General features: G+C 67.6%; 40 protein-coding genes, 5 pseudogenes and 1 CRISPR repeat array (2 of these 46 running past the window's edge). Of the genes and pseudogenes, 15 read left to right on the forward strand and 30 right to left on the reverse strand.

The window, feature by feature from the left end; all coding sequences use genetic code 11:
• The 15 genes and pseudogenes from AC3AOF_RS31285 to AC3AOF_RS31355 all read right to left on the reverse strand — a co-directional run.
• Positions 1–1,165 carry the 5' portion of an IS110 family RNA-guided transposase gene (locus AC3AOF_RS31285; protein WP_488349396.1) on the reverse strand. Its footprint begins 107 nt before the window's first position, so only the first 1,165 of its 1,272 coding nucleotides appear in the window; it begins with the start codon at positions 1,163–1,165; its stop codon lies off the left edge, out of view.
• An 820-nt stretch (positions 1,166–1,985) separates the two neighbouring features.
• A pseudogene (locus tag AC3AOF_RS31290) lies at positions 1,986–3,255 on the reverse strand (IS256 family transposase).
• 204 nt (positions 3,256–3,459) lie between these two features.
• A CRISPR array of direct repeats spans positions 3,460–5,013; the repeat unit is 28 nt; unit sequence GGTCGATCCCCGCGGATGCGGGGGAGCC.
• Positions 5,014–5,039: 26 nt separating this feature from the next.
• Positions 5,040–5,387: a type I-E CRISPR-associated endoribonuclease Cas2e gene (gene cas2e, locus AC3AOF_RS31295; RefSeq protein ID WP_488349397.1), complete on the reverse strand. Its 348-nt coding sequence runs from the start codon at positions 5,385–5,387 to the stop codon at positions 5,040–5,042.
• A gap of 19 nt (positions 5,388–5,406) precedes the next feature.
• Positions 5,407–6,336: a type I-E CRISPR-associated endonuclease Cas1e gene (gene cas1e, locus AC3AOF_RS31300; RefSeq protein WP_236993378.1), complete on the reverse strand. Its 930-nt coding sequence runs from the start codon at positions 6,334–6,336 to the stop codon at positions 5,407–5,409.
• A gap of 4 nt (positions 6,337–6,340) precedes the next feature.
• Positions 6,341–7,171, reverse strand: a complete 831-nt coding sequence (locus AC3AOF_RS31305; protein WP_488349398.1) for a type I-E CRISPR-associated protein Cas6/Cse3/CasE — start codon at positions 7,169–7,171, stop codon at positions 6,341–6,343.
• 158 nt (positions 7,172–7,329) lie between these two features.
• A complete protein-coding gene (cas5e, locus tag AC3AOF_RS31310; RefSeq protein ID WP_488349399.1) occupies positions 7,330–7,977 on the reverse strand; it encodes a type I-E CRISPR-associated protein Cas5/CasD in 648 nt (215 codons plus the stop codon).
• A gap of 67 nt (positions 7,978–8,044) precedes the next feature.
• Positions 8,045–9,202 (reverse strand): type I-E CRISPR-associated protein Cas7/Cse4/CasC, encoded by a 1,158-nt coding sequence (gene cas7e, locus AC3AOF_RS31315; protein ID WP_488349400.1) that lies wholly within the window; start codon positions 9,200–9,202, stop codon positions 8,045–8,047.
• The gene (locus AC3AOF_RS31320) at positions 9,199–9,852 is read right to left on the reverse strand and encodes a hypothetical protein (protein WP_488349401.1); all 654 of its coding nucleotides are present in this window, start codon (positions 9,850–9,852) and stop codon (positions 9,199–9,201) included. Before AC3AOF_RS31320 ends, cas7e begins: the two co-directional genes overlap by 4 nt.
• The gene (locus tag AC3AOF_RS31325; RefSeq protein WP_488349402.1) at positions 9,842–11,368 is read right to left on the reverse strand and encodes a hypothetical protein; all 1,527 of its coding nucleotides are present in this window, start codon (positions 11,366–11,368) and stop codon (positions 9,842–9,844) included. Before AC3AOF_RS31325 ends, AC3AOF_RS31320 begins: the two co-directional genes overlap by 11 nt.
• A gap of 297 nt (positions 11,369–11,665) precedes the next feature.
• A complete protein-coding gene (locus AC3AOF_RS31330) occupies positions 11,666–11,878 on the reverse strand; it encodes a DUF1508 domain-containing protein (protein ID WP_488349403.1) in 213 nt (70 codons plus the stop codon).
• Between the two features lie 217 nt (positions 11,879–12,095).
• Positions 12,096–12,230, reverse strand: a complete 135-nt coding sequence (locus tag AC3AOF_RS31335) for a hypothetical protein (protein ID WP_488349404.1) — start codon at positions 12,228–12,230, stop codon at positions 12,096–12,098.
• A 39-nt stretch (positions 12,231–12,269) separates the two neighbouring features.
• Entirely contained in the window at positions 12,270–13,079 is an 810-nt protein-coding gene (locus AC3AOF_RS31340; RefSeq protein ID WP_488348196.1) for an IS5 family transposase, read from the reverse strand.
• Positions 13,080–13,101: 22 nt separating this feature from the next.
• Positions 13,102–15,531, reverse strand: a complete 2,430-nt coding sequence (cas3, locus tag AC3AOF_RS31345) for a CRISPR-associated helicase Cas3' (protein ID WP_488349405.1) — start codon at positions 15,529–15,531, stop codon at positions 13,102–13,104.
• A 995-nt stretch (positions 15,532–16,526) separates the two neighbouring features.
• Positions 16,527–16,907, reverse strand: a complete 381-nt coding sequence (locus tag AC3AOF_RS31350; RefSeq protein WP_488349406.1) for a CPBP family intramembrane glutamic endopeptidase — start codon at positions 16,905–16,907, stop codon at positions 16,527–16,529.
• Positions 16,908–17,288: 381 nt separating this feature from the next.
• Positions 17,289–17,804 carry a hypothetical protein gene (locus AC3AOF_RS31355; protein ID WP_488349407.1) on the reverse strand — a complete coding sequence of 172 codons (516 nt, stop codon included), beginning with the start codon at positions 17,802–17,804 and terminating at the stop codon, positions 17,289–17,291.
• Between the two features lie 325 nt (positions 17,805–18,129).
• Here AC3AOF_RS31355 and AC3AOF_RS31360 point away from each other — a divergent pair, with 325 nt between their 5' ends.
• Positions 18,130–20,280 (forward strand): type I secretion system permease/ATPase, encoded by a 2,151-nt coding sequence (locus AC3AOF_RS31360; protein ID WP_488349408.1) that lies wholly within the window; start codon positions 18,130–18,132, stop codon positions 20,278–20,280.
• On the forward strand, positions 20,277–21,788 hold the full coding sequence (locus tag AC3AOF_RS31365; RefSeq protein WP_488349409.1) for an HlyD family type I secretion periplasmic adaptor subunit: 1,512 nt from the start codon (positions 20,277–20,279) through the stop codon (positions 21,786–21,788). The genes AC3AOF_RS31360 and AC3AOF_RS31365 overlap by 4 nt, the downstream gene beginning before the upstream one ends.
• Before the next feature lie 82 nt (positions 21,789–21,870).
• On the opposite strand, the pseudogene AC3AOF_RS31370 reads toward AC3AOF_RS31365, so the two are convergent.
• Together AC3AOF_RS31370 and AC3AOF_RS31375 are read right to left on the reverse strand one after the other, a co-directional pair.
• Positions 21,871–21,975 (reverse strand): annotated as a pseudogene (locus AC3AOF_RS31370) (recombinase family protein); the annotation flags it as partial.
• 178 nt (positions 21,976–22,153) lie between these two features.
• Positions 22,154–22,738 (reverse strand): recombinase family protein, encoded by a 585-nt coding sequence (locus AC3AOF_RS31375; protein ID WP_236993389.1) that lies wholly within the window; start codon positions 22,736–22,738, stop codon positions 22,154–22,156.
• Positions 22,739–23,472: 734 nt separating this feature from the next.
• On the opposite strand from AC3AOF_RS31375, the gene AC3AOF_RS31380 reads away from it, so the two are divergent.
• The 5 genes from AC3AOF_RS31380 to AC3AOF_RS31400 all read left to right on the forward strand — a co-directional run bounded on the left by AC3AOF_RS31380 (position 23,473) and on the right by AC3AOF_RS31400 (position 33,036).
• Positions 23,473–24,696 (forward strand): hypothetical protein, encoded by a 1,224-nt coding sequence (locus AC3AOF_RS31380; RefSeq protein ID WP_488349410.1) that lies wholly within the window; start codon positions 23,473–23,475, stop codon positions 24,694–24,696.
• Positions 24,697–24,711: 15 nt separating this feature from the next.
• Complete coding sequence (locus tag AC3AOF_RS31385; protein ID WP_488349411.1) at positions 24,712–25,395, forward strand: hypothetical protein; 684 nt, start codon at positions 24,712–24,714, stop codon at positions 25,393–25,395.
• Positions 25,292–31,318, forward strand: coding sequence for a calcium-binding protein (locus AC3AOF_RS31390; protein ID WP_488349412.1), 6,027 nt, complete (start codon positions 25,292–25,294; stop codon positions 31,316–31,318). The genes AC3AOF_RS31385 and AC3AOF_RS31390 overlap by 104 nt, the downstream gene beginning before the upstream one ends.
• 53 nt (positions 31,319–31,371) lie before the next feature.
• A complete protein-coding gene (gene tnpC / locus AC3AOF_RS31395; protein ID WP_236993540.1) occupies positions 31,372–32,655 on the forward strand; it encodes an IS66 family transposase in 1,284 nt (427 codons plus the stop codon).
• Positions 32,656–32,730: 75 nt separating this feature from the next.
• Entirely contained in the window at positions 32,731–33,036 is a 306-nt protein-coding gene (locus AC3AOF_RS31400) for a hypothetical protein (RefSeq protein ID WP_488349413.1), read from the forward strand.
• A gap of 287 nt (positions 33,037–33,323) precedes the next feature.
• On the opposite strand, the pseudogene AC3AOF_RS31405 reads toward AC3AOF_RS31400, so the two are convergent.
• Positions 33,324–33,995, reverse strand: a pseudogene (locus tag AC3AOF_RS31405) (tyrosine-type recombinase/integrase); the annotation flags it as partial.
• 221 nt (positions 33,996–34,216) lie between these two features.
• Between AC3AOF_RS31405 and AC3AOF_RS31410 the strand changes: the two are divergent.
• Together AC3AOF_RS31410 and scpB are read left to right on the forward strand one after the other, a co-directional pair.
• Positions 34,217–34,912: pseudogene (locus AC3AOF_RS31410) on the forward strand (DUF1403 family protein).
• Between the two features lies 1 nt (position 34,913).
• Positions 34,914–35,575: pseudogene (gene scpB / locus AC3AOF_RS31415) on the forward strand (SMC-Scp complex subunit ScpB).
• Between the two features lie 315 nt (positions 35,576–35,890).
• Here scpB and AC3AOF_RS31420 read toward each other — a convergent pair.
• The 9 genes from AC3AOF_RS31420 to AC3AOF_RS31460 form a co-directional block, all read right to left on the reverse strand.
• The gene (locus AC3AOF_RS31420) at positions 35,891–36,685 is read right to left on the reverse strand and encodes an SDR family oxidoreductase (RefSeq protein WP_236993392.1); all 795 of its coding nucleotides are present in this window, start codon (positions 36,683–36,685) and stop codon (positions 35,891–35,893) included.
• Between the two features lie 5 nt (positions 36,686–36,690).
• Positions 36,691–37,680 carry a sugar-binding transcriptional regulator gene (locus AC3AOF_RS31425; RefSeq protein ID WP_236993393.1) on the reverse strand — a complete coding sequence of 330 codons (990 nt, stop codon included), beginning with the start codon at positions 37,678–37,680 and terminating at the stop codon, positions 36,691–36,693.
• Positions 37,681–37,825: 145 nt separating this feature from the next.
• Positions 37,826–38,590 (reverse strand): SDR family oxidoreductase, encoded by a 765-nt coding sequence (locus AC3AOF_RS31430; protein WP_236993394.1) that lies wholly within the window; start codon positions 38,588–38,590, stop codon positions 37,826–37,828.
• Between the two features lie 20 nt (positions 38,591–38,610).
• Positions 38,611–40,137: a sugar ABC transporter ATP-binding protein gene (locus tag AC3AOF_RS31435; RefSeq protein ID WP_236993395.1), complete on the reverse strand. Its 1,527-nt coding sequence runs from the start codon at positions 40,135–40,137 to the stop codon at positions 38,611–38,613.
• A gap of 128 nt (positions 40,138–40,265) precedes the next feature.
• Entirely contained in the window at positions 40,266–41,195 is a 930-nt protein-coding gene (locus AC3AOF_RS31440; protein ID WP_236993396.1) for a sugar ABC transporter substrate-binding protein, read from the reverse strand.
• Between the two features lie 63 nt (positions 41,196–41,258).
• A complete protein-coding gene (locus tag AC3AOF_RS31445; RefSeq protein WP_236993397.1) occupies positions 41,259–42,239 on the reverse strand; it encodes an ABC transporter permease in 981 nt (326 codons plus the stop codon).
• A 34-nt stretch (positions 42,240–42,273) separates the two neighbouring features.
• Complete coding sequence (locus AC3AOF_RS31450; protein ID WP_488349414.1) at positions 42,274–43,752, reverse strand: FGGY-family carbohydrate kinase; 1,479 nt, start codon at positions 43,750–43,752, stop codon at positions 42,274–42,276.
• On the reverse strand, positions 43,749–44,720 hold the full coding sequence (locus AC3AOF_RS31455; protein WP_488349415.1) for a transketolase family protein: 972 nt from the start codon (positions 44,718–44,720) through the stop codon (positions 43,749–43,751). The genes AC3AOF_RS31450 and AC3AOF_RS31455 overlap by 4 nt, the downstream gene beginning before the upstream one ends.
• The gene (locus AC3AOF_RS31460; RefSeq protein ID WP_488349416.1) at positions 44,717–45,598 is read right to left on the reverse strand and encodes a transketolase; all 882 of its coding nucleotides are present in this window, start codon (positions 45,596–45,598) and stop codon (positions 44,717–44,719) included. Before AC3AOF_RS31460 ends, AC3AOF_RS31455 begins: the two co-directional genes overlap by 4 nt.
• 217 nt (positions 45,599–45,815) lie before the next feature.
• Here AC3AOF_RS31460 and ribB point away from each other — a divergent pair, with 217 nt between their 5' ends.
• A complete protein-coding gene (ribB, locus tag AC3AOF_RS31465; protein WP_236993400.1) occupies positions 45,816–46,937 on the forward strand; it encodes a 3,4-dihydroxy-2-butanone-4-phosphate synthase in 1,122 nt (373 codons plus the stop codon).
• A 330-nt stretch (positions 46,938–47,267) separates the two neighbouring features.
• On the opposite strand, the gene AC3AOF_RS31470 is transcribed toward ribB, so the two are convergent.
• The gene (locus AC3AOF_RS31470; protein WP_272913333.1) at positions 47,268–47,390 is read right to left on the reverse strand and encodes a hypothetical protein; all 123 of its coding nucleotides are present in this window, start codon (positions 47,388–47,390) and stop codon (positions 47,268–47,270) included.
• A gap of 215 nt (positions 47,391–47,605) precedes the next feature.
• Here AC3AOF_RS31470 and AC3AOF_RS31475 point away from each other — a divergent pair, with 215 nt between their 5' ends.
• From AC3AOF_RS31475 to gmd, 3 genes are all read left to right on the forward strand, one after another.
• Positions 47,606–48,178, forward strand: coding sequence for a transposase (locus AC3AOF_RS31475; RefSeq protein WP_236993401.1), 573 nt, complete (start codon positions 47,606–47,608; stop codon positions 48,176–48,178).
• Positions 48,179–48,356: 178 nt separating this feature from the next.
• Positions 48,357–49,337 carry an ADP-glyceromanno-heptose 6-epimerase gene (gene rfaD / locus AC3AOF_RS31480; RefSeq protein WP_236993402.1) on the forward strand — a complete coding sequence of 327 codons (981 nt, stop codon included), beginning with the start codon at positions 48,357–48,359 and terminating at the stop codon, positions 49,335–49,337.
• Positions 49,338–49,474: 137 nt separating this feature from the next.
• Positions 49,475–50,497, forward strand: a complete 1,023-nt coding sequence (gmd, locus tag AC3AOF_RS31485) for a GDP-mannose 4,6-dehydratase (protein WP_236993403.1) — start codon at positions 49,475–49,477, stop codon at positions 50,495–50,497.
• Between the two features lie 102 nt (positions 50,498–50,599).
• On the opposite strand, the gene AC3AOF_RS31490 is transcribed toward gmd, so the two are convergent.
• Positions 50,600–51,571, reverse strand: a complete 972-nt coding sequence (locus tag AC3AOF_RS31490; protein ID WP_236993506.1) for a UDP-glucuronic acid decarboxylase family protein — start codon at positions 51,569–51,571, stop codon at positions 50,600–50,602.
• Positions 51,572–51,747: 176 nt separating this feature from the next.
• Here AC3AOF_RS31490 and rfaE2 point away from each other — a divergent pair, with 176 nt between their 5' ends.
• The gene (rfaE2, locus tag AC3AOF_RS31495; protein ID WP_236993404.1) at positions 51,748–53,190 is read left to right on the forward strand and encodes a D-glycero-beta-D-manno-heptose 1-phosphate adenylyltransferase; all 1,443 of its coding nucleotides are present in this window, start codon (positions 51,748–51,750) and stop codon (positions 53,188–53,190) included.
• 73 nt (positions 53,191–53,263) lie between these two features.
• Here the strand turns inward: rfaE2 and AC3AOF_RS31500 are convergent, their stop codons facing one another.
• The gene (locus AC3AOF_RS31500) at positions 53,264–56,110 is read right to left on the reverse strand and encodes a glycosyltransferase (RefSeq protein WP_488349417.1); all 2,847 of its coding nucleotides are present in this window, start codon (positions 56,108–56,110) and stop codon (positions 53,264–53,266) included.
• Between the two features lie 111 nt (positions 56,111–56,221).
• On the opposite strand from AC3AOF_RS31500, the gene AC3AOF_RS31505 reads away from it, so the two are divergent.
• Positions 56,222–57,671: the 5' portion of a glycosyltransferase gene (locus AC3AOF_RS31505; protein WP_488349418.1), read on the forward strand. Its footprint extends 1,598 nt past the window's final position; the window shows 1,450 of its 3,048 coding nt (coding positions 1–1,450); its start codon is at positions 56,222–56,224; its stop codon lies off the right edge, out of view.

Consider the following 57,671-nt stretch of genomic DNA (forward strand, 5'->3'; position numbering starts at 1 on the left):
TGATTCCAACGTCCTTGTGCTCCGTGCCATCCTTCAGCATGTGGTAGATGGCGGTCAGCATTGAAGCGGCAACAGCGCAGATCGCCTTCTTGGGACCGCGTTTGGCCCGTAGACGATGGAATTGTGCCTTGTAGTAGCTGTCCTTCTTGCGGCTTGCGGCCCAAGCGCATTGAACCATGATGATCTTGAGCCAGGGGTCGCCTTTGCGCAGTCGTGACGACTTGCGCTTGCCTGCGCTCTCGTTGTGGCCGGGGCAGAGGCCGGCCCAGGACAGGAGATGGCCGGCCGTCGGAAAGCGGCTCATGTCGCAGCCGATTTCCGCCAGGATCGTCACAGCGGCCAAAGGGCCGATGCCCGGGATCGTACACAGCAGGATGATCAGGGCGCGAAAGGTCGCCTGAGCGGCCACGACCTCCGCGTCCATGCGTGCCACCAGCGCGTCGACCTCCTGATCAATCTGTCCGATGGCGGCAGCCAAGCCGTCGTATTGCGTCAGATGGAGCTTGAGCATGAAGCAATGATGATCGGTGAGCCGTCCATGCAAGGCGTCGTACAGGGCCTTTGGTGACGCCTTGATCCGACGATCGGCGAGTTCGGCCAGCTGGGTCGGGTTGCGGATACCCGCCATCATCGCGTCGATCATCCTCCGGCCGCTCACGCCCATGATGTCGCTGATCACTGAATCGAGCTTGATGTTGGCCGCCTCCAGTGTCTTCTGGATCCGCTGGATGTGACGGGTTTGCTCGCGGGTGAGTTGCTTGCGGGCACGCAGCAGCGTGCGAAGGTTATGGATCGCCTCGTCTGGAACGAAGCTCGCTCTGACCAGACCGCAGGCGACCAGATCGGCAATCCACATGGCGTCGTTCACATCGGTCTTGCGGCCGGGGACGTTCTTGATGTGAGCGGCGTTGGCCACGATCAGATCGAAGGACCCATCGCTCAGGATGTTCCAGACTGGCCTCCAGTAGATGCCGGTCGCTTCCATGGCAACGTGGGTGCATCCGGATTCCGCCAGCCAGGACAGTAGCGTCAGGAGACCCTCTGTCGTGGTGTCGAACGTTCGACACTCCCGACGGACCTTGCCGCCTGCGATCAGTCGGACACAGGCGACGATCATGGCCTTGTGAACATCAAGGCCGGCAACACGCTCGTGCATGACGTCCATGGCTCTTGCTCCACAACAGTGCCGTCGGCGGAGGGGCCTCGCGATGAAGAACTCTAGACAACGTGTTCCAGGAGCATCACTACTCCCTGACTCCAGTGGGGGTGTTCGAGGCGCCGCGGGTCCAACTAAATAACGGGCTCTTCTGCACCATAGAAAAACCGACATCTTCGCGGACGGCGGTGCCATGCTATCACAACCGCATGACCTCGCCAGTGTCATCCAGGGCGGGTCGGCCGAAGGACCGTGTGGAACTAAATAGAAAATCGCGAGCCAGGGTGGCATTTGCCATCCTGGCTCGCGAAACAGTTTCATCCGCTAGGGACCGCGAAGCCGGTGAACAACTGATACCAAAGATTATCAACCATTTAGCGATGTTGCGGGTACGGTTCCGCCCCGTTGCAAAACCATCCGTGCACATGAAACGAAGAAACCAAGACGGCAAAGTCTGCTCGTAAGCTTGGCCTTCGAGAGCGGCCAAGTAGGCGTCTGGATCGTGGCGGAAGCAGGTACGGGCTGTCCGGACCTGCCGGCGTTCGTCGAGCGAGCCGCGGAGATCGCACCAGCGCGCATAATCGACCTGGCTGAGGCCGCTCGCGGATCTGATCTGAGCCCGCGTGCCGAGGCCGGCGATCAGCCGCACGGATTCCCGTAACTCCGCCGGGAGAGGCAGTCTTGCGCCCGGTGGCGCGCCGCTCGTGGCAGCGTTGCGAGCCGAACAGTTGCTCCAGACCGTTGTTGGTGCGCGGTAGGCCGGGATCGTGTCCCAGGGTGTGGTGTAGCTGGGGCTGGTCCACCACGATGACCGGCCGGGCCGGACTGGTCAGACTGCCAGGGTTGGCAGGGTGACGAGAGGATCATCGCCGATTGGGGCGATGCTTTCCAGGGTCATGTACCGGCAGCGTTGCACCGCCCATTCGTCGTTCTGTTCGAGCAGGATGGCGCCCACGAGCCGGCGGATCGAAGGCTCGTCAGGGAAGATGCCGACGACCTCGGTGCGGCGCTTGATCTCGCCGTTGAGGCGCTCCAACGGGTTGGTCGAGTGCAGCTTGGCCCGGTGTGCTGCCGGGAAGCCCATGTAGGCCAGGACGTCGGTCTCCGCCGCGTCCATGAGGGCCGCCAGCTTCGGCACCTTGGGCCGGAGCTGATCGGCCACGCGCCGCCACTGCTGGCGGGCGGCCTCGGCGTCCTCCTGGGCGAAGGCGGTGGCGATGAAGGCCGAGACGACGCGTCGGCCTGAGCGACCCGCATGGGCCAGGACGTTGCGCATGAAGTGCACCCGGCACCGCTGCCAGGACGCCGTCATCACCTTGGCGATCGAGGCCTTGATGCCCTCGTGCGCGTCGGAGATCACCAGCTTGACCCCGCGCAGACCACGCCGGGCCAGCTTGCGCAGGAACTCGGTCCAGAAGGTTTCGGCCTCCGACGGGCCGATGTCGAGGCCCAGCACGGGTTCCCATCGTGGCAGGCCACGATGGGTGCCCCCTCGTGCCGGCCATCCGTGTTGACGCCGACCGCCACGATGACGGCCACCGAGACCGGGCTCCCATCGCACGGGTGCGATGGGGACCCTGGATGCGGTGGTTCTGGCGCACCTTCACGTAGGTCGCGTCGATCCAGAGGTAGGGCCACTCGCCCTCGATCGGCCGCTCCAGGAAGGCGTTCACACGCTCATCGATTTCCTGGCAGAGCCGGCTGACCTGGCTCTTGGAGATGCCCGTCCCGCCCAAGGCCTGGACCAGATCGTCGACCGCGCGGGTCGAGATGCCCTGGATGTAGGCCTCCTGGATCACGGCTGTCAGCGCCTTCTCGGTCATCCGGCGCGGCTCCAGGAAGCTCGGGAAGTCGCTCCCCGTCCGCAGCTTCGGGATGCGCAGTTCGACGGTGCCGGCCCGCGTCTGCCAGTCTCGGTCACGATACCCGTTGCGCTGGGCCAGCCGCTCCGGGTTCTTCTCGCCATGGGCGGCACCGGTCAGGCCGCCCACCTCCAGTTCCATCAGGCGCTGGGCGGCAAAGCCAATCATCTCGCGCAGCACGTCCGCGTCAGCACTCTTCTCAGCCAGCGCCCGCAGGCTCATAACGGCATCGGTCATCGGGGGTCTCCCGGGTTCGGGGTTGGTGCTCACAACCCGATCCTAACCCGTCACCGCCGATGGCCACCCCCGCGAGAGATCCCGCCTGCTACTGCGCTGTGAGGGCGCGCAGGCGGGCTCTCCCGCTCTCGGTCAGCTACACCACTCCACGGGACACGACCCGGGGGAGCCACCTTCTGGTACCGCCCGTCGACCTGAAGCGCGGGTCGATCCCCGCGGATGCGGGGGAGCCAGCGCATCCCCCGCCTTGTCGGCCGGGAGCCACGGTCGATCCCCGCGGATGCGGGGGAGCCTAGACCGTCTCGGGCGTGACGGCATCGTAGAGGGGTCGATCCCCGCGGATGCGGGGGAGCCCCACCGAAAACCGCCAAGTGCTGAAATCGCTCGGGTCGATCCCCGCGGATGCGGGGGAGCCAGCGCTCCAGAACCGTTCTGTTTCCGCACGACGGGTCGATCCCCGCGGATGCGGGGGAGCTTTCAGATGGGTCATCACCAGCCGGGGAGAAGAAGGTCGATCCCCGCGGATGCGGGGGAGCCTCGGCGATTATGTCGTGGCGGTGCTGAATGGGGGGTCGATCCCCGCGGATGCGGGGGAGCCGAGCGGGAGCGCAGCGAGACGACGTGGCTCGGGGGTCGATCCCCGCGGATGCGGGGGAGCCTTTAGCGGGTGGGGCGGGGTCGCGCGGGCATCAGGTCGATCCCCGCGGATGCGGGGGAGCCTCGAACATCGTCAGGGTGCCGAAGATCGGGATGGGTCGATCCCCGCGGATGCGGGGGAGCCGCGGCAACGTACTTCTCGCACCGATAGCAATCGGGTCGATCCCCGCGGATGCGGGGGAGCCCACGCCGAGTGCATGGGCACGGACCCGGAGAACGGTCGATCCCCGCGGATGCGGGGGAGCCATCAAGGGTGAAGAGGCTCATGATGCGCTCACGGGTCGATCCCCGCGGATGCGGGGGAGCCAGCTGGTGGCCGTCTTGAGCGTGATCGGGGGCGGGTCGATCCCCGCGGATGCGGGGGAGCCCCCCATGAACGCCATGCGGGCGCAGTGCTGCCAGGGTCGATCCCCGCGGATGCGGGGGAGCCATGTCCCTTCTCGGCGGCGGTGGTCGCCTCGAAGGTCGATCCCCGCGGATGCGGGGGAGCCAGGTCTGACCGCCGACAGGACCTCCGACGTCGAGGTCGATCCCCGCGGATGCGGGGGAGCCGAGCTCGACCAGCGCGCCGATTTCATCCGGTCGGGTCGATCCCCGCGGATGCGGGGGAGCCAACTCGATCAGCTGATGGCGCATTTCGGCGGGGGGTCGATCCCCGCGGATGCGGGGGAGCCCGGCGGCCCTGCGGCTCGCCGTGCCGCTTCAGGGGTCGATCCCCGCGGATGCGGGGGAGCCGACCGGCGCCCGCACTGTGAAAACACCCTTCGGGGTCGATCCCCGCGGATGCGGGGGAGCCAGGGCGAGGAGCCCATCGGCGGTGCCGGCAAGGGGTCGATCCCCGCGGATGCGGGGGAGCCGTCGCGAGGTAGCGCGCGAGCACCGCCGAGCGGGGTCGATCCCCGCGGATGCGGGGGAGCCATCTCGAATGAGATTGCGAGCTTGCCGACGTGGGGTCGATCCCCGCGGATGCGGGGGAGCCCCCTGGTCCCGGCGCTCGATCTACCCGCACACGGGTCGATCCCCGCGGATGCGGGGGAGCCGTCACCAGGGCGGACGCATTGTGGCGCGTCGGGGGTCGATCCCCGCGGATGCGGGGGAGCCTCTGCCAGTCAATATACTGACATCATTCACTTATCAAAGAGCCCGCCTCCTGAACGAGGGGGTATCCCCGCTCCGCGGCCCAGCGGGCGGCGGGTGAGAAGGACGCCCTCATGGGCGATCACCTCCTTGGGCGGCGAACCGAGCGTGCGAACGCCGAGCGCGCCTGCCGCGGCCGTGTCCGCCCAGGTCATCACGATGCTGCCACGGCCGAGCTGGCCGTACCAGCCCGACAGCACGGTCCAGACACGATCGCGCACGCCCGCGCTCATGCGCGGGTAGGCGTACACGCCGGGGGCCAGCTCCAGCATGGCGGATCCGAGGAAGCCCCGGTAGCGATCCTCGACATCGCGGGTGACAACCACGCAGAGCGGCATGCCCCTCTCCTCGTCGCGTTCACGTCGGCTCGGGGTCGGTCGTCGAACCGACCTCTGCCTGGGGGGTGTCGTCCTGCTCCCGAGGCACCAGGACGGATTTGATCACATCGATCAGACCCGGGATGACCTCGCGCCGGCGAAACAGCTCGGCTGCCCGGCGGCGTACCAGCCGGTCGATGCTCTCCGGGCGCTTGGTCGCCTCCTTGGCCGCCCCGAAGGCGATGTCGAGGACGACGTCGTGGCGCCGCACGTCGGCAATGTCGAGGACGAAGCTCTGTCCGGAGTCTTCGTGGATGAAGCCGAGCTGGGGGATCGTGCCGGTGGCAGCAACGGCGATGGCGGCGGCGGCCTGCATCGTCACAGCCGCGTGGTTGAGGGCTTGGTTGGGCAGGTCCGCACTGTCCGGGTTCGCTCGATCATAGCGGCGTCCGCGCCAGGGCACGCCGAAGCGCTCGGCGGCCAGCTCATAGGCCCGCTTGATGCGCCCGCCCTCCATGCCGCGCAGGACCGCGATGTCGCGGGTTCGCACGATCTCGCCGAAGCGCAGGGCGTACATCCGCCGCGCCACCTCCATGCGCGTGGCCTTCACCGCCCAGAGCTCGACCTGGCGCCGAGCCAGGGCGGAGGTGTCCGGCAGGAGCGGCGGCGCCGTGTAGAGCCGCACGCCCCCCTCACCGATGGCGCACAGGGCGCAGCCGTGGCGGGCGAGGAGTCGAAGGGCGTCGTGGGTCACCGAGGAGCCCGGGCCGAGCAGCACGGCCGAGACCGACTGATGCGGGATCTGGTAGTCGCCCGGTGCGAGGGTCGCGCCGCCCTCCGGCCCGGCTCGAGTGACGAACCGCAGACAGCCATCCTCCACCTCCAGGCGGCCGCGGTCGAGCCAGAGGAGGCCGTGCCGGTCGCCGTGGGGGACGCGGGCCGTGTCGAGGCCGAGGCGGCCGAGGAGCATGGCGCTATCCTCCCGCCGGCCGCAGCAGCAGCATGCCGAAGCCGAACGCACCGTGCCGCCCCACCCCATGTCCCAGCAGGGCGGCGAAGGCTGCCGGATCGGCGATCGTCAGCACCCCGTCCACCACGGTCTCCGGCCCGGCGAACCCCGGCCGGCGGCGAGATGTAGTGTCCGGCGGGATGGATCGCACCGTGCGGATGCGCCGATGCGCCACCAGGCGGAAGGCGGAAAGACGCGCCGCCGAGCCCAGACGCTGCTCCAGCCAGGCTTGGTAGATCGGTTCGCGCTCCAGTGGATCGCGTGCCTCGCTCCCGCCCGCCAGATCGCGTTGCTCGAGCGCCGCCAGGAAGGCATCCCGCTCGTGGCCGCCCTGGCGGTCCGCCGCCGACCGGGCGGCGGCGGCACGCGGACCGTAGCGCACCACCGGCCGCATCCGCAGGGTAAAGCCGTAAGCGGCCCCCTCGGCAAAGGCGCGCGGCATCGCCTTCGCCTCGAACGGATGTGGAAAAATCGCCGCCAACGCGCTCTCGGCGTCGTCGTCCGCGCGCCAGTCCGCCTCCCAGTCCGGAGGGGGTTCGGGGCGCGCATCCGCACGGGGATCGGCCGCTCGCAGGGCGTCCTTGTCGTGGCTATAGCCGAGCAGCATGTCCGGTCCGCCGTCGCGGCCTGGCATCAGGCGCCAGGGCTGAGGGGCCGCCGCCCCGAAGCGCCGCCGCAGGGCGAGATGCAGCGCGTAGCCGAGATCGTCGTCGAGGACACCGTGATGCGCCGCGAAGGCCCGCAACGCTGTAGGCGCAACGGCGGTCCGCACGAGGTGCAAGAGCGGACCGCTCACGGGGTTTCTCCGTGAGCGCGCGCCGGAAGGCACAGCTGGCCCTCGATCACCCCGCGCGAGCCGCCATGCACGCCCACCACCCAGTCGCGCTCGTCGCAAATGTCCAGGCGGCGCTCACGCTCCTCTGGCTCTTTGTCGGCCGGCCCCAGGTTGGCCGGTCATTGGGCGCGCACCTGACGCTCGGAGCGGGGCCAACCGTCAGGTGTCTGCCGGAGGCGTGAGGGATGGAGGCGAAAGCGCTCCTTGCCTGCCGCGCACGCAGCGAGGGCAAGGTCGAGGGCGGTGCGGATATCGTTCGATGCGATGCGCCCGGCCACGAGCGGCCGCGACGGCAGGCAGGGCTTTCGCCCGATAAAGAGCGGCCGCTCCGGCCGGCCGAGGGCGCCCTCGATCTCCGCTACGGTCGGACTTTCCTCGGGCGGATCGAGGTGGAAGGCGACCAGCACCAGCGCATCGGCATCGGCATCGCGGTAGCGGATATGGGGCGAGTCGTAGGTCGCCGCCCCGCCGCTGCGGCCCTCGACGCGGCCTCGCGTGGTCCAGCCCCGGTCGCCGGCGCCGAGGCGGGCGGTCTGGAAGTCGCGCACCCGCCGGCCCTCCGCCACCCGGGCGGAGCCCAGGACGAGGCGGGCTTGCAGCCGGTCGAGCAGGGCACCGTCGGCCCGGTCGTAGCCCAGCGCGTTGGCGAGGAGCCCGGTGACCGTCGAGCGACCGGGGAAGTCGCGCACGACCCCGTAGGCGTCGATGATGTCGCCGCCAAAGGCGCAGAGCGGCGCGTCGAGGAGGAGGACGAGGTGGTCCGGCACGGCCGCTACCCCACGATCGACGCCCGGCGCACCATGGCGCCGGCACGGGTGGCGAGATCCGGAAGGGTCAGCGCGTCGATGCCGGACAGCCGCGCCGCGCCGCGCCGCGAGCGGCCTGCATCCGGGTCTCGTGCAGGCCGAACATCCCGTCGAGCCCCTCGATCTCCCGCTCGATCGCCCGCGCGGTCTCGCGGGCCAGCGTCGCGCCATCCTCCAGCGCCTGGCGGTTCCGGGGCGGCTGGACGGGATCGCGGAAGGCGTTGGCCAGCGTGCGCGGCTGGCGTTCGCCGGCCTCGACCAGCACGAGGTCGGCATAGGCGTAGGGCGCCGTCGAGCCCCGCTTGGCCCCGGGGCTGACGGTGGCGACGAGGTGGACCAGGTTCTCGACCACGCGGGCCGCGAGGTCGCGCGCCTCCGGGTCGAGGCCGGCCCAGGCCTTGCGCGGGCAGCCGGTCAGGTTCGAGACCAGGAGCGGCACGTCGACGACGACGTATCCATAATAGAGGCCCGAGGTCAGCTCGGTATCGAAGACGCAGGCCGCACCCGCATCCTCGCGCTCGGCGAGGTCGTCGACCACGGTGAAATAGTCGAGCTCGGGCTGCTCGTCATGGACCGTGAAGGCGTGGGCGACGTGGATGGCAGCGTCGGTGTTGGCACGGACGTCGGAGGTCACCATGCGGCCGAACAGGGCGCTCTCGAGACCCGGGGCGAGGTGGTTCTGCTCGCGCAGCTGCTTGAGGTTCGCCTTCCCGTCGCCGTCCTTGAAGAAGGCCTGTGCGGCGGCCTCCGCGGCCTTGGCGTCCTCCGCCTCCCGGGCGATGCGGGCGGCGTTCTCGGCGAGATAGGCGAGTTCGGGGCGGCCGAGCAGCAGCGCCTGGCGGGACTTCTTGTCGCCGGCCTTGCCGCCGTAGACCTTCTCCACGAAGACCTTCTCGATGGCGTCCACCACCGCCTCGTCGGCCCGGCCGCGCAGCGGATCCGTCACCTCCTGTTCGATCGCGACCTTGGAGCGCTCGGCCTCGAGGCCGACCTCCTCGGCGAGCCGGTGCAGGCCGCGGGCGTCCTCGGTCATGCGCCAGTGGCGCTTCAGGCATTGCGACGAGATCCGCGTGCGGGTGGCGCCGCCGAACGGCAAGCGCTTGGCGAGCCCCGCATCGTCGCGGTTGAGGAGCACGCCCGGATAGGAGGCCAGGAAGTGGATCTGGATGAAGCGGGGAGTGGTCACGCTCGAGCGTCCTCGTCGATCTCGTCGGTATCGCGGTCGTTGCCTGCTTCCGCAGCGTAGTAGGCGCGGGCGAGCGCGAGGCGGGCCTCGTCGGCCCGCGTCTCGTCCAAGCCCTCGCTCAGGATCAGGTGCGCGAGGGGCGTGAGGTCGAGGGGGACGGCGCCGGCGGCGGCCAGGAACCGGCCGAGGCGGGCGACCTGGGCGACGAGCGCGGGCCCCCGGGCGGTGGTGAGCCGCATCAGTCGCGTCTCCGACACGCCGGCGGCGTGGATCCTGCGTCCGGCCTCGCGCTCGCGGTGCCGCGGGCCCGTCATCTGTCCGTCGGCCCCGCGCTCCCGCACCGGCGCGTGGACCTCACGCGCCGCGGTGCCGGCCAGGGTCGCGACCAGGTGGCAGATCAGCGCCCAGCGGCGAAAGCCCTCGTCGGAGGCGAAGGCGCGCCGGTTCACGCCGGCCGCGATCAGGAGCGGGATCACCGCATCGACGCCGCGGCCGGGGGCCGCCGGATCCAGGCGCCGCAGCGTCGACCGGGTCCCGGTCGGCAGACCCGGCATCCGGCCGGAGATCGACCGCAGCTGCGCGGAGAGCGAGGGCGCCCGCCGTGCCGTCCGCTCGCCCGCCTCGGTCATCGGTTCGGCCTCACCCGGCATCCTTCACCTCCGCCACGAACGCGCCGGCCCGGCGCTCGAACAGGTCCGAGGCCTGGGCCCGGGCCCGGATGCGCCGCACCTCGGTGCGCGGCGCCGCCTCGGCGGCCTCGGCGAGGACCGCGCGGGCGAGGCCCGCGAGCCGCCCCCGCCAGGGCGTCCGATGCGGCCCGTCCCGCTCCGCCACCTCGTTCCAGAAGGCGTCGTCGAAGAAGCCCGCCTCGACGCGGCCGTCGTAGGTCGCCTGCCAGGACGCGGCCTTGCGCTGGGCCGCCTCGTCGTCGAGCCGCACGCCGTCGCGTCCGCCGCGCATCAGCGCCAGGAGGGCGTGGCGCAGGATGCGCCCCAGCTCCCCGGCCTCGTCGGCGCGCTCCTGCGCGACCTTGCCGGTGCGGTCGAGGATCACGTCGCCACGCTGTTTCAGCAGGGCACCGACGAAGCCCGGTACCGGCAGGTGACGCTCGTGGAAGCCCTCGTTCTTGCCCTGGCCGCGGACCACGGCGCTGAAGACGAAGACGAGACCACTGGTGGGCATGCCCGGAGTCGCTGTGGCGAGCACCGGCCGCACGATGATGTCGGTGTTCATCAGCCGGGCGATCTGCCGGTAGCCGAACCCGGCTCCGGTCGGCGTGTAGGCCTTCTCGCCGTCCTTCAGCACCGGCGCCCACGGATCCCCGGTCCGCCCGGTGAGCGCCTTCGCCTCGATCCGGGCCGCCTTCGAGCCGGCGGTGCGAGCGTTGAGGCAATCGCCCTCCCGCACCAGCCGCACGCGCCGGCATACCTCGACGTAGAGCGGATCGAGCCCCGCGAAGCCCAGCGAGGCCTGCCCGTCCCACGGAGCGAGCCAGACGAGGCCCAACCCGTCGCGGGCGGCGAGCGCCGGCTGTTTCGCCAGGATCCGGTCGCGCCCTCCGGCGAGGAGCTGGCCGACATCGTGCTGGAAGGCGGCGCCGGGAATACCCTGCGGGCGTAGCCCGAAGGTCGTGCGGCTGCCGAAGCCGCCGTTCATCCGGCTGATGCCGAAATTGCCGGCACCCATGAAGCCCTCCTGGGTCTGGAGGCTAACCAGGGCGAAGAGCCAGTGGTCGTCCGCGGCGTCCCGCATCCGCTCGGCCTTCAGGTCGTGGTTCTTGGCCGTGACCAGCATGTCGAGGCCGTCGGGCGCCTCGATCCGCCCCCGGTACTCCGCGGCGTTCGCAGGTCGGACCACCGGCGGCTGGAGCAGGGCCGGCTTGCTCCAATCCTCGACCACGAGGTCCCAGGCCTCGCCATCCGGCCAGTCCGGAGTGAGGGCGAGGAGCAGCCGGCGCCACGCCTCCCCGGTCTCCGGCAGCGTCGTCGCACCGGCACGATGCAAGGCCATCGCCGCGACCTGGACCAGGAAGGCGTGCCAGGCTTGGCGCTGGTGCGGGCGCAAGGCCGGGAAGGCGGCGACGGCGTCGGTGCTCAGGGCGGCCAGGATGTCGAACAGGTCCGCCGTTCTCGTCTGACTGGACCGATCGCAGTACCGGATATCCATACGAGAAGCCCGTTTGACCACCATGACCGAAGCGATATTCACCGGCATCCCTGGATCACGCAGCGTGCGCTAGGATTTAAACTGGAGAATATCGCTTCTGTTAAAGCGGTCAAGCGAACTTTTGGTTGTTGAATTGTCGAGGTTTTGATTTCAAGCTCGGATCATTTCTTCGATATATATTTTATCCCCACGAGTGCGGGGGAACAACCCGCATGACGGCGGCGGCCACCATCCAGCGTGGTCGATCCTCTTTGAGAGAGGGAACAGGTCGGGGCAGAACGACTCTGCCCCGCGAAGTCACACGGTTGTGACAAGCGCGTCCGAGGATGATTTGCTCAGAAGGATCGAGTAATCGCAATCGCGCTCTGACATATAGGTCTCACGCGATATCGATATGATGCGGCCATTGTCGGCGCGAAGGCGCCATCGCCAAGCCTTGCGCCCGGAAACCGCATATTTCTCGTATTTTATCAGCGATACCTCGTACGGGCTCGGCTTGACGAAAGACACAGAAGATCTACAAGTGCCATGTCAACTGACACCCGATCTCGCGGTCCTCAGCCGCTATCGGACCAAAGCCCGGAGACTTCCTAGGGTCTCCGGGCTTCGTCTTTCCAGGACAATCCGCCCGAGAGTCGATCCACGCGCAAGCGCGAATTGGCGGCTGTGCCACGCTCGGTTCGAGCAGCTTGCAGCAGCACCATTCAGCGGTTTGAGCCATCATGCTTCAAACCACCCGCAACCCGAGCCGATCGTACCGAAACTCGACCGTGCCCAACGTGAACCTCACGCCCTCGGCGCCCGCCTCCTCCCGGACCGCGACGGTCGCGTCGTCGGGGATCGGCCCGGCCTTCGTCAGCATCCATCCCAGGATACGCAGCTGCGTGACCACTAGAGCGTGTTATGAACTGTTTACGATGCGTCCAAGCTTGCTGAGCATGTCGCAGACGAAGGCGATCATGTAGATGCCTGCCAACGTGGTGGCATAGCGCTCGTAGTCCTTGACCAGCCGGCGGCAGCGCGTCGCCCAGGCCAGCGAGCGCTCCACCACCCACCGGCGTGGCAGCAGCACGAAGCCGCGCTTGGCCTCGGGCGCCTTGACTACCTCCAACGCGATGCCGTTCGCGTCGGCGGCCTTCGCCGGCTTCTCGCCCGTGTAGCCTTGATCGACGAACGCCGTCTCCACGCTCCCGTCCGTCTCCGCTTGCACCGCACACGTCAGCGCCCCAACCTGGCTGCGGTCGTCCACGTTCGCCGGCGTGACGTGCAGCGCCACCACATGCCCGGGCGTGTCCACCGCCAGGTGCACCTTCGAGCCGCGCTTGCGCTTGGCCCCGTCGTAGCCCGCCCGCTCACCGCTCTCGGGCGAGGAGCGTTGGGTCCGGCTGTCCAGGATCACCGCAGACGGCTCCGGCTCGCGCCCCGCCGCTTCCCGCAACACAGCACGCAGGTCGCCCGCCACCGCGCCAAAGCAATCGGCGGAAAGCCAGCGTTGGGTCTGCTGGTAGACCGCCGCCCACGGCGGCAGGTCGTGGGGCATGAACCGCCACGGCGCACCGGTCTTCACGATGTAGCGCAGCCCGTTGAACACCTCGCGCAACTCGTGGTCGCGTTGACCCGAGTCCTCGCGCAGCAGCGCCAGATAGGGGGCAACCAGCGCCCATTCTTCATCGGACACGTCGGACGGATAGGCTGGGCGATCAGCACTCATGCCCCTCAACGCTCACGCCACGTCATAGGTTCATAACACGCTCTACCCCGAACGGGCCGACGAACGGCACCTCCGGCCGGATCAGCCGGTCGTCGGCGCCGAGCCGGGTGCGCACGGTTTCGTCCTCGGGAAACGACAGGTCCGTGAAGGTAGCCGCCATGTCGAGCCGATGGTGAGCGGCGAGGGCCATGTCGGCGACGCGGCCGCCCTCCTGACGGGTCGCATGGTCGAGCCAAGCGCCGCCCTTCTGCGCCGCGACCGCGTCGAGCGCCTCCGGATGGGTCGTCAGCTCGACGAGCCGGCGGCAGTCGCACGGGACGATGATCCGGGCGCGCTCTTCCAGCAGGCGCCAGGTCGCCTCGATCACGGCCAGCCGGGGATAGATCCCGCGTCCCTCCTTGAACGGCCCTAGCCCGTGCCGGGCGCGGTCGAGCAGGGACGAGAGGTCGCGCGCCTCCGGCACCAGCACGATGGCCCGCGCCGTCTCGAAGCCGGCCGGTCGGTCGCGCCGGTGCCGATGCAGGCGGCCGAAGCGCTGGAGCAGCACATCCATCGGCGCGAGATCGGTGATCAGAAGATCCGCATCCAGATCCAGGCTCATCTCGAGCGTCGTCGTCCCAACCGCGACGATCGGCCGGCGCTCGCGGCCGCGGCGCTCCCCGGGGACCTGATCGTCGTCCACCTTGCCGAATAACGCCTCGATCTCGGTGTCGAGGAGACGCCGGTCCTCGGCGGCGAAGCGGCCGTGATGCAGGGTCGCGACGCTCCCGACCCGGAACAGCAGGTTGCCGGCGTCCTCGGCTTCGAGTGCCTGCTGCACCGCCACCGCGTCGGCGACCGTGTTACGGACGACCAGCACCGCAGCGCCCGCGCGGGCGGCGGCGAGGGCCCGGATGGCGATTTCCCTCGGGTGCGCGATGAGCGGCGCAGTTTCGATCGCGATTTCCTTGCGCCGGCCGCCGGTCGTCACCTTCCTGGGCGCTGCGTCTGAGCCCGAGAGTGCCGGGTAGGGCGTCTCAAGGGCCTGTGCGAGGCTCGGCGCCTCCTGACCGAGGAGGGCCGCACGCGCCGCGCTGCCGAGGGTGGCCGAGAGGAGCATCACCCGGCCGCCGGCCGCAACATGGTTCCCGATGACGGTCTTCAGGATTTCGGTCTGGAACGTGTCCGACGCATGGACCTCATCCACCACGAGCAGTAAACGCGACAGAGCGGCGGCGCGCAGGTGAGCGTGCTTGACCTGCAGGCCCGCCATCAGCGCTTGATCGATGGTTCCGACGGCGATGCGGGCGGCGAGGTAGCGCTTGGGTGCCTCCGCCGCCCACCGTGCGTCGTTGTCCTCCTCGTCGGGCCACAGCACCGTGAAGGGTGCGAGCCGCTGCCCGTCCTCGTCGCCGGCGCGCAGGTAGCCCGGCACCGCGAGCACCGCCCGAGGGGCATCGGCGCCGTAGATGCGGGCGAGGTGGCGGTTGATCCGCCCGTGCAGCTGCGTCGCTGCGGTGCGGGTCGGGACAGCGAAGTACAGCCCGTCGACCTCGCCGCGGGGGATCAGCCCGAGGGCGCGCCACAGGGCCGCCTCGGTCTTGCCCGAACCGGTTTCGGCTTCGAGGGCAGAGATGGCGCCAAGCCATGCGGCGGCGGCCTTCTCCTGGGCCTCGTAGGGCGGAAAGCCGAACGCCGCTGCGAAGGAGTCGGGCGCTGCGCGTGACAACGGGCGGAGACCCCGCACGGTGACGCCCAGAGCTGCTTGCCGTGCCGCAAACTGCGATCGTGACAGCTCGAACGGCGTCACGAGGGGAAAGTGCGCCGTGTCCGAACCGAGCCAGTCGGCCAAGGTCGTCAGGCCGGCGAGCAATGCCACGAAACGCGGGGCATCGGGCAAAGGTGGGCCCTCCACGAAGGCGAGCGGAAAGCGCAGGCGGGCAGCGGAGAGGAGCCGTGCCAACTCGGCGAGCGGATCGTAGCCGTCGATCGGGCGCCACCAGCCGGCATCACGCCGTGCCTCTCTGGTGCTGGATCCGCTCATGGCGCCTGGCGTGCTGAAACTCGCCAGCGGACGGCCGTGATGAGCCATGACGGCCGTGAAATGTTCGGCCGCCCCCCAAGTCGCGATAAGATCGCTTAGCTCCCGCACCACGGCTTGGTTACGGAGCGGTATGCTGTGGTGAAACAGGGCGCCGGCGACCTCGGTGTGGCCGATACGCGGCATCTTGGGAAATTGGCGCCGCCAGAAGCCGCTATTTGCTTTGCCAAAATCGTGCAGAAAGGCGAGTGTGCACAATCGCTCGATGTCTTGATCGGACAAGACGCGTCCGGCGAGGCCCTCGATCCTGCCTCGATAGGCGGTCTGCGTCAGCACAGCGCACAGGACAGCGGCGACGTCCTCACCGTGATCGATGAGAGCAAGCGTCGTTCCGAAATCGTCGCGCTTGGCCCAAGCGTGATTTTTAATCAACGATCCCTCCCCATAAAACTATCATAAAATAATTATATTCGTGATAGGATATAAGAAGCGAGAGATATTTTTGTAGTACGTTCGACTTTGCAGGGCGTCCCCTCCGGGCCGCGCCCTACTCGCCGCCTGCGGCGGCCCCCCGAACCCGCTGCGCGGTTTCGGCCCTGCGGGTGACGGTCGACTGAGGCGGTGCGCGATGACCTGCGACCGAAATCATTTGGTGGGCCATCCGCCCGAATCGGCCTCAAGGCCGTGAAGGCCTTGAGGCCGGCCCGGTCACCTGGCGCTGGGCTCCCGACGGCTTCGACGCCCGGGAGGGCGTCTGCGTCGCCTCTCCGGGTCCTGCTCGCCCTCGCATAAGGGGGGCGTATGGAACGTAAGTTCAGGCGGTGGCCATTGCCTCTTTGAGGCGCCGTTGAAAATCGGCGACCTCGTCGACCATGTCGCGCCATGCGCCCGGGTCCTCCTAATCCGGTGCCGGGCCGCGCTCGCGGCAGAACAGGACCATACTTTCCAGCCATGACAGCGGCCGAGTGCCCTTGGGGCACTCCGGGTCCGGATCGCCCCGCACGATGTCGAAGACCTGCCGGGCGAGGGCTGGCGCACGCCTGATGATGTTCGCGAACCCTGATGCGGTGGACTGGATTGATGCCGCCAACCGGCTGATGGAGGAGAACAAGATCTTGGTGACGGCGTGCAGGCGTCTGTGGCGAAAGCCGGCGAGGGACAGAGCTGCACCCTCTTCGCGCCAGTGCCAGAGCAGAGTTCCGATGTGATCCGCCGATGACTGGTGGAGCTGAACGCTGGTTCAGTCCGGACGCGCTCCTGCGGGACTGCTCTCGTTAATGTATCAGATTTGGGGTATTATCATAATAGTTGTTTTTTCAACCACAATTTTTATCCGTACTAAATATATAAGAAAATTTTGAATTATTGACCGTAATCAAATCAGATTTATTAACAAAATGCATGCTGTATTAATCTATATTGTCACTTTAAAAAATCAAGGCAATTATAAGAAATGCAATATTGTTCCAAGCATGTACAAATGAACATATAAAGATATTTTCCGTTTTTATTCTTATATATGTCAAAATAAATCCTAGAGGTACTATTCCAAATATTGTTTTTATATTACCTTCGTAATGAAGAATATACCATATTAACAATGTCAATACAGAAGTAGTTATATATCCAAACCGCTTACTAAATATATTCCAAATTACAAAGCGAAAATATAGTTCTTCCCCTATGGGAGCAAGCAAACAAAAAGAAGATGCATATAGAATTACGTTTATAAAATTATAACCTATAAAATTGTCTATCTTGATAAAAGTTGAATATAAAATTATATATAAAATTACTGAAAAAAACAAGAAATAGTTATATAGACGCCTGTTTTGTTTAAAGAAAATGATTTACGAAATAAAACCTCCATGTTGGGTCCAAATAAGATACTTGCTGATATAAATCCAAATAATATAAAAACATTAATCAAAAACGTAGTTGTATATTTAGCCTGTTCGTGTGCTAAACTAATCATATAATATTTGTAAATATTAAAAGCAAAAATAAGTCCTAGATTATAAAAAAACAATTACTATAAAAGCGGAAAGAAAGAATTGCATCGTAACGCATTTTAAAGATGTATTTGCAATATTTCGCATCGATCGCCTCTCAGAATTATTTGTATGTCGACACGCAAAAATCCTATTGCGTGTCGCTTTTACTAAGTAGTTATAAGACTGTTTTTATTATTAACCACCTTGATTTCCATACCCTTGATATGCCTCTAGTCCTTGGAAAGCACCAGGATCGTTAATACCATATCCTGGATCGCTCGGCAAGAAAGTATTGTTTCCAGGCACGGTACTGGGATAGAAGCTCCCATATCCAAAATTCGTCCCTGTTTCGCGAAAATTGCCTGAGTCATAGCTTTGATAAAGAGCAGCAGCTCCTGAAAAGAAAAAAGATCTGAGTTTATCACCGATAGACCCTGAAGATCCCAATCCTGCGTCAATCAAATTTGCAAGAAAATTCGAAAATACTTGATTGTTAAATGGGAGGTTTCCGGGATCATTTGACGGTTCTGGAGAAAAAGAACCGTTCCCGAACCCCATGGGAGTGCCACTGAAAAGCGCAGCAATATCAGCTTGTGAGGGCGGCCCGAATGAACCAGCAGGTTCGAAAGTTTGATTTTGACCACCCATTGGCTGAGAATTGAATAAGTTTTGCATATCCTGTCGAGGAATATCAATTACTTCAAGTCTCATATTTCCTAAAGCAGACCATTCGGGTCGGAAGAACTCATCTCTTTCCCACTTGTCTTCGATCCAAATTGTACTTCTCCGATCTATTTAAAGCATGACTATGAAATTACTAAATTTTATTCATGTCAATAGTTTTATCTATATATAAAAAGGTCTATATATAACAAACTATATAAAAATGTTAGATCTAATCAATTAAATTAGATAATTGAATGTTGTATTTATTTATATATATGTATATATTACGGAAAATATTGTGGTAAAAATAAAAGATATATAAAATATAAATCACAGGGAGGTTTTATTGATAGTGCAAGACCAAGCCAACGTGTCAGTAGCAGTACCTGATACAGGCCTCGGTGCGCTGGCCCTCGTCGCCTCGTTCCATCAGATCCCGTGCGAGCCGGCCCAGGTCCGCCATGATCTCGGCTTCGGCCAGACCGTGATGAGCGCCACCGACATCGTCCGCGGTGCCCGCCGCCTCGGCCTCAAGGGCCGCCTGCTCCAGAACCAGAAGCCGGCCCGCCTCGACGGCATCCCGCTCCCGGCGATCCTGGAGGTCGAGGACGGGCGCTTCGTCGTCCTCGGCCGCCGCTTCGAGGACGGCAAGCTCCGCATCATCGATCCGGTCGCCCGCACCGCCGACCACGTCGAGGCCGAGGCCTTCTTAGCCCGCTGGACCGGCACTATCGTGCTCGTGGCGCGCCGAGCCAACCTCCAGACCGCGCTCCACCATTTCGGCCTGTCCTGGTTCGTCCCGTCGATCTGGCGCTACCGCAAGCCGCTCGCCACCGTGCTCGTCGCCTCGCTGTTCATCCAGCTCTGCGCCCTCATCACCCCGATCTTCTTCCAGATCACCATCGACAAGGTGCTGGTCCACCGCGGCTACTCGACCCTGACGCTGGTCGCGGTCGGCCTCGTGGTGCTCGGCCTGTTCCACGTCGTGCTGCAATACTTGCGCGGCTATATCCTCACCCATACGGCGAGCCGGATCGACGTCGAGCTCGGCGCGCGGCTGTTCGACCACCTGATGCGCCTGCCGCTCGGCTATTTCGAGACCAGGCCCGCCGGCCAGACCGTCGCCCGCGTGCGCGAACTGGAGACGGTGCGCAACTTCCTCACCGGCCAGGCGCTCACCTCGGCGATCGACGTCCCCTTCACCCTGCTCTTCCTCGCCATCCTGTACTTCTATTCGCCGCTGCTCGCGCTGATCGTCACCCTGTCGATCCCCTGCTACATCCTGGTGGCGGTGCTGCTGCGGCCGATCCTGCGCGACAAGACGCTCGAGCGCTTCAACCGCTCGGCCCTGTCGAGCCAGTTCCTGATCGAGTCGGTGGTCGGCATCCACACCATCAAGGCGCTCGCCGTCGAACCCACGCTCAAGAGCCAGTGGGACGAGCGGCTCGCCGCCTACGTCAAGACCTCGTTCGTCGCCGGCCTCATCGCCAGCATCGGCCAGAACGCGATCCAGTACATCTCCAAGGTCACGACCGCGCTCGTGCTGTTCTTCGGCGCCTACGCGGTGATGAACGGCGAGTTGACCGTCGGCAGCCTGATCGCCTTCAACATGATCATGGGGCAGGTGACCGCCCCGATCCTGCGCCTGTCCCAGCTCTGGCAGGACTTCCAGCAGGTCAAGGTGTCGCTGGAGCGCCTCGCCGACGTGCTCAACTGCCCGCCGGAGACCCGGGCGCTCGCCCAGGCCCACCTGCCGCCGGCCAAGGGCCAGGTCACGGTGCGGGGCGTGTCGTTCCGCTACCAGCCCGGCACCCCGGAGGTCCTGAAGGACGTCAGCCTCGACATCCCGGCCGGCCAGGTCATCGGCATCGTCGGGCCCTCGGGATCGGGCAAGTCGACCTTCACCAAGCTGCTCCAGCGCCTCTACGTGCCGGAGAAGGGCCAGGTGCTGGTCGACGGCGTCGATATCGCCCAGGTCGATCCGGCCTGGCTGCGGCGCCAGATCGGCGTCGTGCTCCAGGAGAACCTCCTGTTCAACAAGACGGTGTTCGAGAACATCGCGCTCGCCAATCCCGGCCTGTCGCGGGCGCAGGTGATGCAGGTGGCCCGTCTCGCCGGCGCCGACGAGTTCATCAACCGGCTGCCGCTCGGCTACGACACGCCGATCGAGGAGCGCGGCGCCAATCTCTCGGGCGGTCAGCGCCAGCGGCTCGCCATCGCGCGGGCGCTCGCCACCAACCCGCGCATCCTGATCCTGGACGAGGCGACCTCGGCCCTCGACTACGAGAGCGAGCGGATCATCCAGGAGAACATGAAGCACATCGTGCGCGGGCGGACCGTCATCATCATCGCCCACCGCCTCGCGGCGGTGCGGATCTGCGACCGCATCATCGCGGTGCAGGAGGGGCGCATCGTCGAGGACGGCACCCACCGTGAACTCGTCGAGCGGCCGGCCTCGCTCTACGGCCGCCTCTGGCGCCTGCAATCCGACCACGGCAACGCCCAGGGAGAGGCCGCGTGAGCGCCAACCCGCAACCCGCCGCCAACCTGCCGACGCCGCGGCGCCAGCCCCCGCCGCCGGCCCGCTTCAGCCCGCGCGGGCTCAGCGACCGCGTGCGGCGGCTCGCCGACGATCGCTCCGACCAGGAATTCCTGCCGGCGCATCTCGAGATCCTCGACACCCCGCCCTCTCCCTACGCGGTGGTGTTCACCTGGGTCATGTGCCTGATGTTCGGGGCGGCGCTCGTCTGGAGCATCTTCGCCCAGATCGACATCCACGCGGTGGCGACCGCCCGCATCCAGCCCTCCGGCCGCTCGAAGGTCGTGCAGCCCTTCGACACCGGCAAGGTCCAGACCATCGCGGTCGAGAACGGCAGCCGGGTCCAGGCCGGCGACGTGCTCCTGACCCTGGAGCCGACCGAGGCCGAGGCCGACCTGTCCTCGCGCCAGGGCGACCTCGCGGCGTTGGAGGCCCAGATCGCCCGGCGGCGCGCCACGATCGAGGCGGTGGATAAGAACCAGCCCACCGCCACGGTGGATTTCCCGGCCGCGGTGCCGCCGGCGGTACGCGCCCGCGAGGAGGGCGCGATGCTGGCCGAGATCGGACAGTACATCACGACCCGCGAGGCGTTCGAGGCGCAGCTCGCCGAGAAGGTCGCGACGCAGGAGCGCTTCACCGCCAGCATCGCGGCCCGGATGCGCCTCCAGGCGGTGTTGAGGGAGCGCGCCGACATGCGCGAGACCCTGGTCGCCAAATCCGCCGGCACCCGGGCGGCGGTGATCGACGCGGTGCAGCAGGTCGAGCAGGTGGCGGCCGACCTCGCGTATGACCGCGGACAGCTGACCGAGGCCAAGGCCGGCGCCGTCTCGCTCCAGCGCCGCATCACCCAGCTCACCAGCGAGACCGTGGCGCGCCAGTACCAGGCGCTGACCGAAGCGGCACAGAAGCGCGACGCCCTGGTGCAGGACGTGGTGAAGGCGCAGCTCAAGCGCGAGCGCACGGCGCTCAAGGTGCCGATCTCCGGCACGGTGCAGCAGCTCGCCGTGACGACGCTCGGCCAGGTGGTGACGGCGGGCCAGCCGCTGATGGTGGTGGTGCCGACGGACGGGCCGATCGAGGTCGAGGCCCAGGTCCAGAACAAGGATATCGGCTTCGTCATGCCCGACCAGGAGGCGGTGGTGAAGATCGACGCCTTCCCGTTCACCCGCTACGGCTCGATCGAGGGGCGTGTCGTGCGGGTATCGCGCGACGCGATCGACGACCGCGAGGCGAGCGGCGGCAGCGACGCGCTCTCGGTGGCGCGGGGCCAGGGCCTCAACCCGGTGACGGGGATGCCCAAGACCCAGAACCTGATCTTCCCGGTGACGGTGGCGCTGTCCAGGACCACCATCATGGCCGACGGCAAGGAGGTAGCGCTCACCCCCGGCATGACCGCGACGATCGAGATCCGCACCGGGCGGCGACGGGTGATCGACTACCTGCTGTCGCCGGTGCGGGAGACCACCTCGACGGCCGGGCACGAACGGTGAAGGTGGCGTATCGGCGAACCATCCTGGATTAATCCTGAAATGGTTCGTCGATGGTCCCTCACATAAGGGCGTATGAAACCAGGTAGAGGGGCCGGTCATCGACGCCGGAGGCCGTCAGTGCGTCGCGCTGCAGGTCGACCGATTGGCGCTCGTCGGCCGTCGAGGCCCGCATGTACCCAACCATCATATACGGAAAATCTCTCGACCCATGCTTTCGCACATTTGATCAATCCGATAGGGTTTGTCGGGCAAGTTTCACGTTGGCAGCCGAGGCGTGGCTGTGACCTTCAGCGATAAATGGCAGTTTTTCTTCAGGGCTTGATAGCTGATCCTGATCCCGCGTTGCTGGCGGGATGCGGAGGCAGTCAGGGCAGCCCGGTTGCGTCCCTGATCCGCAGGATGGTCTGCCGGCTGGTCTTGAAGCTCCGCGCCAGGGCCGACACGCTCGCACCTTCCCCGAGTTGGCGGGCGACCTCCGCGCGCTGCTCGCCGGTAAGACTGGCTGGCCGGCCAAGCCGCCGGCCTTCCGCCCGCGCCCGGCTCAAGCCAGCCTGAGTCCGCTCGATCAGGAGATCGCGCTCGAACTCCGCGACCGCGTTGATCACGGCCATGGTCAGCTTGCCCGTCGAACTCGTCAGGTCGACCCCACCCAGCGCCAGGCAGTGGACCCGCACCCCGAGCTCGTCGAGCCTAGCCACGGTCGCACCCACGTCCATGGCGTTGCGGCCGAGCCGGTCGAGCTTGGTCACGATGAGGACGTCGCCCGCTTCGAGCCGATCGAGCAGGCGGGCGAACCCGCGGCGCTGCCCGACTGCGGTGGATCCTGACACGGTCTCGGTCACGAGGCGGCGCGGCTCGATGGTGAACCCGGCGGCCTGGATCTCGGTGAGCTGGTTGTCGGTGGTCTGGCCGGGGGTCGAGACGCGGAGGTAGGCGAAGGTGCGCGGCATGAGGTGGATTTGTCCGGAAACCCTGACCAGAAATGAACACCTGTCCGGAATACGCAGAAGCTAGATTTTGAACAGGGTAGGGCGCCCTGTCCAGAACCGGTCGGTTCCGGACAGGTCTAGCGGGCAACAGCCGCTGGTCTGGCAGGCCCGTGACGGACACTGCCATCATGGCCTCTTTCGCGAACCTCGCCGGAGGCGACCTTGTCGAGGCATCTTCCGTGCATTTTACCGCTTTCACTTGAAATATCGAACAAAATCCAATATAACATCGAATATAACATATGCATCAAATTTTAATAACTGGGCAAAAAATTAAATCGCTTTTTAAATCTGAAATCTCTCAGGCAGTCCGCTAAATTCCCTAGTCACGACGCGAACGGAAGGCCACGCAGCATCATGATTGACGCACGTAACGTTCTCGCCACAACCGCATCATCAGCATCATCAACATCAAATTATGTTACTTTGTTATTTGTTCGTTATCCTTCCGAGGCTTGAGCGTCAAGCGCTTGAAATAAAACGAAGGCCACACGCCAGGCGTGTGGTCAAGTTTGTAACCGTGCCTTACAATCAAATACGCGATAGAAACATTCGTGATTGGTGGCTTCGGTGATTGATTCGCGCATTAAATCACGAATTCAAATGGTTTTTGCCAAATCCGCGTCGCATTTGTTTGTAAAACTTGAAATATTTTCAACTAATATCATGCATATGTCGAGCGACCATTTGGCGGGTTGGCATGTATCGCCGATAAAAAACATGTATCGCCGATAAAAAAACTTGTTAGCGCGATGCGCGCTGCCATTGCCATGGGAAGTCTTGCCGGTGCCGTCTGCCTCGGGGCCGGCGCACGGGCCGATGTCGGCCGGTTCAAAACCGAACCTGTCTATTTCCGCTTCGTGGCAGAACTCGAATTCGAAAAGGCCCCGCTCACGATCGACATCGTGGTCGCCTGCCAGCAGCACCGCACCCAGTCGAGAGCCCTCGGTGGGACAAGCGAGACGCTCGGCATGTCCGCCTACCTCTTCGCCGTCCCGCTGCCGGGCGGCCATGCCGTCACGGTGCGGACGGTCGGTGCCCGCGGCATTCCGGATCCGTGTTCGGGCGCTACGACCGCGAATGGCCGCGTTCCGAAGGACTGGCTGCCCCTGGTCGTCTGGTACGATCGGGCCGACGACCTGTCCCACGGGCTCGGCTACGTCAACCAGGACGCCTACGCCAACCCGATCGCGCGGCTCGGCTTTCGCGGCGCCCGCGTGGCGGCGGCGACCGCGCAGGACTTCGATCGGTTCTTGCAGACCGGGCCGAAGAGCCTCCTGCCGCCCGATCTCTCCGGGAGCATGTCCGGCACGAACAACCTCTTCCTGGGACGGCACATCCCGGTCACGGCCGAGTATATCGCCCATCCCGAGAAGGCCTGGCGCTATGCGGGCCCGCCCACCTGCCGGGGCGTCCGCCGGATCCGGTTGCCGGAGGCGCTGCGCGACACGGTGCGCGCCCTGTGGCCGGCGGATCGGCCGGAGCGCTGGCAGCCGCCGAGAGCGGTCGAGTACGACCTGAAGATAAAAGCCGTCAACGATCCGAAGGGACCCCGGCTGGAGAGCTACGATCGCGACCGTCGCTCGGCCGGTCCTGCCTCGGACGACACCGTGTTTCCGGTCCTGTCCAACGAAGCGCTGCGGGGCCTGGGGCAGGACCCGCAGCGTGCGGAAGCCTTCTCTCACGACGCTCTCGTCGACGAGATGCCGTCGCTGCGCGGCTTCGTCTATTGCGACAGCGATGCCCCGCCCGCCCTCGTCGAGGCCCTGCTGAAGCGCCCGCCCGAGAGGTTCGCCATGGAAGGGCGCCGGACATGCCGTCTCGGCGCGATGCCGGTCCGGGTCCGGTCATGGGGCTGCAGCGGTAGCTGGATCGTTTTCGAGCGAGATGACTACGCCTTCTTCAATTATACCCCTTAGTGGAGCTTTATCCTCATGAGTGCAGTTACCGACATCTCCAAATCTGGCGCTGGCGTTCCGTCCGACCAGTTGTCGCGGTACGCCGGGCTCGCGGACTGGGTCTATCACCGCGACACGGCGGACCAGGGATTCGGCCTGGGCGAATTGGGATATGATGAAATTGTCCAAATAGATCGCGCCGCAGCTGAACGGTATGGCTTTCAGAGGTCGGCGAAAGACGGCTTCATCTACAATGCCGCGACAGGCTTCACGGCCGCGATCGTGGAAGGCGACACCGGTCCTATCGTCGTCTTTCGCGGGACGGATCTCGCGGCCGTCGATAAGACGACAATCTGGGACATGTTTACAACCAGGACGAGCGGTCCGAAGCACGATTACCTGGACATCGTCGCCGATCGCTCGCTCGGGCAGGGCGTGATGCCGGCCGGGACGCAGGCCCAGGACGTGATGAACCTGATGGAGCTGCTGAAAGCGAAGGTGGGGTCGCTGGAGAATGTCACGGTCGTCGCTCGGGGGCGGCCTCGCTGGCCTCGCCTCAGCGGTCTACGGCGTTCGCGGCGTCCTGATCGACCCGGCACCTTTCCGAACGGAGCTCATGTACCTCGCGGCGGCACGAGCCCTCGAGCAGACGAGCGACGGGAATGGAGGCTTCCTCCGCGTCTCGGAGGAGGCGACGAACCCGAATCTCATCGATCTTGAGATCGTCAGGAAATACGACACCTCGATCTGGAGGGAGTACAAGACTCATTACCAAAACAATCTCTCCCGATACGAAGCGAACATCGCTTTGACAAATACGTATTTCGTCAAGGACGAGGTCCTGAGATATGGACTGACCCTTGCCGCCATGGGGCTGGCTGGAGCGAAGCATTTCAGCGAGTCGCGGCCGACGTTCGACGCAGGGGCATTAAGCCTGAGTCCACTGGAATATTTCGGAATTTACCGTGCAGTGGCACTCCACAATCCCACGTTCTTCGCACTGGCGGCGCGCAGCGAGGCCGCGGACTTGTCGAAGAGCTTCACAAAACTCCTGAAGGACGACGCAATTCTCCGGGATATCTTCATCGGCGACAAGGCCGGGATCGCCGGAGCGCCGACGAAGGCCCGCGGCGACGATCCCTCCATCTCGACGACGAGCCGCGTGGCCGCGGCCGGACCGGACCCATCCGTCCTCCAGCGGGCCTTCTTCAAGTCGATCAGCACGGACACGGATCTCTACGCAGCGTTCCATCGCCTGGTCAGCGAGACGATGGCGACCGGGGCAGTGAGCGAGGGGCGCGGCGGCAGGCCGACCCAACCCTCCCTCTATGGCGGCCTCTCGAAGCTGGTGCTTGGCGTCATGCGCGATGTCGTCGCGAATACTTCGACCATCGACGAGATCAAGCAGAAGATTGGCAATATTGATCTGAACTTCTCCGGTGAGGAGCGAACTGATTTCTTCAAAACCGGGTTGCAAACGAAGGTCGTGGTGAATGTCGAGGACATAGAGGCCACGGGCAAGGACTTCATGGACAAGGACGGCCTCGCCTATGGGGTCGGCGACATCAACCGCGTCGTCTGGAACGCCCTGATCAAGGGCGGCGGAACCCAGGTTGTCGAGAAGGCTCTCGACATCACGACCGAAGAGGTCTTCGGTCCGAACGCGAAGGGGCTGCCCTGGAAGGTCGTCGTCGCCCAGGCGGGAAGTAGCGAGGAGCCGTTCGAGTACGCCGCCGGATCCTCCGGTGACACGCTGTCCAAGCTGAACCAGCTAATCGTCGGCGGCAAGGGAAGCGACGAGATCACCGGCTCGTCGAAGGACGACATCATCCTGGGCGGCGCCGGAGCCGACAAATTGTTCGGCGGCAAGGGCAAGGACATCCTCGTCGGAGAAGCCGGGAGAGACGTCCTCGACGGTGGCGCAGGCGACGCCGTCTACCATGGCGGCGACGGCGCCGATATCTTCGTCGTAGATGCGAAGGCCGACAAGATCACGATCGTCGGCGCCGACAGCACGGATCGGCTGTTTGTCCGTGCAAGTGCAATCCGGTCGACTAGGTCGGTCTCCCTGCGCGACATCAGATACGACCTTTCGCTCCTCGAGAAAGGCATTCCGATCCTCGGCGGCATCGCACCAACTGAAGGCAATGCTGCCTGGACATGGGGCAGATATCGCAGCGAGCTCAATTTCCCGGACGGGAATATTTATCCTCTGAGCTACAAAGCGACCATAGAAGGCGGCGCCGGTGGACAGACGCTCCGTCTTGAGATCATGGATGTCGGAAAGGCTGGGCATACCGTCACTGTAGATGTCCTCGGCTGGCGGTCTGGCCAACTCGGCATGAGGGCTCAGCCGTTCGCCGAGACCGATGACCTGAGGCGCAAGGTCACCAACAATTACGAGTACGGCGTGCTGCCGAAATCCGGCAACATGCAGACAGGCGAGGACGGTGCCTCGGACCTGCAAAGAATGGCTCCCTACAGCCTCGCCTCCGACGAGGGAGCGATGCGGTCCGCTGCACGGAGATCCGGCGACGACACGCTCGTCGGAACGACCGACGACGACTACCAGTACGGGGCCGGCGGAGACGACGTTCTCCTCGGTGAGGCCGGCGACGACGAGCAGCAGGGCGGCCTGGGCGACGATCGACTGGTCGGCGGCAGCGGGGCTGATGTCCAGGACGGCGGCGCCGGGGCCGATACGTACGAATTCGCGGTCGGCGACGGCAACGACGTCATCCAGGACAGCGGCACCGACGAAGAGGAACTCGACGTTCTCTCCCTCGCCGGCATCACGCCCGACCAAGTCCGCCTGGGCTTCGAGAACGACACTCTCGTCGTCACCCTGGCCGACTCGGGTGAGACGATCCGCATCGTCGGCCAGTTCGAGGCGGTGCTGAGGAGTTGGGCGGCACAGCGCGGCATCGAGCAGATCGCCTTCGGCGATGGAACGATCTGGGATCGGGCGGAGATGCAATCCCGCTCCGGCGTCTTCACGCCCACCTATGCGGTGACGGGCACCGGCGACCCCGACACCCTGACGGGTGACTTCGGCGACAACGCCCTCAGCGGATTGGCGGGTGACGACCTGCTCCTGGGCCTGCAAGGCAACGATCGACTCGTCGGCGGGGCCGGCGCGGATCGGATGTTCGGGGGCGACGGATCCGACAGGTTCGTGGCCGAGAATTCCGATGGCGACGATCAGATCGACGGGGGAGCGGGCATCGACACCCTCGATTACTCGGGAATTGGCTACCGCGTCGTCGTGGACCTCACGAACGGGACTGCAACCGGTTTATCGATCGGAACGGATTCCGTGACCGGGATCGAGATCGTGCAGGGCACGGCATCCGGAGACGAGTTGACGGGCTCGGCAGCAGCCGATCAGCTCTACGGCGCCGGCGGGAACGACGAGTTCAGGGGTGAAGCGGGCGACGACCGCCTGGACGGCAGCCTCGGCTCCGACATCTATCGCTTCGCCCGCGGCGATGGGGTGGATACCATCATCGATTACGGCCAGAACACCGATGTCGACGAGATCCGCTTCGATGACGGCATCGCGCGGTCCGACATCTCGTTCCGGCGAGGGCCCGGCGGCGGCGACACGGTCGTCCTGTCGATCGCGGGCGGGCGCGACGCGATCTTCCTCGAGGGACAGCTCGCCGCGCCAGCACAGGGCATCGAGCGGTTCGTGTTCGCGGACGGCACGGTTCTGACCGCCGGCGAGATCAGGGCGACGCTGCTCGCGGCCGCGCAGACAGCCAGCGACGACACGATCTATGGGACCGTGGGCGACGATGTCCTGTCGGGCGGCGCCGGCAACGACGCCTTGTCGGGAGGTAAGGGCGACGACGTCTACGTGTATGCACGTGGCGAGGGCAGCGACATCATTGAGGACGAGGCCAATGACGCGTCCGAGAACACGATCCGCTTCACCGATCTGGATCCCGACGACCTGACCTTCGGCCACCGGACGTCCGGCGACCTCGTGATGCGCGTCGCCGAGACCGGGGAGACGATCGTCGTCAGCCGGCAATTCGTCGATGCGGGGTACCGCGCCTTCGGGGTCGGGCAGATCGCGTTCGCGAACGGCCTCGTCTGGGATCGCGCCGCCATCGACGCCTCGTCCGGTGCGATCTCCGACAACGCCCTGCCGACCGCCGCCGGTGTCCAGCTGACCATGGTCGAAGACGCGGTCCTGAGGATCCCGGCCGCGGATCTTCTGGCGCATGCTGCCGACGCCGACGGCGACAAACTTCGGATCGCGTCGGTGTTCGACGCCGTCAACGGATCCGTGGAACTCGATCCCGACGGATCGGTCACGTTCCGACCGGACGCCGAATTCTCCGGCCAGGCACGCTTCACCGTCGAGGTCTCGGACGGACAAGGCGGCGCGGCAACCGCCGAGGTCCTGATCGACGTTGCCGAGAGCAACGACGCTCCGGTCGCAGCGGGCGAGCCTGAAACGGCTGCGGGGCTCCACAATGCACCGATCTATGGCCAGCTCCTCGCAGCGTTCGACGGCGATTTCGACGTCCTGCGATACAGGCTCGTCGCCGGATCGGAAGTCGGCGGCACGGTCGTCGTCGACGAAGGCGGCGCCTACGTCTTCACGCCGTCCACGAATTTCTCGGGGTCGGCCTCCTTCTCCTACTCCGTCGACGATGGGGTGGCGCAGAGCGCTGCCAAGGCCGTGAGCATCACCATCGAGGCCAGCGGTGCCGCGAACCACGCGCCCGATCTGGCGGCGACCTTCTCTCTACAGGTCGTGGAGGATCAAGCGGCCACCGCGCGCATCACCGCATCGGACGTCGACGGCGACGCGCTGACCTACGCGGTCAAGCAGGGGGGCGAACCCGCCAGGGGCTTGGTCTCGTTCGGCACAGGCGGCGCCTTCACCTACACCCCGCTCGCCGATGCCAACGGGAGCGATGCCTTCACGGTCGTCGTCTCGGACGCCAGAGGCGGCATCGCAGAGCAGACCGTTCAGGTGACGATCGCGGCCGTCAACGACGCGCCCATCGCCGTCGCCGATGCCGGCAGCGCCGGTGAGAACGAGGTGAAGGTCTTCGACCTGCTGGCCAACGACGCCGATGTCGATCATGGCGACAGCCTGAGCCTCGCCTCCTTCGCCGTGCGGAGCGTCGACGGGGTGCCGGGTGGCCTGTCGCTCGCCTCGGCGCAGACCGCCTTCTCCATCCAGAACGGCAAGCTGGCTTTCCATCCCGGCACACTGTTCGATCTCCTCTCCTCCGGACAAACCGCGACCATCGTCGTCGACTACGTGGTTCAGGATGCGGCGGGAGCCCAGTCAACTGCCGGCTTGACCCTCACGGTCGTCGGCGCGGACGAGCCGGTCATCAGCGGCACCGCTGGTGCCGATACCCTCTACGGCACGGCGGCGGCGGATACGATCCGCGGCCTTGCCGGGAACGATGTCATCTGGGGTCGCGACGGCGACGACCTGCTCTACGGCGAGGCTGGCGGCGACGAACTGAACGGCGAGGGCGGCGATGACCTCCTCGACGGAGGAGCCGGAGATGACACGATGGCTGGCGGCGAAGGGAACGACGTCTACGTCGTCGACTCGGCCGCCGACATCGTGTCCGAGGCCGCAGGCGCCGGGACCGATGAGATCCGGACCACCCTTGCCAGCTACACGCTCGGCTCCAACGTCGAGAACCTCGTGTATCTCGGGACCGACGTATTCACGGGGACCGGCAGCACCCTGGCGAACATGCTGACGGGAGGCGCCGGAAACGACAGGCTCACCGGTGGGGACGGCGACGACACCTACCGGGGATTGGGCGGCAACGACGTCTTCTACGGAGGAGCCGGTGCCGACAGCCATGACGGCGGAGACGGCTTCGATACCGTCGACTACAGTGCCTCGGACGCGGCGATCGTCGTCGACCTGCCGACACCCGCCAACAACACCGGAGACGCCACCGGCGATACGTTCTCCTCCATCGAACAATGGGGGCTCTCGGCCTACGCCGATCGCTTCGTGGGTGGGGCTGCCATCGACTACGTCTTCGCCCAGGACGGCAACGACACACTCCTGGGCGGCGCAGGCGACGACTGGCTCGCCGGGGGGGCGGGAGCTGACAGCCTCGACGGCCAGGACGGCTTCGACACTGCCGACTATACCGGCGCTTGGGTGGCAGTCACGATCGACCGCGTCACCGCAGGCAACAGCGCCGGTGACGCTGAAGGCGATACTTTCGTTAGCATCGAACGCTTCCATCTGTCCCAGTATGATGATCGCTTCGTCGGATCCTCGGCTAGTGAGTTTATCTACGGGAATGGCGGGAATGACACGCTGATCGGCAACGATGGCGATGACTGGCTGATCGGAGGCTCGGGCTCGGATGCGCTGACGGGGGGCAACGGCTACGATACGGCAAGTTACTTCTCGTCGGGCGCGGCTGTAATCATCGATCGTTTGACAATGGTTAACAGCAGTGGCGATGCGGCTGGAGACATTTTCGCGACGATCGAAGCCTTCCAGCTGAGTGCAGCCTACGATGATCGCTTCGTCGGCAGCGACTCAGCCGAATGGGTCTATGGCGGTGGCGGGAACGACACGTTGATCGTAATTACCCAGGGGGGTGCCGTGACGGGCGGCTCGGTCGCGGCTTAGGTGTCATGTCGCCCCCCCTTGCCGTCTGATGGTTTGGCTGATTCCCTGTCGGGATGAGCCGCAGCGATTTGGAGCGCCTGAGCAAGGAGGAACTGATCGAGCTGGTGCTGAAGCTGCACCGGCCGGAGAAGACCTCGCGCACCTCGTCCAAGCCGCCGGCCACGGATCGCAAGGAGAGGCGGGAGAAGTCCCGTCCCGGCGGGGCCAAGCCCGGGCATGAGGGCCACAAGCGGGCGCTGACCCCGGATCCGGATCAGGTGGTGGAGCATCGGCCCTGCGCCTGCTCGTCGTGCGGCGAACCACTGCCGGCCGACCTTCCGGCCGAGGTCGTCAGCGTGCACGAGCGGATCGACCTGCCGCTGGTTCGCCCGGTGGTGGAGCAGCACCGGCGCCTGTGCGTGACCTGCCCGGCCTGCCGGACCCGGGTCGCCGCCCGACGCCCGGCGGGAGCCGACGCGACACCCTTCGGGTCGCGGCTGCACGCGGTGGCGACCTACCTGAAGACCTTCCAGGCGCTGTCCTACGAACGGTTGCAGGCGGCGTTGTCGGACCTGTTCGGGCTGAAGCTCAGCCAGGGCGGGCTGATGAACGTGCTGCGGCGCGCCCAAGGCTGCTTTGCCGGGGGCCGGGACGCGGCGCTGGCGCGTCTGCGGCAGGCGCCGGTGGTGGCCTCGGACGAGACCGGGGTGCGGATCGAGGGCACCAACAGCTGGCACTGGGTGTTCCGCTGCGAGGAGGCGGTGGTGCATCACGCCGCCCCGAGCCGGTCTGCTGCTGTCGTCGGCGAGGTGATGGCCGGGCACCGGCCTTTGGTGTGGCTCTCGGACCGGTACTCGGCCCAGCAGGGACACGGCGAGCGCCAGCAGACCTGCCTGGCGCACCTCGCCCGCGACGTGGCCTATGCAGCCGAAGCCAGCGACGACCTGCTCGCCCTGCGGTTCAAGTGGTGGCTCGACAACGCCTTCGGGCTCGCCCGCCGGCTGACCGCGTTGGCCGCCTCGACCCTGGCGCGCAAACGGCGCGAGTTGGAGGGGGATCTCGACGCCCTCCTGAAGGTGCCCGCCACCTGCGACCTCACCCGAGCGCTCCAGACCCGGATGCAGCGGGCGCGCGACCAGCTCCTGACCTTCGTGGCCTTCCCGGGGAAGGTCGACGTGACCAACAACGCCTGCGAGCGCGACCTCCGGCCGGCCGTGGTCCAGCGCAAGGTGACAAACGGCTATCGGGCGATGTGGGCGGCCAAAGGCGAGGCAGACGTGCGCACCGTCGTCGCCACCGCCGCCCTCCGGACCAAGGCCACGCCCTTCACCACCCTGCTCGCGACCATCACCGCCTGAGCAACCCCCCCTCCAAGTGAAAGAGGGGGGGGCGGAAAACGCGCGTGCCGAAAAATACCCCCTGGGTAATTACCGTTGATCGGCAACGACGGCAATGATTTCCTGGATGGTGAGGAGCAGAACGATATCTTGACCGGTGGCGCCGGGGCCGACACTTTCGCGTTCTACGAGCGTGGGTTCGGAAAGGATGTTGTTACCGATTTCGTCAGCGGCGACTTCATCGAGTTCTCGACCTCGGCGTTCTCGAGCTTCGCGGCCGTCCAAGCCCATGCCGCGCAGGTCGGAGCTGACACGGTCATCACCCTCGATAACGACAACACAGTCACGCTCCAGAACGTGGACGTCGGCAACTTGAAAGCTGCCGATTTTAGTTTCGTCTGAAATTTTTGAATTGACCCATCCAAGCAGGTGAGGCGGGCAGCGCCGCCTCACCTCCGCTGCTCTTCTCTCGTCAGTCGAAAGGAGCCCCATAAGGCGCCCGTCACCTCCTCTCGGACGACCCGCCCCTCAGTCCAGATCGAGCATCAGGCGCAGGTTCTGCACCGCGGCGCCCGAGGCGCCCTTGCCGAGATGCCCCTGAAACCGGGACACAGACCGCGCAGGGTCGAGAGAGAGAGCACCCCGACCCCAACGGCATCCTCGAGCTGTCGAAATCGATACGCAGCGCGCTATAGCCCTGACGCCCGGGTCAGGTTGACCCGGAAGCGTTCGCGCCGCCGCTGGTATCGCCTTGTCATCTCGGCCGAGGCGTGACCGAGTTGACGCTGCACCAGCGCCTCCTCGACCTCCGCAGAACTCGCCAAGCCCGCCCGCAGCGAGTGACCCGCGAAGGCCAGCGCCCGCTCGCTCTCTGGCAGGTCGCCGCGCAAGCCCGCGGCCATCGCCGTGCGCTTGACCAGCCGCACCACGTGCTTGTCGGACAAGCGGGCCGCCGAGACCTCGCCCTTCGCTCCGGTGATCGACCGGAATACTGGTCCGTGGGCGATCCGCCCCAGCCGCAGCCACGTCTCCAGCGTCACGACCGGGCAACTGCGCTCCGACGAGCCGCGCCCGACCTCGACCGTCCGCCAGCCTGTCTTGCCACGGACCGTTAGCAGCGCCCCCTCGGCCAGGATCTCGATCCAGCCCGCGCCGTCCGCCGTCTGGCCCGGGCCGCAATCGAGCCCGACGATCTCGGAGCGGCGCAGGCCCCCGGCGAAGCCGACGAGCAGGATCGCCTCGTCGCGCAGGCCCCTCAGGTCGGCCTCGAGCGTCGCCGCCATGGCGAGCAGGTCCTCGCCGAGCACTGCCTCCTTCTGGCGTGGCGGGCGGGCGTGGCTGCGGCGGATGCCGGCCATGATACGAAATCCGGAAGATGACTTCCGGATTTCGTATCATCAGCCCGCGCGGCGCCTGAGCGAGGCCGCTTTCCGGATCGCGAAGCGATCAATCGGAAAGCGTATGACATCGGTGATGTGGCGGTCGTCGCGCGCGAGCGGCGTTCCGGCCGAGCGATAGCGGGTGGTTCCTCGGCCTCGATCAGATCCTGCGCGTCGCGCCGCCATGGCTCGGCACCCTGCGCCTGCGCCAAGCCCTTGTCGCCGCCGCCGCGACCGGGCGCCTGCTCCGCCTGCGCGAGGACCTCGCCGCGTTCCGCGACGCCCATCACCTCACCCGGCCCACCGACGATCCCGGCATGGCCGGGCACCTCCACCGCGCCTGGCGTGGCCTGGCCTCGCAGCCCACGCGGATCGATTCAGGCAGTCTCGCTCGCCTCGGCAGCCTGATGGCCCCCGCCGTCGCTCCCGAGCACTCCTCTTGACGGTCGGCGACCACGACGCCGGTGATCCGGTCGTCGCCGCCGCGACCAACCGCCGCGCGCCTGCGGATCGCGCTGCCGGGCCCGGACGGTGTGCTCCTCGGCCTGATGGTCGCCGACCTCGTTCTCGCCGCCCGCCTCGGCTGGGCCAATCCGGTCCCGCTGCTCGCCACCGCCCTGGCGCAGCCCGCGCTCCGCGCCCGGCTTGATCACAGCCGCGCGTCCGTGAGCGCTCCGGACTGGATCGCCGTCTGTCAGGCCGGCTACGCGGCCGCGCTTGCCGAGACCTACGCTCGCGCAGTCGACCTCGCCCTGCTCGCCGACGACGTCGTCGCGGCGAGCCACATTGCCGGCCTCGGCTCTGAACGAGCCGCCCGGCGCTTCCTCGACCGCCTGGCCACGCTCGGGGTCGTGCGCGAGCAGACCGGGCGCACAACGTTCCGCCTGTACGGCCTCTGACGTGGCCCGCGCGCGATCCCGCGCGTTCGATCTCGCGCTCGCCGGCCTGCCGCCCGAGGCGCGCTGGCGCGCCTGGATGGGGCACGTCGAGGCCGTGCTGTTCGCCTCGCCCACGCCGGTTCCGCGCGAGACCCTGGCCCGGGTCGTCGGCCCGGAATGCCGGCTCGACGCGCTGATCGCCGACATCCGCGACGAGTTGCGCGCCCGGCCCTACGAGCTCGTCGCGGTCGCCGGCGGCTGGCAGCTGCGCACGCGGGCGGAGTTCGCCCCCGCCATCCGGGCCGCCAGCACCGTCCCGGAGGAGGCGAGGGGAGGGACGCTGACGGCGGGCGAGCAGTTGGTCTCGCCACCATCGCCTACCTGCAGCCAGTGACCCGGATGGCCCTTTCCCGGGTGCTCGGCCGTGAGGTGAGCCGGGACGTGATCGGGCGGCTGAAGCGGCTCGATCTCGTTGGAGCCGGGCCGCGCTCGCCGGAGCCCGGCGCGCCGCTGACGTATGTCACCACCTCGACGTTCCTCGCCCGGTTCGGCCTCACCTCGCTGCGCGATCTGCCCGACATCGAGGCGCTGGAGGAAGCCGGATTGCTCGACCCCATCATGTCGGGCGACGCGCCATCCGATCCCTTCGACGCCATGCTGGGGCTGTCCGGTGAGGAGGCCTGACAACAGCCATACAAGTCGGCCGGCGGCCCCCGTAGCTGTCGCCGCCTGGCTCGCACCGACCGGCAACGTCCATCCCCGCCCAGGCCCAGACGCGCCATCAAACCCACGTTGGAGACGAGGCCGTGGCCGCCTGAGCCAAGGCAACAAGCCTCCGAAAAACCCGGACCGGCTCAGGCGGATACATGACGGCTCTCGAACCGACTGGCCCAAAGCCGATGCTCACAGACTTTTGCGAAACGGGGGCCGTCCATACATGATGCGGAGAGACGGCAGCATGTGTGCCGGATCGATCGGCGCAACCGCTCGCACAGGCTCTCAGCTCATGATGAGGCCGCCATCGACGTTGATGGTCTGGCCCGTGATGTAGGCGGCGTCTTCGCTTGCCAGGAACGTGACGAGACCGGCGACGTCCTCGCCGGATCCGGCCCGGGCCATCGGGATGCCGCGCACCCACTCGGCCATCAGCTCGCCGGGCTCGTAGCTGCCGAGGAGCTTGCCCCAGGCGGCATCGTTGTAGGCCCACATGTCGGTGTCTATGATACCCGGGCAGAACGCATTGACGGTGATCCCCTCCCGGGCGACCTCCTTCGCGAGGCTCTGCGTGAGGCCGACCACGCCGAATTTCGAGGCGGCGTAGTGCGGCGTGTAGATGAAGCCCTGCCGCGCCTGCCCCGACGCCGTATTGATCAGCCGCCCGCCCCGGCCGTGACTGCGGATGCGCCGAATCGCCTCCTGGCAGCACAGGAAGACGCCCTTGGTGTTGACGTCCATGGTCGTGTCCCAGTCGGCCTCGGTCATGTCCTCGATCTTGGCGATCGTGATCACGCCGGCGTTCTGAACCGAGACGTCCACGCCGCCGAACTGCGCTTCGGCGGCATCATACAGCGCCGTCACGGCGGCCTTGTCGGTCACGTCGCACAGGAAGGACGCGGCCCGGCCGCCCTCATGCACGATCGCGGCGGCGACCTCCTCGACGCGCGCCTCGTTGGCGCTCACCAGGATTGCAGCGCCCTCCCGCGCGAAGCGCCGTGCGATCGCGGCGCCGATGCCGCGGCTGGCGCCGGTAACGACGACCGTCTTTCCCGAGAAGCGGCCTTCTGTCTTGCTCATGAATCTCAGTCTCCCTGAAGTATCCCCTCGAACGGCCCGGCGACGTCCCCGGCCAGATGCTCCGCGGTGGCGTGGTCCGTGATCAGAACGTCGAGATAGCCGCCGTTGAGGGCGGCGGTGATGGCCGGGATTTTCCGCAACCCGCCCGCGACCCCCACGACGCGCTTCGAAGCCTTGATCTGATCGAGCGGGATGCTGATCACCCGGTCGTTGAGGGGCGTGATCACCGGTGCGCCGCTGCCGTCGAAGAACCGCAGGCCCATATCGCCGACGGCGCCCTGCGCCGCGAGTTCGTCCAATTCCTGCCGGGTGAAGGCGTTGCCCGAATTTGCCAGCATCAGCGACGGCGTCATCGAGCCGATTCCGACGAAGGCCAGCGTCAGGGAGGAGAAGCAGGCCACGGTCTCGGCCACGAACGGATCCCGCAGCAGCACCGCCCGACTCTCCGCCGATCCGGCGACGCCGGGCGCCGGAAGGAACTGCGCCTTCGCTCCCGTGAGCTGCGCCATGCGGGTCACGAGATGCTGCGCGTGCGACTGGACCGCGGGGCTGCCGATCCCGCCCATGATCTGCACCACCTGCTTCGCCTTCGCCCGCTTGATCGGGGTGATCGCGTCCACCATCCGGAGCAGGGACGAGCTCCAGGACGACATACCGATCACCTCGTCGTCGGCGATCGTCGTCTCGAGGAAGTGCGCCGCCGCCCCGCCGATCGCCGCCAGGATCGAATCCTCGCTCTGGCTCGCGCTCTCGGTGATGATGACGTCGTCGAGGCCGTACCGGTCGCGGATCCGCGCCTCGAGGTCCGCGAAGACGCCGGGCGGCGACGAGATCGTGATCCGAACGATGTTCTCGTCGAGCGCCCGCTTGAGCAGGCGCGACACACGCGCCTGCGGGATGTGCAGGATCTCGGAGATGTCCGACTGCTTCCTGGACTCGATGTAGTACATCTGGGCGATGCGGGTGATCAGGCGCAGGTCGTCGGCCCTGGACATGTGTGTTCCGCTCGCGTTGCCGGGTGAGGGGTGCTTGCCCCTCACGTCCCCTCCGCGGCCCCGGCGCTGTGCGCCGGGAGGCCGGTCGGACGATCGCCGGGACAGTACCACCATTCTGCAGCCAGGGCCCTTCGGCGCCGGCGCCTCACCAGCACTCGAACCCGCCATCGACCAGGAGATCGATGCCGGTCACGAACGAGGCGGCCGGGCTGAGGAGGAACACGACCGGACCCACCATCTCGTCGACCTCCGCCATCCGGGCCATCGGGGTCTCGCTCTCGAAGCGCTTGACCTGCTCCGCCACCTCCGGCCGCAGATTCATCGGGGTCGAGGTGTAGCCCGGGCTGACCGAATTCACCCGGATGCCCTGCCCGACCCATTCCATGGCAAGCGACTTCGTCAGATGGACGACGCCGGCCTTCGACGTGTTGTAGTGCGCCTGGAGGATGCCGCGGTTGACGATCGAGCCCGACATCGAGGCGATGTTGACGATCGCCCCACGCTTGCGCGGCAGCATGACCCGGCTTTCCGCCTGTGCACAGAGGAATACCCCGGTCAGGTTGACGTCCATCATGCGCTGCCACTGTTCCAGCGGCATCTCCTCGGCCGGCGCCGCATTGGCGATGCCCGCGCAGTTCACCGCGAGCTCGATCGGGCCGAGGTCGCGCTCGGCCGTGGCGATCGCCGCGGCGACCGTGTCGCCCCTGGTCACGTCACCCTGGAGGGTGACGCAGCGGCGCCCCAGCGCCTCGATCGCTGCGGCCGTCTCCGCGAGGCCCGTCGAGGACGGCATGTCGAAGGCCGCCACGTCGGCGCCCGCCTCGGCGATGCCGATGGCCAGGCGCTGGCCGATTCCGCTGCCCGCGCCGGTGACGAAGGCGACCTTGTTGGTGAGGCTGAAGATGTCCATCGCTCTCGCTCTTGAGATCGTCAGTGGGTCGCCCGTTCCATCACGGCGACGCGACTGGCTTCGGTGTGGTCGAGGATGCCGCGGTTGCGGCCGCGGCTCAGCACCATGACGCGGTGGGAGAGGCCCAGGACCTCGTCGAGGTCCGAGCTCACCACGATCACCGCGAGACCGTTGCGCGCGAGATCGGTGATCACGTCGTAGATCTGGGCCCGGGCGCCCACGTCGATGCCGCGGGTCGGCTCGTCCAGGATCACGATCCGGGGCTGCCGCGCGATGCTCTTGGCCAGCACGACCTTCTGCTGGTTGCCGCCGGACAGGTGCTTGCACGGCTGGCCGGCACGTCCCTTGATGCCGAACCGGCGGATGCCGTCCTGGGCGAAGCGGCGCACGGCGCCGGGCCGGACGAAGCTGCCCGGCGCGACGCGCGCGTAATTGCCGAGCGCGATGTTGTCGCCGATCGAGTGCTCCAGCACGAGCCCCTGGAGCTTACGGTCCTCGGGCACGAGCACGATGCCGGCCTTCAGGCCGTCGGCCGGGCTCCTCGGGACGAACTGCCGCCCCTCGGCCACGATGTGGCCGGACTGGATCGGATCGGCGCCGGCGATGGCCCGCACCAGCTCGGTCCGCCCCGCCCCGACGATGCCGGCGATGCCGAAGACCTCGCCGGCCCTGACCGAGAACGACACGTCGGTGAAGGCGCCGCTCGGCGAGGTCAGGCCCTCGACGCGCAGGGCCTCCGGGCCCTGGCTCGGCACGATCGGCGGGAACATGCGGTCGAGCGGGCGGCCGACCATGGTCTCGACGAGGGTCTTCACCGGAGTTTGGGCGCTCTCGAAGGCACCCACGAGCTGACCGTCCCGCAGGACGAGGATGCGGTCGGCGATGCGGGCGATCTCGTCCAGGCGGTGGCTGATGTAGATGAAGCCCAGGCCCGCCTGCTTGAAGCGTGCGATCTGCGCGAAGAGCCGGTCGGTCTCCTCGCCGCCGAGCGCCGCGGTGGGCTCGTCGAGGATCAGGAGCCTGGCGTCGAGCGTCAGCGCCTTGGCGATCTCGACCTGCTGCTGGGCCGCGACGCGCAGGTCGCGCACGAGGGTGTCGGCGGACACGTCGAGCCCGAGGCGGCGTAGCTGCTCGGTGGCGCGCCGCGCCATGCCCGCGCGGTCGACCCGGCCGTGCCGCGTGGGCAGGTGGCCGACGAACACGTTCTCGGCGATGGAGAGTTCCGGCAGGAGCCGCATCTCCTGGTGGATGAGCCCGATGCCCTGGCTCAGGGCATCGGCCGGGCTCGTCGGCGCGTAGGGCCGGCCGTTCCAGGTCATGGTGCCGGCGGAGGGCTGCACCAGGCCGGCGATGATCGAGGAGACGGTCGATTTGCCCGCTCCGTTCTCGCCGAGCAGCGCCACCACCTCGCCCGGGCGGACGTCGAGGTCGACGCCGCGCAGGACCGGGACAGGGCCGTATTGCTTGGCGATGCCGCGGATCGACAGGCCCTCGCGGAGGATCGGTGTGCCGGGTGTCGTCGCGTCGGGACTCGCTACGTCGGTCATGGGCGGCATCCTGCTGAGCGGGGGGCGACGGAGCGGAGACCGGTTCGTCGTCATCGAGCACCTGGGGCTGCGGCCTTCGCCGGCCCCGACCGCCGTCCGGCGCGGAGGGCCGGACGGCGGTCACCCCGTCAGGGATGGTTCGCGATGTACTGCTCGGCGTTGTCCTTGGTGGTCAGCGCCGCGTCCTGGAGCTGCTCGGCCGGGACCTTCTTGCCGGCGACGAGATCGAGGGCGGATTGCAGCGCCAGCTTGCCCATGGCTTGCGTGCGCTGGGTCATGGTCGCGTCGAGGGTGCCGTCCTTCACGGCCTTGAGGCCGGCCAGATCGCCGTCGAAGCCGAAGACCCAGATCTTGCGCCCGAGATTGGCTGCCTTGACCGCCTGGGCGGCGCCGAGCGCCAGCGCGTCGGCCCGGCCGAAGAACATCGTGATGCCGGGATGCCGCTGGAGCATGTTCTGCGCGATGTTGAAGCCCTCGTCCTTCATCCACATCTTCGAGGCCTCGCGGCCGACCTCCTTGATGCCGGGGCAGGTCGCCATGGCTTCCTTGAAGCCCTTGTCGCGGTCCTGCTCGGGCGTCGTGCCGATCTGGCCCTGGATGATGCCGAGCTCGCCCTTCCCGCCGGAGACCTTGCAGGCGTAATCGCCGAGCGTCTTGGCGGCGACCACCGAGTTCGTGGCGATGAAGGTGTCGCCCGGGGCGTCGGTCGGGTTGCGGTCCACCGCCACGACGGGAATGCCGGCCGCCTTCGCGGTCTTCACCGGGACGGCGGCGGCGGCGGCGCCCGCCGGGATGTAGATCAGGGCCTGGATCTTCTGGTTGACCAGGTCCTGGATCTGGCTGACCTGTGTCGCTCCATCGCCCTTGGCATCGACCGTGACGACGGTCGCGCCCATCTCCTTGGCGTTGCGCTCGACCGATTGCTTGATCTGGTTGAAGAAGTCGGCCTGCAGGTTGGCGACGGCCAGGCCGATCTTGACCGGCTCGGCGGCGTGGGCGCCGAACGGAACCAGCGCGAGCAGGGCGGCACCGGCCATCAGTGAGCGTAGCGTGGTCATGTTTCCTCTCTCGTGGTTCTTGTCGTTGGGTCGGCCGGCTTAAGGGAGAGCCGGCCGACGGGGTCACCGGCGGCGCCGGATGAGGGTGTCGAAGGCCACCGCGGCGGCGATCATCAGGCCGACGATGATGTCCTTGTCGTAGGTCTGGGCGCCGATCTGGCTCAGCCCGCTGTTCAGGACGCCGATGATCAGGACGCCGATGAGCGTGCCGCCCATCGAGCCGACGCCGCCCGACAGGCTGGCGCCTCCGATCACCACCGCGGCGATGGCGGTCAGTTCGTAGCCGAGGCCGTCATAGGGCTGCGAGGTCTGGAGGCGAGCGGCATTGGCCATGCCGGCGATCGCCGCGAGGGCGCCCGCCAGGACGTAGACGCCGACGATGTAGAGGCGCACCGGGATGCCCGCGAGCCGCGCGACCTCCGGGTTGCCGCCGATGGCGTAGAGGTTGCGTCCCTCCGGCCGGAACCGGAGGAAGGCCCATCCCGCCACGACGAGGAGCAGGAAGAACGCCGTCGTGGTCGTGATGAGGCCGAAATGCCGGGTCGTGTTCAGGGTGTTGAAGGCGTCGGGCCAGCCCGAGACGACGTTGCCGTCGGTGTACTTGTTGGCCAGTCCCCGGGCGACCGTCATCAGCGCGAGCGTCGCGATGAAGGGCGGCAGTCGCGCGAAGGTGATCAGGAGCCCGGAGGCGAGGCCGCAGACCGATCCGGCCAGGAGGCCGCACAGCAGCGCCGGGACGAAGGGCATCCCGAGCGCCGAGAACAACCACCCGGTGGTCATCGCCGAGAAAGCGAGCACCGAGCCGACCGAGAGATCGATCCCGCCCGTGATGATCACGAACGTCATTCCGATCGCCAGGATGCCGTAGACGGTCACCTGGTCGAAGATGATGATCGCGTTCTGGACCGTGAAGAAGTGATCGGCCTTGAACGAGAAGAAGATCGACAGCGCCACGAGCCCGACGAGTGGGCCCCACACACCGCTCGTCAGGTCGAGCCGGACCCGCTTCTCGCCTTCGCTAAACCGTTCGACCCGCGCCGTCATGTGTCCGCCCTCGTCCTCGCGGTCTGTGCCGCGATCAGTGGTCCGCTTCCGTTCGCCGCGATCTCGCGCGGCCGATCGCCTCGCTCCATCGGTCCCGCGCCCGCCGCCGCGCTCCGGCATCCAAGGCCGGCGCGAACCGGTCGTGCGGGGCCCGCCGCGTCGTGAGATCGCCTTCCGTCCAGAGCCCCGCCCCCAGCCCGGCAAGATGAACGACGCCGAGGGCGGAGAGCTCGGCCGTGTCGCTGCGCAGGATCTGCCGGCCGAGAATGTCGGCCTCGCTCTGCATCAATCCGTCGTTGCGCGTCGGCCCGCCATCCACGAAGAGCGCGTCGATGCGGGTCGGACCGCGCTCGATGGCCTCGACGACATCCGCGATCTGGTGCGCGATCGAGTCGAACGCCGCGCGGGCGAGGCTGCCCCGCGAGGTGCCGAGCGAGAGGTTGGCGACGAGGCCGACGGCGCCGTCGTCCCACCACGGTGCGCCGAGGCCGGTGAAGCCCGGGACGAGGCAGAGTCCCTCGTCGACCGACGAGCGGGCGAGCTCGGCGAGTTCGTCCAGGCTCACGCCCAGAAGCGTCGCGAGCCAGCGCAGGGTCGAGCCGGCTGCCCGGATGTTGCCCTCGGCCGCGTAGGCGACGGCGTCGCCGATCTGCCAGGCGATCGTCCGGCACAGGCCGGGATCGAGATCCGCGCCCGTCTCGACGAGGCCCATGACCGACGAGCCGGTGCCGTGCGTCGCCTTGACCTGGCCGGGCTTCTGGGCGCCGTGGCCGAACAGGGCGGCGTGGGAATCGGCCATCACCGCCAGGAGCGGCACGCCGTCCGGCAACGGGGACAGGCCTCTGACGGACGGGAACGGCCCCGTCGAGGGGAGCACGGCCGGAAGAGCCGCGGCCGGGATGCGAAAAAGCTCGAGGAGCTCAGCGCTCCAGCGGCACCGCTCGATGTCGAGCAGTTGCGTGCGCGACGCATTGCCCGCCTCGATGACGTGCTCCGACCCGAAGCGGCTCATGATCCAGCTGTCGATGGTGCCGATGCGGATCTCGCCGGTCGCGGCCCGGGTCCCGGTCGGGTCGACCTGGTCGAGGAGCCAGCGTGCCTTGAGGGCCGAGAACATCGGATCGAGCGGCAGGCCGCTGATCGCCCGGACCCGCCCGGGCGCGTCACCCACGCCGATGCGCCGGGCGAGGCCGGACGTCCGCTGGTCCTGCCACGACAGAACCGGCGAGAGGGGCGCACCCGTGCGCGCATCCCACAGCAGGCACGATTCCCGCTGGGTGCTCAAGCCGACCGCGACGACGGCGCGGCCGGTCTCGGGCGTCAGGCAGGCGCCGACCGCCGCCTGGACGCTGCGCCAGATCTCGTCGGCGTCCTGCTCGACCCATCCTGCTTGCGGATGCCGCTCGGTGACGGCGGCCTGGCCCCGCGCGACGACCGAGCCGGACCCGTCGACCAGCAGGCACTTGGTCGAGCTCGTTCCCTGGTCGATGCCGAGAACGAAGGCGGCCGTCACGCGTCGCCCCGGATCTTGAGCAGCGCGCGCGCCGCCGCCTCGATGCCTGCCGCATTCAGGCCGAAGTGGTCGAGCAGGAACTGAGTGTCGCCGGTCGGCGCGAAGGCGGGCACGCCGAGGATGCGCATCGGCACCGGGTGATGCTGGGCCACGAGCTCCGCCACCGCGCCGCCGAGGCCGCCGCCGGACACGGCTTCCTCCGCCGTCACGATCGCACCCGTCTCCCGCGCCGCCTTAAGGATCGTCTCCTCGTCGAGGGGCTTGAGGGTCGAGACGTTCAGGACGCGGGCCGAGATGCCGGCCTCACCCAGGCGCTTGGCGGCTTCGAGGGCGCGCGACACCATCGTGCCGATCGCCGCGATGGTGACGTCGCTGCCCTCGGTCAAGGTGGCGATCCGGCCGGGCGTGAAACCGCCGGTCGTCACGGCCGGGATCTTGAAGCGCGGGATGCGCATGTAGATCGGCCGGCCGGCTCCCGCCGCCCAGCGCACCGCGCCCCGGGTCTCGTCCGGATCGGCGGGCGCCATCACGGTGAGGTCCGGGATGGCGCGCATCCAGGCGAAGTCCTCGATCGAATGGTGCGTCGGCCCGAGCTCGCCATAGGCCAGGCCCGGAGACATGGCGCAGAGCACCACCGGATATTGCGAATAGGCGCAATCGGCCTTGATCTGCTCGGTCGCACGGCCCGACAGGAACGGCCCGGCGGCGCAGACGAAGGGGATCATCCCGGCATTGGCGAGGCCGGCGCCCACCCCGACCATGTTCTGCTCGGCGATGCCGACATTGACCAGGCGGTCGGGGAATTCCTTCTGGAACGCTCCGAGATTGCTGGAGCCGATCGAGTCGTTGCACACCGCGACGATGCGGGCATCGGCCCGGGCCAGCGCGATGAGTTCCTCGGCGAAGGCCACGCGACAATCGAAGGTCGGGGCTGCACCGGGCTTGGGGGCGGCTTCGGGAGCGCTCATCGGGCCAGTTCCTTCAGGGCAATCTCGACCTGCTCGGCGCTCGGGACCTTGTGGTGCCAATCGACCTTGTCTTCCATGAAGGACACGCCACGTCCCTTGAAGGTCCGCGCGATGACGGCCCGCGGCCTGTCCGATCCGGTCCGTCCGAGGAGGTCCGCCAGCGCGGACACGTCGTGGCCGTCGACATCGTGGACGTCCCAGCCGAAGGCCCGGAACTTGTCGGCCAGCGGCTCGAGTTGGTTGGTCGCCTCGGTACCCGCGCCCTGCTGGAAGCGGTTGCGGTCGACGATAGCCGTGAGGTTGCCGAGGCCGCGATGGGCTGCCGCCATGGCGGCCTCCCAGTTCGAGCCTTCCTGCAACTCGCCGTCGCCGAGGACCACGAAGGTCCGCCAAGTCTCGCCGGCGATCCGTGCGCCCGTGGCCATCCCGACCGCGATCGGCAGGCCGTGGCCGAGCGGGCCGGTATTGGCCTCGACACCCGGGATCTTGCGCCGGTTCGGATGCCCGTTGAGCGGCGAGAGCGGCTTCATGAAGCTGTTGACAGCCTCAGGTTCAAAGAATCCGCGCAGCGACAGCACGCTGTAGAAAGCCGCCGCGCAATGGCCCTTCGAAAGCACGAAACGGTCGCGCTTCGGACTCGTCGGGTTCGCCGGATCGATGTCCAGGACGTGGAAGTAGAGCGCCGTCAGGATGTCGGTGACCGAGAGATCGCCGCCGACATGACCGAGCTGTGCCGCATGGATCGTGCGGATGATCTTCAATCGGACGGCAGTGGCGATCTCGGCGAGCTGTGCCGCGTCGGAGGTGCGCTCGTAGGTTGGCCGACACGGCCTAAGCGCGACCGAAACCTCCGCGCCGCCGAGAATGGGGCTGGTCACCGTCTGTCCTCCCGGTTTGAATATTTATTCAATTTCGATTGGCTATTCAAACGAGATCCCGATCGCGTGTCAAGCGGTACCTGACGCAAGGCCGCCCCCGCGGAAGCGGGGGAAGGGGGCCTGTGCTCACCCAGGGTTCGGCCCCTGGCCGCTCGGACCGGAAGCGTTTAGAGGGGGCAGCCGGCCGGGAGCCGGAGAGAAGGCAGGGACAGGAGCCATGAGCGCGCGTCAGGACGCCGATCGACTGGACAGCATCGCCGACGCCGTCGCGGCCATTCGGGCGGGCGAGCTGGTCGTCGTGGTCGACGATACGGATCGGGAGAACGAGGGCGATCTTATCATGGCCGCCGCGCCGGCCACGGCCGAGCGCATGGCCTTCATGATCCGCCATACGAGCGGAATTATTTGCGCGCCGATGGGCAGCGAGCGGGCGGAACGGCTGCATCTTCCGCCTATGGTGGCCAACAACCTCGATCCGCTCCGCACTGCCTTCACGGTCAGCGTCGATTACCGGGTCGGGCTGACCACCGGCATCTCGGCCGAGGAGCGGGCCAACACGGTCAGGGCTCTGGCGCTGGCCGAGGCGCAGCCGCGCGATTTCCTGCGGCCCGGCCACGTGTTTCCCCTCATCGCCCGGGCGGGAGGCGTGCTCACGCGCTCCGGTCACACGGAGGCTGCCATCGACCTTGCCGAGATGGCCGGCCTACCGGACGTGGCCGTGCTCGCCGAGGTGGTCAACGACGACGGCACGGTCAAGCGCTTGGCGGATCTCATGCGCTTCGCGCGGGAACACGGCCTGCGCATCATCTCGATCGAGGACCTGATTGCCGACCGGCTCAAGAACAAGAAGCTCATCCACCGCCTGCATCAAGAACAGCGGATCATCGATGGAATGGAGGCGACGCTTCACGTCTACGGCGTGGACGGCGATGAGCCATCGCAACATGTAGCCGTCACCTTCGGGGCGATCGGCGATGGACGCAACGTACCCTGCCGGATCCAGCAGGAGGACGTGATCGCCAGCATGCTGGGCAGCGGTCGCGAAGGATGGGACATCGCGCTCCGTCAGTTCAGGGCACAGGGACGAGGCCTGTTCGTTCTGTTGCGACGGCCTAGCGTTCTCGCCTCGTCGAGCGGGCAGGAGCGGCTGGACGGCGCGGGAGAGCATCACGAGAGTGCACAGGCGCGCAAGAAGCGTTGGCTCGACATCGGCGTCGGCGCTCAGATCCTCAGGGATCTCGGCATCAGCTCGATCAATCTGATCGCCGCAAAGGACAAGGCCTATGTCGGATTATCCGGCTACGGCATCGACATTGTCGGCCGATACTGGCCGGACTGAGGCCCTGTTGTAGAACGGGTGGGCAAGCTTAAGCTTTGGATGAGCGGCAAGGGCCGGGACAGTGCCCGATACAAATTCCAGCACGGCACTTCCGGAATTCGTGTCACAAGCCAGCGCGGCACTTGGGCGAACTCGATTTCCGCGTCGCGAAGCGATCAGTCGGCGACGATATTGCCGGTCAGGTCCCAATCCGCACTGCCGCGCTCGATCGGGCGGTGTGGGGAGTAGGCCTTTCACCGGCGTGAGCGCGTCAAGGCAGGCCTCGATCCGCTCTCACCGGTGAACACAACGCTCGGCAGAGGAGCGACGACGGCTTCGCTGTTCTGCTCGTCAGGATTCCACCTCCACATTGGAGACGGATGCTTCACCCTGTCTGATTTGCTTCTGACCCTTCTGCAGCTTGCTGGCTTCGATCATCTCGTCGTCGCGCACCAGGGCATTGGCCAGCATCATGAGAAACGGGGCAATCCCACTCCCGTTTCGTCGGGCCTTTGCGGACGCCGAAGCGCGATCTGGCATCCTCTAACGTTCCATAACATAACTTATGCGAATGATGAGGCAAGCGCCTACTCAAAACGGGGTGTCAGCGAAGGGAGAATCCGGCATCGATCCGCTACCGAGGAGCAACGGCGAAAACCTGATGTTCGGCACTTCTGGCGAGGATGCCCGTGAACCCGGTCTTCCGGTCGTCGTCTCCGGGACGGAAGATCGACGCGCAGGTGGAGCGCGACCTCGGCCCTTTCCGGGAAGCGGTGAAGCTGCCGGTGACGATCCCGGGCATCAGTGACCTCACCGCGCAGGTGATCCTCTCCGAGATCGGCCCCGACATGAGCCGCTTCCCGACCGCCGGCCATCTGATCTCCTGGGCCGGGCTGTGCCCGAGGAACGACGAGGGTGCGGGCAAGCGGCGCTCGACGCGGCTGCGCAAGGGCGCGCCCTGGCTCAAGACCGCGCTGGTCCAGGCGGCCTGGGCCGGGATGCGCAAGAAGGCGAGCGACGTCAGGGCGCAGTTCCAGCGTCTGCGCGGCCGGCGCGGTCCCAAGAAGGCGATCTGCGCGGTCGCTGCCTCTCTGCTGACGGCGATCTACCACATGTGCAAGACCGGCACGGCTTACGTCGATCCCGGACACAACCACGGCCATAAAGCTGCCCCGACGATCCGCGCCAAGGCGCTCGTCCGGCAGATCGAGCGCCTCGGATTTGCGTGCGAACTCAAGCCTGTAGAGCCTGTTTCAATTTAGAGGTGCCCGCGAACCGGAGGAAGGATCACGCACGATCATACCCATCTCTGCGGCCAAGCCTCGGCTGCCTGACCCAAGACAAACAGCCCATGAAACCCTGCGCGGTTCAGTTGATTCGGGCGACCGGCTCGGCCAGTCCGTACCGTGGCCCGGCCTGCCGGGGTGCGGAGGGTGCAGGATGATCGTTGTTACGGGAGCCGCCGGCTTCATCGGATCGAACGTGGTCGCATCGCTCAACGAGCGGGGCATCGAGGATGTTCTCGTCTGCGACCGCCTCGGCTCGGATGGCCGCTGGCGCAACCTGCGCGACCGGGCGGTCGCCGCCTTCGTCGCCCCCGAGGAACTGTTCGAGCGGCTGCGCGGGCGCCGCGACATCGAGCAGGTCATCCATCTGGGCGCGGTCGCCTCGACGCTGGAGACGGATGCGGATCGGGTCATGGCGGAGAACTACCACTTCAGCCTGCGGCTGATCGATTGGTGCACCGAGGCTGCGGTGCCGATCGTCTACGCCTCCTCGGCCGCGACCTACGGCGACGGCGCGCAGGGCTTCGACGACGATCCCGCGCTCGCCGCCCTGCGGCGCCTGCGCCCGCTCAATCTCTATGCCTGGAGCAAGCATCAACTCGACCTCGCCATGGCCCGGCGGCGCGAGACGGGAGCCCCGCTGCCGCCGCGCTGTATCGGGTTGAAGTTCTTCAACGTGTTCGGCCCGAACGAGTACCACAAGGGCGCCATGGCGAGCCTCGTGACCCAGGTCCATCCCCAGGTGCGCGCGGGCGAGACGATCTCGCTCTTTGCCAGCCATCGGCCGACCATCCCGGATGGTGGCCAGCGGCGCGACTTCGTTCCGGTCGCCTATGCGGTCGACGTCCTGCTGTGGCTGATGGAGGGTCCGGTCCGGCAGGGCTTGTTCAACGTCGGGACCGGTCGCGCCCGCAGCTTCGCCGATCTCGCCCGGGCCGTCTTCGCGGCGGAGGGCAAGCGTGAGGCCATCGCCTATCGGCCGATGCCCGAGGCCCTGCGGGACGTCTACCAGTACGTGACCGAAGCCTCGACCGGGCGGCTGCGCGCCGCGGGCTGGAGCGGGCAGGCGCCAACGCTGGAGGACAGCGTGAGCGATTACGTGGCGTCGTATCTGCGTCCGCTCCGCTACCGCTGACGCCGATGGGAGGCCGACTGCTTCTTCCCGGTGCGGCGGCATGGTAGGGCCCGGCATCCCGTTTCGCCGGAACCGGCGCGCGATACGGACGCTGCACCCGGACTTTCGCCACGTTTCCAGCCGCCGACGCGCACCGCATGAAGACAGCTCTGATCACCGGCGTCACCGGCCAGGACGGCGCCTATCTGGCCCAGCTCCTCCTCGAGAAGGGCTACGCCGTTCACGGCCTCGTGCGCCGCTCCAGCAGCATGGACATCAACGATGCCCGCCTCCGCTGGCTCGGCATCGCCGACGCGGTGCAGCTCGTCGACGGCGACGTGACCGACCTGTCGAGCCTCCTCCGCGCGGTCCGGACGGTGCGGCCGGACGAAGTCTACAACCTCGCGGCGCAATCCTTCGTGATGACCTCGTGGCAGCAGCCCCTGCTCACCGGCGGCGTGACCGCCCTCGGCTGCGTCGGCGTGCTGGAGGCGGTGCGGACCGAGCGGCCGGAGGCGCGGATCTGCCAACCCTCCTCCTCGGAGATGTTCGGCCGCGTTCGCGAGTCGCCGCAGACCGAGACGACGCCGTTCTATCCACGCTCGCCTTACGCGGCGGCCAAGGTCTACGCGCACTGGATGACCGTGAACTACCGCGAGAGCTTCGGCCTGCATGCATCGAGCGGGATTCTGTTCAATCACGAGAGCCCGCTGCGCGGAATCCAGTTCGTCACCCGGAAGGTCACGGACGCGGTGGCACGGATCAAGCTCGGCCTGGCGACCGAGCTGCGGCTCGGCAACATCGATGCCGCGCGCGACTGGGGGCACGCGCGCGATTACGTGAGGGCCATGTGGCTGATGCTGCAGCAGGACGTCCCCGACGACTACGTGATTGCCACGGGGCGGATCTTCACCGTGCGGGAGATGTGCAGGATCGCTTTCGACTGTGCCGGCCTCGACATGGAGCGCCACCTCGTGATCGACCCGGTTCTGTTCCGGCCCGCCGAGGTCGACGCCCTGCAGGGCGACGCATCCAAGGCCCGGACCCGGCTCGGCTGGAAGCCCGAGGTCACGCTCGAGGCGACGATCCACGAGATGGTCGAGGCGGACCTGCGGCGCCTGTCGGGCGAAGCGCAGGCTCCGTCTTCGTGGCCGGATCCGGCCCGTCCCGGCGCAGGGTGACATGAAGCGGAGCGCGAGACCGTCCGCACGGGTACGATCTGGATCAGGCCTGGATCCTCAAGGAACCGTTTGCACGGTTCGGACATGCATGACGGTCGCCCGCTATGACCGCGCCGACCCGCGATCGGCGAGAATCCGATCGAAATACGCGACCGTCTTCTCGATGCCTTGGCGCAGGGCCACGGTCGGCTCCCATTCGAGGATCTCCCTGGCCCTGGTGATGTCGGGGCAGCGCTGCTTGGGGTCGTCCGGCGGCAGCGGGAGGTGGACCAGCGTCGAGGACGACCCGGTGACGTCGAGCACGATCTGCGCCATTTGCCGGATCGTGCACTCGCTCGGATTGCCGATGTTGATCGGGCCGGTGATCTCCGGGCCGGTCCGCATCATCCGCATCATCGCCTCGATCAGATCGTCGACGTAGCAGAACGAGCGCGTCTGCTGGCCGTCGCCGTAGAGCGTGATGCTCTCGCCGCGCAGGGCCTGCACGATCAGGTTCGACACCACGCGCCCGTCATTCGGGTGCATGCGCGGACCGTAGGTGTTGAAGATGCGCACGACCTTGATCGCCAGTCCATGCTGGCGATGGTAGTCGAAGAACAGGGTCTCGGCGCAGCGCTTGCCCTCGTCGTAGCACGAGCGCAAGCCGATCGGGTTCACGCGCCCCCGGTATTCCTCCGGCTGAGGATGCACCTCGGGGTCTCCGTAGACCTCCGAGGTCGAGGCCTGGAGCACCCTCGCGTCGTTTCGCCTGGCCAGGTCCAGCATGTTGATCGCCCCGAGAATGCTGGTCTTCGTGGTCCGTACGGGATCACGCTGGTAATGGATCGGCGAGGCGGGGCATGCCAGATTGTAGATCTCGTCGACATCGACCGAAAGCGGCTCCGTCACATCGTGATGCATGAGCGTGAAGCCTGGTTCCGACAGCAGGGTATCCAGGTTGTCGCGCGCGCCGGTGATGAAATTGTCGACACACAGAACGTCATGTCCTTGGGCCGTCAGCCGCTCGCAGAGGTGGGATCCCAGGAATCCGGCGCCACCGGCAACCATGATCTTTTTGCGACTCTTGCGATGCATCGACGTGATCCTTGCCGAGTAGCCTTGATCCGAGCATGGCGCCGTTGCCTGCGGCGGGAAGCCGGAACGGGGTTCAGCCTCGCTTCCGGGCGAGTGGCAGCGCCCTTTCATCCCGGATCTCCGGCCGCTATCAAGCGCGACATGACTCGGAGGATGATGGAACGGAGCGGGCAGCGGTGACGACTTTCCCGAACGCGACCGCTGCGTCGCGGCAGATCCTCGTGGTCGGCGATGCGATGATCGACCGCTACGTCTACGGTGAGGTCACCCGCATCTCGCCCGAGGCACCGGTGCCGGTCCTCCTGACCCGCGATTCCACGGTGCGGGCGGGCGGAGCCGCGAACGTGGCGGCCAACATCGCGGCCATGGGCGGGACGTGCGAGCTCCTCGCTGTGGTCGGGGACGACGATCGTCACCGGGAGCTGGCCGACCTCCTCGCCGTCCCCGGACTGACGACCGACCTCGTGGTCGGCCGGACCGGCGTGACCACCGAGAAGACGCGTATCGTCTCCGGGCGGCAGCACCAGATCGCCCGGGTCGACCGGGAGGGCGGGGTCGACCCCGAGACCCTCGCCGAACTGGAGCGTCGCTTCGCCCTGGCGCTCGACCGGGTCGGGATGGTGGTGCTGTCCGATTACGGCAAGGGCGTCCTGGAGCCGATCGCCCGGCTCATCGCCCTCGCGCGGGCAAGGGGCGTGCGGGTGCTGGTGGATCCGAAGACGGCCGGAGCCGAGCGCTACCGCGGCACCCACGTGCTCAAGCCGAACGGCGCCGAGTACCGGCTCCTGTTCGGTGCCTGCTCGGACGCGGATCTGCCGGCCCACGCGCTGGCGGCGATCCGGACGCATGGAATCGACCACCTCGTGCTCACGAACGGTCCGGCCGGCATGATCACGGTCTCGGCGGACGGACGGGTGCGCCGCCATCCGACCCGGGCACTGGAGGTCTACGACGTGTCGGGGGCGGGCGACACCGTGCTCGCGGCGCTCGCCGTCGCGTTCTGCGCGGGCGAGGAGCTCGACCGCGCGGTGGATCTCGCCAATATCGCGGCGGGCATCGCCGTCTCGCATGCGGGCACCTACGTCGTCACCGCCCGCGACATCGCCGGGCGGCTGGGCGGGAGCGACCTGAGCGGCAGCGGGCTGCCCGGTATCCCGGTACCGATGACGCTCGAGGCGACCCTGGACCGGGTCCGGCGCTGCCGCGCGGCCGGGGGGCGGGTCGTCTTCACCAACGGGTGCTTCGACATCCTGCATCCCGGCCACGTGCGCATGCTGCGGGCAGCCCGCGCCGAGGGCGACCTCCTGGTCGTGGGAGTGAACAGCGACGCCTCCGTCGCGCGGTTGAAAGGTCCCGAGCGCCCGGTCAACACCCTGGCCGACCGCGCCGAGGTGCTGGCCGCCCTCGCCGCGGTCGACTGCGTCGTGGGCTTCGAGGAGGACACGCCGCGCGCCCTCGTCGCCCGAATCGCGCCGGACGTCCTGGTGAAAGGCGGCGATTACGCCGGCAGCGACATCGTCGGCGCCGATATCGTGCGGGCGCGGGGCGGGCGCGTCGTCACCACCGTCTTCCACGCGGGGCATTCCTCGACCGCCACGATGGAGCGGATCAGGACCTGACCCCAAGGCTCCCTCACGCAAGGCTCCCTCACGCAAGGCTCCCTCACGCAAGGCTCCCTCACGCAAGGCTCCCTCACAGCAGGATCGGGCTGTGCCAGGGATCGTAGGCGACGAGGCCGCCGCGGCTCCGGTCCGGACGCCAGCACGTGGCACGGGGGTTCAGAAGGGCCGCCGTGCCCGAGAAGGTGCTGTTCGAGGTCGCCAGCCGGTCGGCCAGGCAGAGCGCATGGAAATCGGGAAAGAACTCGGCGCCGTCCGGTCCCGCCGGCAGATCGCTTGCGGTGAGCGGCCGGTAGACGGCGAAGGCCTGGGCGAGGCCGGGCGCGTCGGTGGCGAGGTAGAGGACCGGACGGTCGAGAGAAGGCCAGAGCGCGTCGAGCCAGTGCAGGTACCAGGCCTCCGGTGCGATCCAGAAACGGCCCCAGCCGTAATCGCCGCGTCGCAGGTGGATCGCCACCAGCGTCCCGCCCGAGAGGCGCCGGCCGATCGCCTCGGCCAGGGCGCGCAGGTTTCGGCCGGGTGCGAAGAGGGCCCGGAACCGATCCCGCTCCCCGGCCCAGCCGCCGGGATCGCCGCAGAAATAGCCGGCGACGTCCTGTTCGGCATAGGCGCCGTCCCGGTCCGCCGCGAGGGCCGCGGCATCCCCGGCCCGGCGCGGCAGGATCGGCCCGAGGGGTGGGTCGTCCCGGTCGAACAGGTGCTGCCCGAGCCAGGGCGGCGCCTCGAGCACGAGGCCGTGCCGCTGCGCATAGAGGCGCGGGAAGCCGTACTGGAGGATCTGGTTGCCGAACCGTCCGTCGAGCCCGAGCCGCCCCACGGCGAGGCGCCGGCCCTGCGGGCCGGGCCGGGCCGGCGCCGGGGGCGCGCCCCAGCGCGCGGCGAGCCGGAGCATCGCCCGGCGGGTGAAGGCCTCGCCGTAGGCCGGGTTGCACCGGGCGGCCCGATCCCAGGCGACGAGGGCCGCCTCCGGCCGTGCCGTCGCCTCTCGGGCGCGCGCCCGGAGAGCGTGCGCCTCGTAGCTGGCCGGATCGAGGAGCAGGACGCGCCGGGCGCGGGAGGCCGCCGCCGCGGCGTCGCCGCAGGAGAGGCTGATCTCGGCCTGCGCGAGGGCGATGTCGGTGCGGCCGGGCGCGAGCCGGTCCGCCCGCGCGAGCCAGGACGCCGCCCGCTCCGGCGCGCCGAGACGCGCCTCGGCCCGGCCGAGATGCAGCAGGCTCGCGGCGAGGTCGGGCTGGAGCAGCAGGGCGCGCCGGGTGGCGCGCCGGGCGCCGGCGGCCTCGCCGCTCTCCATCAGCAGGCTGCCGATATTCGAGACCGCGGCCGCGGTGGCCGGCGCGAGCGATGCGGTGCGCCGGAAGGCGCGCAGGGCCTGCTCCGTCTCCTGCGACCGGTAGGCATCGAGGCCGCGGGCGAACCACGTCGCCGCGTCGGCGGGCTCGCGGACGAGGGCACGCCGCAAGGCGGCGGCGGCCGGCCGGCCCGAAGCCGCGAGGGTTCGGGCAAGGGCCCGATCGAGCCGCCCGTCATCCGGCCCCAGGGGCGCGGCCGCCCGCAGAAGCGCTTCGGCCCGCGCCGCCTCGCCGCGACCGAGCCAGAGATCCGCCAGGTCCTCGACGCCCGCGGGCGCACCCGCCGGCGCGTCGAGCAGCCGGCGCAGGAGGGCGTCGGCCGTCCCGGAGGCGGTGGCCCCGCGCCGCCTGTCGCGTCCGAGAGCGTAGAGACGCCGCTCGGTCAGCAGGCCGATCGCCTGGAAGCGCGGATCCGGCCGCGCGCCGGCGCCGGGCGGGCGCCCGCTCGTCATCGCTGCGCGCTGCCGGTCGAAGGCGTTGCCGGGCCGCAACGTGTAGCGGACCGTGCGGGTCGAGACCTGCACGCCCGTGAACAGGGCGTGCAGGACGCGGCTGTAGCCGACGTCTTCCGCGACCGCCGGCCGGAACGGGGGCTCGTCGGGAAAGCCGCCGGTCGCGCGGTGGCAGGCCCGGCGGACGGCGATGTTGCAGGGATAGGTCCGCTCCGAGGCCTCGCGCCAGACCGGCGTGATCTCGGCATCGATGGCGTCGAAGACGATGCCGGTGCGGACGAAGCCCGCATCCGGCCGGTTCTCCAGGACCGTCAGGGTGACGAGGAGATGGTCGGCGAGGAACGTGTCGTCGGCATCGAGAAACCACAGCACCTCCCCCCTCCCCCCGGCCGCGCCGAGGTTGCGCGCCGCGCCGGCGCCCCCGTTCCGGCTCAGCACGGTGAGGGCGAGGCTCTGGTCCGGGTTGGCCCGGGCCCAGCGGAGCACCGCGCCGGCCGTGTCGTCGGGCGACGCGTCGTCCACGACGCAGACATGGATTCCGGCCTCCGCCCGGCCGGGCGCGGCGCGCAGCCGCGCGACCGCACCCGCCACGCTGTCGAGGGCGCGCCCGATCGTGGCCTCGGCCCGGAACGCCGGGATGACCACGGTGCCGAGACAGGCCTCCTCGCGGGCCCGCGCGGCGAGCCCGTCGACGGCGACGTCGAGCCCGCCCGCGTCCGGCGGCAGCAATGCCCGCAGGCGGGCCGCCTCCGCATCCTCGCCGCGGATGAACCGGACGGTGGCGAGCAGGCGGGCGAGGTCGCCCTCGACCGGCACGATCTCGGCGGTCCGGGCGAGCTGGTCGAGCGCCTGGTCGATCGCACCTTTGTTGATCAGGTCGATGGCCGCGTTCAGGGCGAGGTGGAGCGCACCGTCGCTCTGCCGGCGGACGATCTCCCGGTTGCCGTGCAGGCGGTGCGCCCGCGCGAACAGGCGGAGGGCGCGCAGGCCATCCCCCTTCTCGCGGGCGGCGAGACCGAGGTATTGCAGGGCGGTCGCGTCGGCCGGATCGAGAAGCAGGTCGCGCGCCTTTGCCGCCGGATCGAGGTCCATGTCGCCAATCGCCTTCGGGGCCGCCACCGTGCGGTCCCCCCTTCGCTTCGTCCCGCCTGCGGCACCCGGCCGTCCGGACGGGTCCTGCGGGCGCGGCTCTAGCATGTTTCGGGCGCGCGGGACGACGGGCGGCCGGTGATGCGGGTCGCCTTCGTCGATCCGGGCGCGATGGCCTATACGCCTGCGACGCCCGAAGCCGCGCCCCTCGGCGGCTCGCAATCCGCCCTCTGCCATCTCGCCGTGCAGCTCGCGCGCGACGGGCTCGACGTGACCGTGGCGACGGCGACCGACCGGCCCGGACATGTGCACGGCGTGCGGGTGCTCTCGACCCGGGCCCTGTCCCTCGCGGATCTCTCGGGCGTTTCGGTCGTGGTCGTGCTCAACGGCACCGACGCATCCCTGCTCGCGACCTTGCGCGCCCGGCTCGGCACCGCCGTGCGGCTGATCCTGTGGACGCAGCACGCGGCCGACGAGCCGGCGATGCGCGGGCTGCACGACCCGGCCCAGCGCACGGGCTGGAACGCCTTCGCGTTCGTCAGCGACTGGCAGCGGCAGGCCTATCTCACCCGTTTCGGCCTGCCGCCGGAGCGCTGCCGCACCCTGCGCAACGCCGTGACCCCGGCCTTCGCCGCGAGGCCGGAGAGCGAGCGGGATCTCGCGGCGCGGCCGTGGCCCCCGATCCTCGCCTATACCAGCACGCCCTATCGCGGCCTCGACGTGCTCCTCGACAGCCTGCCGCGGATCCGCGCCGCCCTGCCGGGCACGGTCCTTCGCATCTACGCGAGCCTCGCCCCCTATCAGATCACCGGCGAGGCCGATCCCTACCAGACCCTGTATGCGCGCTGCCGGACCGCCGAGGGCGTCGATTACCGCGGCGCGGTCCCGCAGGGAGATCTTGCGGAGGAGCTGCGCGACGTCACCGCCCTCGCCTACCTGAATCGCTTCCCCGAGACCTCCTGCATCGCCGTGATGGAGGCGCTCGCGGCGGGCTGCCTCACGGTGACGAGCCGGCTAGGCGCGCTGCCCGAGACCGGCATGGGGTTTGCCCATCTGACGCCGGTCCCCGACGACCCGGCCGCCCATGCCGCGCTCTACGCGGAGCGCATGGTGGCGGTCCTGTCGCGGCGGAGGGACGACCCGGCCGGCACCGCGCGCCGGCAGCGCGAGCAGGCGGAGCAGATCCTGGCGACGGCGACCTGGCCGGTGCGCGCCGCCGCCTGGGCGGCCTGGTTCCGCGAACTCGCCGGCGAAAAGGGGGATGGGCCCGAGCGCGGCGACCCGGACCAGGGCGGCCGTCTCGCAGCCCGCCGGATCGCCGACGACCCGGCCGAGGCGGGGGCGGTGCTGGCGCTCGCCCGCGCCGACCTGGCGGCGGCGCGCTGGGCGGCGGGCGCGCGGCGCCTGCGGCGCGCCGCGGCCCTCGGCGCGCGGATCGACCGGGACCTCGCGCCGCTCGGCCGGGCGATCGCCGAGGGGATCGATGGCACGCCGCTGCCCGAGCGCGCGGACGCCCTCGAGCAGATCGACGGGATCGCCGGCCTCGGGGGCGCGGCGGACCTCGCCCGCGCCCTGATGCGGGAGGCCGCCC

Source organism: Methylobacterium sp. 142-1Y (assembly GCF_057747795.1).

Coding starts and splice junctions, on each gene's coding strand:
- AC3AOF_RS31445 (WP_236993397.1), bottom strand. CDS start 42,239: ATGACGGCGCGGGTCGAACGGTTTAGCGAAGGCGAGAAGCGGGTCCGG.
- AC3AOF_RS31385 (WP_488349411.1), top strand. CDS start 24,712: ATGAGTGCAGTTACCGACATCTCCAAATCTGGCGCTGGCGTTCCGTCC.
- AC3AOF_RS31425 (WP_236993393.1), bottom strand. CDS start 37,680: ATGTCCAGGGCCGACGACCTGCGCCTGATCACCCGCATCGCCCAGATG.
- gmd (WP_236993403.1), top strand. CDS start 49,475: ATGAAGACAGCTCTGATCACCGGCGTCACCGGCCAGGACGGCGCCTAT.
- AC3AOF_RS31430 (WP_236993394.1), bottom strand. CDS start 38,590: ATGGACATCTTCAGCCTCACCAACAAGGTCGCCTTCGTCACCGGCGCG.
- cas2e (WP_488349397.1), bottom strand. CDS start 5,387: ATGCCGCTCTGCGTGGTTGTCACCCGCGATGTCGAGGATCGCTACCGG.
- rfaD (WP_236993402.1), top strand. CDS start 48,357: ATGATCGTTGTTACGGGAGCCGCCGGCTTCATCGGATCGAACGTGGTC.
- AC3AOF_RS31455 (WP_488349415.1), bottom strand. CDS start 44,720: ATGAGCGCTCCCGAAGCCGCCCCCAAGCCCGGTGCAGCCCCGACCTTC.
- AC3AOF_RS31375 (WP_236993389.1), bottom strand. CDS start 22,738: ATGCCGCGCACCTTCGCCTACCTCCGCGTCTCGACCCCCGGCCAGACC.
- cas1e (WP_236993378.1), bottom strand. CDS start 6,336: ATGCTCCTCGGCCGCCTCGGCCTCGACACGGCCCGCGTCCCCCACGGC.
- AC3AOF_RS31470 (WP_272913333.1), bottom strand. CDS start 47,390: ATGATGCTGGCCAATGCCCTGGTGCGCGACGACGAGATGATCGAAGCC.
- AC3AOF_RS31325 (WP_488349402.1), bottom strand. CDS start 11,368: ATGGATATCCGGTACTGCGATCGGTCCAGTCAGACGAGAACGGCGGAC.
- AC3AOF_RS31435 (WP_236993395.1), bottom strand. CDS start 40,137: ATGACCGACGTAGCGAGTCCCGACGCGACGACACCCGGCACACCGATC.
- tnpC (WP_236993540.1), top strand. CDS start 31,372: ATGAGCCGCAGCGATTTGGAGCGCCTGAGCAAGGAGGAACTGATCGAG.
- AC3AOF_RS31335 (WP_488349404.1), bottom strand. CDS start 12,230: ATGCTGACGAAGGCCGGGCCGATCCCCGACGACGCGACCGTCGCGGTC.
- AC3AOF_RS31420 (WP_236993392.1), bottom strand. CDS start 36,685: ATGAGCAAGACAGAAGGCCGCTTCTCGGGAAAGACGGTCGTCGTTACC.
- AC3AOF_RS31355 (WP_488349407.1), bottom strand. CDS start 17,804: ATGAGACTTGAAGTAATTGATATTCCTCGACAGGATATGCAAAACTTA.
- AC3AOF_RS31440 (WP_236993396.1), bottom strand. CDS start 41,195: ATGACCACGCTACGCTCACTGATGGCCGGTGCCGCCCTGCTCGCGCTG.
- AC3AOF_RS31340 (WP_488348196.1), bottom strand. CDS start 13,079: ATGAGTGCTGATCGCCCAGCCTATCCGTCCGACGTGTCCGATGAAGAA.
- AC3AOF_RS31490 (WP_236993506.1), bottom strand. CDS start 51,571: ATGCATCGCAAGAGTCGCAAAAAGATCATGGTTGCCGGTGGCGCCGGA.
- ribB (WP_236993400.1), top strand. CDS start 45,816: ATGAGCGCGCGTCAGGACGCCGATCGACTGGACAGCATCGCCGACGCC.
- AC3AOF_RS31390 (WP_488349412.1), top strand. CDS start 25,292: ATGTACCTCGCGGCGGCACGAGCCCTCGAGCAGACGAGCGACGGGAAT.
- AC3AOF_RS31320 (WP_488349401.1), bottom strand. CDS start 9,852: ATGCCGGGTGAGGCCGAACCGATGACCGAGGCGGGCGAGCGGACGGCA.